Genomic DNA, 57,671 nt, shown 5'->3' with positions numbered 1-57,671 from the left:
CATGCGCATCAATCCGGGAAGCCTATGCAGTATAAACGGTCCGGCCATTCGGGTGTGGCATAATTGACATGAAGCTCATTGGGTTTATGGCATGAAGTTTTGCAGCGAATGCGGCAGTCCAATCCAGCGCAGCATCCCGCAGGGAGACAATCGCGCGCGGCATGTCTGCACGCAGTGCGGAGCGGTGCATTACCAGAACCCCAAAATCGTCGCCGGCTGCATCGCGGAATGGGACGGGCGGATCCTGCTGTGCAAACGGGCCATCGAACCGCGTTATGGGCTGTGGACGCTGCCGGCGGGTTTCATGGAGAACGACGAAACAGTGCCTGAAGCGGCGGCGCGCGAAACCCTGGAGGAAGCCAATGCGCGCGTTGATGCGCTGGAGTTGTACACCATGTTGAGCCTGCCGCACGCCAACCAGGTTTACATGATGTTCCGCGCCCGGTTGCTGGCCGAGGATTACACACCCACGCATGAAAGCCTCGAGGTCAAACTCTGTGACGAGGTGGACATTCCCTGGGATCGGATCGCATTCCCCACCATTCTGCACACCTTGAAGTTTTACTATGAAGATCGCCGCGCGGGGGGCTACCGTCTGCATACGGGCGATATCGTGCGCATCGGCGGTGAGGCGCATTTTCACCCCCGCCGACCACCGCCTCAGTAGTTGGTTTTCCGGTTTGGGACCGTTATTGTTACGCGCCTTTCATGATGCTTGATACAAGGAGAAACTGAATGATTACCCCGCATGGCTCGGCAACCCTGAACCCACTGTTTGTCGCGGACCCGGCTGCTCGCACGGCACTGACGAGGGAGGCGGAGGGCCTGCCCTCGCTGCTGCTCAATTCCGCCGCTGCTGCCAACGCCGTCATGCTGGGCGCCGGTTACTTCAATCCGCTGACCGGATATATGAATCTGGCCGACATGCTGAGCGTCGCCAGGCACATGCGCACCACGGCCGGATTGTTCTGGCCGGTGCCCATCGTCAATCTGACCGGCGATATCGCCGCCATCCGGGGCAAGGCACGCATCGCTCTGCGCGATCCGAACATGCCCGGCAACCCCGTGCTGGCGGTGCAGAAAGTGGACGCCATTGAAGAAGTCAGTGAAGCGCAGATGAAGCAGGTCGCGGAGAACGTTTTCCGCACCCTCGATCCGAAACATCCCGGCGTCGCCACTTTCCTCAGTCTGGGCAGATATCTTGTCTCCGGCCCCGTCCAGGTGTTGAACTACAGCTATTTCGAACAGGATTTCCCGGATACCTTCCGCACCGCCGTGCAGATCCGCGATGAAATCAAGCAGCGCGGCTGGCAGACGGTGGTGGCGTTCCAGACCCGCAATCCCATGCACCGCGCGCATGAAGAGTTGTGCAAGATGGCCAAGGAGGCGGTGCATGCGGACGGCATCCTCATTCACATGCTGCTCGGCAAGCTGAAGAGCGGCGACATCCCCGCGCCGGTGCGCAACGCCGCCATCCGCAAGATGGTCGAACTCTATTTCCCGCCGAATTCGGTGATGGTAACCGGCTACGGATTCGACATGCTTTACGCCGGGCCGCGCGAGGCGGTGTTGCACGCCGTGTTCCGCCAGAACGCCGGCTGCACGCACCTCATCGTCGGCCGCGATCACGCCGGCGTCGGCAGCTACTACGGCCCGTTCGACGCACAGGCCATTTTCGAAAAGGAGGTGCCGAAGGATGCGCTGAAAATTAAAATCTTCGGCGCCGACAATACGGCCTATTCAAAAAAACTCGGCCGTGTGGTCATGAAGCGCGACGCGCCGGGGCACACGCCGGAAGACTTCGTCGATCTGTCGGGCACCAGGGTGAGGGAGATGCTGGCCGCCGGTCAGCCGCTGCCCACCGAGTTTGCGCGCCCGGAGGTGGCCGCCATACTGATGAAATACTATCAATCCGAGGCTGCGGCGGCAGGGTGAGGGAGGTAATATGTCCAAGACGATATTCGCAAAAATCATCGACAAGGAAATTCCGGCAAAAATCGTCCACGAAGATGATTTGTGTCTGGCGTTTCATGATGTCGCACCGCGCGCGCCTATGCACGTGCTCATCATTCCGAAAAAGCCCATAGCCAAGCTGGCGGATGCAACCGCTGCGGATCAAGCGGTGCTGGGGCACATGCTGCTGAAGGCTGCCCAAATCGCGAAGGATCAGGGTTACGAGGATGCCTACCGGCTGGTGGTGAACAACGGCGAGGGCGCGGGCCAGACGGTGTTTCATCTGCATATCCACCTCCTCGGCGGCCGCCCGTTTACTTGGCCGCCGGGTTGAAGGTATGTCATATTGGCGTATGGCAATGCCAGACTCACCGAATATTTCAAATTCATAGTAAAAAATCATGACGTCTGCTCCATTGATCACCCTCGTGATCGGTGCAGTTCTGCACTGGCTCGCAGCGGGATTGCTGGGTTTGGTGATCCCCCATCGCCTGCGTGGCATGACGCGGTTTTTGTTCCCTGTGGGCGCGCTGGCGGGCGTTGCGCTCGCCGTTTTCGGCCTGCAGGCCATATGGCTGCCGCCGCAGACCATGACCCTACCCCTGGGTCTGCCAGATCTTCCCTTCCATCTGCGGCTGGACCCCCTGGCGGGGTTTTTCCTGATGCTGCTTGGCGCGGTTTCGTCGGGCATTTCCGTATATGCCGCGGGCTATTTTCGCGGGGAGGCTGCTGGCCGGCTCGCGCTTATTTGCCTGCAATATCATGTCTTCCTCGCCAGCATGGCCTGCGTCATGCTGGCCGACGATGCCTACCTGTTCATGGTGGCGTGGGAGACGATGGCGCTGTCCTCGTATTTTCTCGTCATCACCGACCATAAGCTGCCCGCGAACCGCAGCGCGGGATTTCTATACCTGCTCATCGCGCATCTGGGCGCGATCGCAATCCTGCTCTGCTTCGGCGTGATGAACGGCGGTCACGGCGACTACACGTTTGGGGCGCTGCGCGCCGCCAACCTCTCGCCATCGTGGGCGAGTATTGCGTTCCTGCTGGCGTTTTTCGGTTTTGGCGCCAAGGCCGGGATTATCCCCCTGCACGCCTGGCTGCCCGAGGCGCATCCGGCCGCGCCGTCGCCGGTCTCGGCGTTGATGAGTGGCATCATGATCAAGACCGCGATCTATGGAATGGTGCGCGTCATCTACGATCTCATCGGCGGCGTGCGCTGGGAATGGGGAATGGTGGTGCTCGTGATCGGCGCCGGCACGACGCTGTTCGGCGTGCTCTATGCGCTGATGCAGCACGATCTGAAGCGGCTGCTTGCCTACCATTCGGTGGAGAACATCGGCATCATCCTGCTGGGGCTCGGCATGTCGATGGTATTCATCGGCTTCGGTCATCCCGCGGCCGGCGTGCTCGGTTTGATCGCGGCGCTTTATCACACGCTCAACCACGCGGTGTTCAAGGGGCTCCTGTTCCTCGGTGCGGGCTCGATTCTGCATTCCACAGGGCTGCGCAATTTGAACACCATGGGTGGATTGATTCGCAGCATGCCGAGGACGGCGTTCTATTTTCTCGTCGGGGCGCTGGCCATTTCCGCGCTGCCGCCGCTCAACGGCTTCGTGTCGGAATGGCTCACCTTTCAGACGGCGTTGCAGGCGCCGATCCTGCAAAACGGCAGTGTGCGCAGCCTGCTGCCGCTGTTCGCGGCGGCGCTGGCCCTTGCCGGCGCACTCACTGCGATGTGCTTCGTGAAAGTATTCGGCGTCGCCTTCCTCGGCCAGCCGCGCGAGGCCGGACGCGCAGTCCATGCGCCCGGCGGCGGCCATGACGCGGGCGGCTGGGAGCGTACCGGCATGGCCTGGCTTGCCGCCGGCTGTTTTGTGCTTGGTCTGTTCCCGACCTCGTTCCTGCTGATGTTGAACCGCGTCGGTGTCTCGCTGACGCGACAGGGATTGTCCGACGCCGCCCTGGAATCGAGCTGGCTATGGCTGGTGCCCACCGCGCCGGAGCAGGCCAGTTATTCGCCCGTCATTTTTCTCGTTGTGATCGTCACCGTGACGCTGTTGACGTTTTTGCTGGTGCGCCGCTTCTACCACGGCCGCATACGCCGCGCCGATCCCTGGGACTGCGGCTTTCCGGCGCAGACGCCGCGCATGCAGGACACCGCCGACGCCTTCGGCCAGCCGATCCGCCATGTCTTCGGCCCGCTTTACCTCATGCATCCCCACCTGCCCGCCCCGGATGATGCCTCGCCCCGGTTCTCGCTCAAGATCGAGGATCGTCACTGGCACTGGCTGTATTTGCCGGTGGCGCGGGGGGTCGAATTCATGTCGTCGAAGATCGCGTTGTTGCAGCAGGGCAGGATCAGCATTTATCTGCTTTACAGCTTCCTCACCCTTATCACCTTGCTGGTGTTCGTGCGATGAATCTCCCGGCCGGCGTGGCGTTCCAGATCCTGCAATCGGTGTTCGTGGTGCTCGCCGCGCCGCTGCTCACGGGCTGGGTCAACCAGTGCCGTGCCTGGTTGCAGAACCGCTCGGCACCCTCAATTCTGCTGCCTTACTACACGCTGGCGAAGCTGTTCCACAAGGATGCCGTGATCGCGCACAACGCCTCGTGGCTGTTTCACCTGACGCCTTACATCCTGTTTGGTTGCATGTGGCTGGCCGCGGGTATCGTTCCGGTACTGGCCACCGGCCTGCCGTCCGCCCCGGCGGCCGACATCATCGCGCTGGTCGGCGTGTTCGCCCTGGCGCGGGTGTTCGCGGCGCTGGCGGCGATGGACATCGGCACCGCGTTCGGCGGTCTGGGCGCGCGGCGCGAGATGCTGATCGGATTTCTCGCCGAGCCCGCCATGCTGATGACGCTGTTTACCGCCGCCTTCATTTCCGGCTCGACCCAGCTCACCACCATCGTCGACACGCTCGGACACCGTGAATTCGCCATCTACCCCGGCCTCGCCTTCGCCGCCGCGGCCTTCCTCATGGTGTTGCTGGCCGAGAACGCCCGCATTCCGATCGACAATCCGACCACGCATCTCGAACTCACCATGGTGCACGAGGCCTTGATCCTTGAATACTCGGCCCGGCATCTGGCGTTGATCGAGTGGGCGGTGGCGATCAAGCTGTTCGCCTACATGGCCATCGGCATCGCGCTGTTCCTACCCTGGGGCATCACCGGGGCCGGCGACTGGTCCGCGCTGCCGCTGGCGGTCGTCGCGCTCGTGGTGAAACTCGCCATCGGCGGCGCGGGTTTGGCGCTGATTGAAACGCTGTTCGCCAAAGTGCGGCTGTTGCTGGCGCCCGAGTTCCTGTCGGCCGCATTCCTGCTCGCGGTGCTTGGCATGCTGACTCACTTCCTCACGCTGACCTGACATGGACCACTCGCTCATCAACCAGTTCGTCAGCCTGCTTGCGGCACTCCTGCTGCTGATTGCGTTTGCCATGTTGTCGCAACGCCGCGTCTTGACGCTGATCAAACTGTTTGCCTGGCAGGGCGCAGTGCTGGCCGCCTCCACGGCGACTGTCGCGTATGTGACCGACCAGGCCCATCTTTACTTTTCCGCCGGGCTCACCGTGCTGCTCAAGGTCATCCTGATTCCCTGGGTGTTGCATCACCTGATTGACCAGTTGCAGGTGCGCTGGGACGTCGAGACGTTGATCAACATACCCGTCACGATGCTCATCGGCATTGGACTGGTGATCTTCGCTTTTGCCCTGGCCGCGCCGATTTCACAAATGGCCGGCACATTCACGCGTTCGACCCTGGGGATTGCAATGGCCAGCATCCTGATCTCCTTTCTCATGATGATCGTGCGGCGCAAGGCGGTGCCGCAGGTGATCGGCTTTCTGGCCATGGAGAACGGCTTGTTTTTTGCCGCCACCAGCGCCACCTACGGCATGCCGCTGGTGGTGGAATTGGGCGTGGCGCTCGATGTACTGATGTGCACGTTCATTTTCGGCATCTTCCTGTTTCACATCCGTGAACAATTCGACAGCCTCGATATCCGGCATATGGAAAAACTCAAGGAAGATTGAGATGGAAATCATGATCGTCCTCGGCATCCCGCTGTTCGGTTGTCTGCTGCTTGCTCTCGCGGGCCACAGGCGCTGGGCGCCGGAGTTGAACGCACTGATGAGTTTCCTCACTTTTGCCGCCGCGGCACAGCTCACGGCCAGGGTCATCGCCCGCGGCCCGATGACGGTGATGCAGGAGCAGTTTTTCGTCGATTCATTCAACGTCTTCCTGGTCGCGCTGATCGCCTTTGTCGGATTCACGACCACCCTGTTCAGCCGCCCCTACATGCGCATCGAGGCGCATCACGGGCGGGTGAACCCGGCCCGTCTGCGGCTCTACCACAGCATGTACCAGCTGTTCACCTTCACCATGCTGTTGTGCCTGCTCTCCAACAACGTCGGCGTGCTATGGGTGGCGATGGAGGGCGCGACGCTCTCCACCGTGCTGCTGGTGTCGCTGTACCGCACGCCGGCGAGCCTGGAGGCGGCGTGGAAATATTTCATCCTGTGCTCGGTCGGCATCGCGCAGGCGTTCTTCGGGGTCATCCTGCTTTATTTCGCCGCAGAAAAGGTCCTGGGCCCCGGCGGCACGTCACTGCTGTGGACGCACCTGTACGAGGTCCGCCTGCAGCTCGAGCCGACGGTGTTGTCGCTCGCTTTTGTATTCCTGCTGATCGGCTTCGGCACCAAGGTGGGTCTGGTGCCGTTGCACAACTGGCTGCCGGACGCCCACGCGGAAGGTCCCACCCCGATCTCGGCAGTGCTCTCCGGCCTGCTGCTCAACGTGGCGTTATACGCGGTGGTGCGCAGCAAGATGCTGGTCGACGGCGCGCTCGGGCATCATTTCTCCGGCGGCTTGATGATGGGCTTCGGACTTTTATCGGTCGTGGTCGCGGCATTTTTTCTGTCGCGGCAGAAGGATATCAAGCGCATGTTCGCCTACTCCTCGGTCGAGCATATGGGCATGATGACCTTTGCCTTCGGCATGGGTGGCGCGGTGGCCGCCTTTGCCGGGCTGCTGCACATGACGGTGCATTCACTCACCAAGAGCGCGATCTTCTTCACCGTCGGCCATGCCGCGCAGAAGACCGGCACGCAGAACATGGCGGACATCCGGGGGCTCATCGAACAGAGCCCCACCGTGGGCTGGGGCCTGGCGCTTGGCAGCCTCGCCATCCTCGGCATGCCGCCCTTCGGCGTGTTCACCAGCGAATTCATGATACTCACGACCGCGATGCACGAACACCCGTGGGCGACCCCGTTTTTGCTGATGGCGCTCGGTGTCGCGTTCGCGGCGATTCTGGGCAAGGTGCAACCGATGGTATTTGGTGAAACCAGCGCGCGCCGGCTGCCGCACCCTCCGGCGCTCATTCCGGTGTTTGTGCACCTGGCGATCGTACTGATACTCGGGCTGTATATCCCGCCCTATCTCGTCGGCTGGTACCGGCAGGCGGCGGCGCTCATCGGCTGAACGGAGGAATCGTGCGACTCGCTGAACTGCCGATTGACATCCAGCCGCTTCCGGGGGCGATGCCGGCGTTTCGCGCCCCGGTCACGGTGACCGAATTGCGCGCCGTGTGTGAACAGGCCCGCGCGCACAAGGCCCGGCTGGTTGCGCTGTGGGGCAGCGACGAAACGCAGCGCGGCGCGGGTTATGCGCTGCATCTGGCGCTTGCGCTGCCGTCGGGTTTGTTGTGGCTTACGGCGGCGCTGCCGCGCGAGCACCCGCGATATCCAAGCATCGCCGACATCTATCCATGCGCAAATCGCATGCAACGGGCCGCCTACGACCTGCTCGGCATCCACGCCCACGACGGCCCGGACCATCGCAAATGGCTGCGGCATCGCGCCTGGCCGGGCGGGGTGTTCCCGCTGCGCAAGGAGTTCGACATCGCCGGCGGCTTTCCAAAATCCGAGGATCTGTATCCGTTCGTCAGGGTGGGGGGGGAGGGCGTGCATGAAATCCCGGTGGGCCCGGTGCATGCCGGCACCATTGAGCCGGGACACTTCCGTTTCTCGATCGTCGGAGAGACCATCCTGCGGCTTGAGGAGCGCCTGGGTTACAAGCACAAGGCGATCGAAAAACTGTTTGAGACAAAGACCCTGGAGGAGGGTGCGCGGCTGGCGGGCCGCGTGAGCGGTGACTCAACGGTCGCTTATGCCTGGGCCTACGCCATGGCGGTTGAGGGCGCAGCCGGCGTCGAACCACCGCTGCGCTCACTGGTGCTGCGCGGGATCCTGCTCGAACTCGAGCGCATCGCCAATCATCTGGGCGATCTGGGCTATCTCGGCAACGATGTCGCCCTGACGTTCGGATTTTTCCAGTTCTGGCGGCTGAAGGAGGATCTGCTGCGGCTGAACGCCGCACTCTTCGGTCACCGCTATCTGATGGACCTGATCGTGCCGGGTGGCGTCGCGCGTGATCTTGCGCGGGAAGAGGCCGGCCGGCTGATTAGTTTTATCGATCGACTCAGGAGCGAAGTCGGAATACTGCGCTCGATTTATGACGAGCATGCCGGCATGCAGGATCGCTTCATCATGACCGGGCAGGTGCCGCCCGCGCTGGCCGAGAAGATGGACATGACGGGCCTCGCCGGCCGCGCGAGCGGCATCAGGCACGATCTGCGGGTCGATCTTCCCATTCCACCGTGGCGGCAGGTTGATGTGCGCATGGCCTCGCATACGCGCGGCGATGTCGCCGCCCGCGCTTCGGTTCGCTTCGATGAAGTGTTCGAGTCGATACGGTTGGTGCAGGCGCTGGCGAGCCAGCTGCCGGAGGGTGAGATATGCGTTCCGATCGCCGACTGTCCGGGCGGACGGCGCGGCGTCGGCTGGGTCGAGGGCTGGCGCGGCGAAGTCTTGATCGCGCTCGACACGGCGGAGGGCAATCGCATCCATCGGCTGCATCCACACGACCCGTCGTGGCAGAACTGGCCGTTGCTGGAGCGCGCGGTGCTCGGCAACATCGTCCCTGATTTCCCCTTGATCAACAAATCATTCAATTTGAGCTACAGCGGACAGGATCTCTAGCGCATGTACGAACTGCTGAAGCAAATTGCGAAGATCGGCATCGTCAGCGAGCCGGCGCCGCCGGCCGATGCGGCGCTGCGCCAGATCGAGCAACGACTTCCTGCGGTCATTGCCAAACATTTCGGCCGCTCGCTTGCCATTCGTCACGTGGACGCGGGCTCGTGCAATGGTTGCGAGCTCGAGATCCATGCCTGCAACAGCCCCTACTACAACTTGGAACGGCTCGGCATCAAGTTTGTCGCCAGCCCGCGTCATGCCGACTTGCTCCTGGTGACCGGCCCGGTGTCACGGCACATGGAGGAGGCGTTGAAGCGCACCTACGACGCGACGCCGGAGCCAAAGCTCGTGGTGGCGATCGGGGATTGCGGGTGCACCGGGGGTGTTTTTGGCGAGAGCTACGCCAGCTGCGGCCGCGTGGCGAACGTCATTCCTGTGGATGTCGCCGTGCCCGGGTGTCCCCCCACGCCGACGGCGATCATGCAGGGCATTCTCACCGCAATATCCTCCAGGCGCTGAAAATTCGGGAAGGACTTTTTCGGGTCTTCCTAAGACGTGCGCTTCATCGAATCGAAAAACTCGGCGTTATTCTTGGTGACCTTGAGGCGCTCCAGCAGGAATTCGATGGCCGCCACTTCCTCCATCGGCGACAGCAGCTTGCGCAGGATCCAGGTCTTCTGCAATTCATCCGGCGGGACCAGCAGTTCCTCGCGGCGGGTGCCGGAACGGTTGATGTTGATGGAGGGGAAGATGCGGCGTTCGGAGATCTTGCGCTCCAGGTGCAGTTCCATGTTGCCGGTGCCCTTGAATTCCTCGTAGATCACCTCGTCCATGCGCGAGCCGGTGTCGATCAGCGCGGTGGCGATGATGGTGAGCGAACCACCCTCCTCGATGTTGCGCGCGGCGCCGAAGAAGCGCTTGGGCTTCTGCAGGGCGTTGGCGTCGACGCCGCCGGTCAGCACCTTGCCGGAGGAGGGGATCACGGTGTTGTAGGCGCGCGCCAGGCGCGTGATGGAGTCGAGCAGGATGACGACGTCGCGTTTGTGCTCGACCAGCCGCTTGGCCTTTTCGATCACCATCTCGGCGACCTGCACGTGGCGGGTGGCGGGCTCGTCGAAGGTGCTGGATACCACCTCGCCCTTCACCGAACGCTCCATCTCGGTGACCTCCTCCGGGCGCTCGTCGATGAGCAGCACGATGAGATAGCACTCCGGGTGGTTGGTCACGATGGACTGGGCGATGGCCTGCAGCAGCATGGTCTTGCCGGCCTTCGGCGGCGACACGATGAGACCGCGCTGGCCCTTGCCGATGGGCGCCACCAGATCGATGACGCGCGGTGTCAGGTCCTCCGTGCTGCCGTTGCCGCGCTCGAGCTTCAGCCGCTTGTTGGCGAACAGCGGCGTCAGGTTCTCGAACAGGACCTTGTTCTTGGCGTTCTCCGGCGGCTCGAAGTTGATCTCGTTGACCTTGAGCAGGGCGAAATAGCGTTCGCCTTCCTTCGGCGGTCGGATGGTGCCGGAGATGGTGTCGCCGGTGCGCAGGTTGAAACGGCGGATCTGCGATGGGCTGACGTAGATGTCGTCCGGACCGGCCAGATACGAGCCGTCCGCCGTGCGCAGGAAGCCAAAACCGTCCTGCAAAATCTCCAACACACCGTCGCCCCAGATTTCTTCGCCCTTTTTGGCGTGGCCCTTCAAGATGCCGAAGATGACGTCCTGTTTGCGGGAGCGGGCGGCGCCCTCGATGCCCATGGTCTCGGCAAGGTTGATGAGTTCGGAGGCGGGCTTGCGTTTGAGTTCTGTCAGGTTCATGTCGAATAGCGCGATTTGAATGAATTGAAGCCGGCGGGACGATCCGCGCGGGGAAGAAGTTGATGGAAGTTTGGGCCGGAACCGGCGGACTGCAATTACAGCTTGTTGCTTAAACTAGCACGCCCTTGGGCTCCCGTCCAGCCCCGCCGCCATGACGGGGCATGGATTCAAATATTGCTGTCGACAAAGGCCGCCAGTTGCGACTTGGACAGCGCGCCCACCTTGGTGGCGGCGATGTTGCCGTCCTTGAAAATCATCAAGGTGGGAATGCCGCGGATGCCGTATTTGGTGGCGGTGTCGCGGTTTTCATCCACGTTCACTTTGGCCACCTTAAGCTTGCCGGCATAGCTGTTGGCAATCTCATCGAGGATGGGTGCGATCATGCGGCAGGGGCCGCACCATTCCGCCCAGTAATCCACCAGCACCGGCAGGGTGGCGTTCAGGACATCGGCTTCGAAACTGGCATCAGTGGCATGGACGACGTTGGGACTGCTCATGGAATGGGTGAACCTTTCTTGTATGAATTGCGCAAGGGACATTTTCGATGCAAGCGAGCCTTACTTGCAAGCGCGACCCCCGTTGGCGTCGGGAATTGCGTTATGCTAGTTGGCTCATATTTTGAAAATGGACATGGAAAAAACCTTTCAAGAGCTTGATTTGCATCCCGCTTTGTTACAGGGCATCGCCGCCGCCGGTTTCAGCCGCTGCACGCCGATCCAGTCCGCGGCCCTTCCGATCGCGCTGGCCGGCCAGGATGTCGCCGGACAGGCGCAGACCGGCACCGGCAAGACCGCAGCCTTCCTGCTGGCGTTGATGGATCGCCTGTTGAAACGGCCGGAACCGCACGGCCGCAAGCCCAACCAGCCGCGCGCCATCGTGCTGGCGCCCACGCGCGAACTGGCGATTCAAATCCACAAGGATGCGTTGCAATTGGGTCAGTTCACGCCCTTCAAATTCAGCCTGATCTATGGCGGCGTGGATTACGACGCGCAACGCGCCGAGTTGCGCGCGGGCGTGGATGTCCTCATCGGCACGCCGGGGCGCGTCATCGATTACTTCAAGCAGCACGTCTTCGACCTCCGGGCCATCGAGGTGATGGTGCTGGACGAGGCTGATCGCATGTTCGATCTGGGCTTCATCAAGGACATCCGCTTCTTGTTGCGCCGCATGCCCGATCCGGAGCAGCGCCTATCCATGCTGTTTTCGGCCACGCTCAGCCTGCGGGTGCATGAGCTGGCTTATGAACACATGAACAACCCGCGCGTGGTGGAAATCAATCCCGATCAGGTGACGGTCGACAGCGTCAAGCAGGTGCTGTATCACATCGAGAGCGAACAGAAACTGTCGTTGCTGGTCGGCCTGCTGCGACAGATCAATCCGGCGCGTACGCTCATCTTCGTCAACACCAAACGCGTGGCGGAGGAGGTTTCCGACGTATTGCGTGAGCAGGACATCGAGGCGCGCGTGTTATCCGGCGACGTGCCGCAGAAGAAGCGGCAGTCGCTGCTGGCGCGCTTCACGCGCGGGGAATTGCCCATTCTGGTCGCGACCGACGTGGCCGCGCGCGGCCTCCACATCCCCGGCGTCAGCCACGTCATCAACTACGACCTGCCGCAGAACGGCGAGGATTACGTGCATCGCATCGGCCGTACCGCCCGCGCCGGCGCCAGCGGCGACGCCATCACCTTCGCCTGCGAGGAGTACGTCTATTCGCTGATGGACATTGAGGAATACGTCGGCCACAAAATCCCGACCGGCCAGATCGGCACGGGAATACTGGCCGAACTCCCGCCCCGCAAACCGCGACCGCGCCGTCATGACCACACGCATGGACGGTCCGGCGGCGGTGGCCGGCGCCCGCCAGGCCGCAGGGGGGATCATCGTCGTTCCTCCACCCGCCGCTAGATGCTAAGCTATTTTTGATTCCGTCAGATTGGGAAATCGATATGCAGATCACCCTGCTCAAATGCAAATTACACCGTGTGCGTGTGACCCACGCCGAACTTGACTACGAAGGTTCCTGCGCCATCGACCTGCGGCTCATGGAGGCGGCCGGCATCCGCGAGTACGAACAGATCCAGGTCTACAATCTCGCCAACGGCGAACGTTTCACCACCTATGCCATGCCCGCGGAACCCGGATCGGGGATTATTTCCATCAACGGCGCCGCCGCGCACAAGGCCAGGCCCCGGGACGAAATCATCGTCTGCGCCTATGCCGCGCTTGATGAACAGCAGGCCGCCCGCTTCAAGCCGCGGCTGGTTTACGTGGATGCCTGCAATCGCGTGACCCGCATCGGCAATGCGATCCCCACGCAGGTGGCGAGCTCCAGCTAAACGATAACTCGCTATCGCAATTCCGCCTTGAGCCAGAGGGCGAGCTCACGCACCTCCTCGGCACAGACACTGTGCGGCATGGCATAGGTGCGCCACGTGACGTCATGCCCCCCCGCGCGCAGTAATTCGGCCGAATGCCGGCCATGAAAAACAGGGATGAGCGGGTCGTAAAGTCCGTGCCCCATGAAGATGGGGGTTTGGCGGTTGGCGTCGTGCGCTTCGGCGGATAGACTGCCAGGTAGGGGCAAATACGTCGAAAGCGCCATTATCCCGGCCAGCCGTTCGAAGTGGCGCAGGCCGGTGAACAGGGCGACCGCGCCGCCTTGTGAGAATCCGGCCAACACTATGCGGTCGGCGGCAACGCCCGCCGCGCGCTCAGTTGCGATGAATTCCTCGACGATGGCGGCGGCATCGCGTAATCCCGCTTCATCCTCGCGCAGGGTCAGATCAGGCGCGGCGATGTCGTACCAGCCGCGCATGACCATGCCGCCGTTGATGGTGATCGGGCGCTTTGGTGCGTGCGGGAAGGTGAAGCGGATGCCGTGATGCCGGGGCAGGCCCAGTTCCGGCACGATGCCCTCGAAATCGTGCCCGTCTGCGCCCAGGCCGTGCAGCCAGATGACGCTGGCGTCGTGCCTGCCCGGGGGTTCGATTACGACAGGCGCTTCACCAGCACGATAATTTCCGGGTTTGGCGGTCATGCAAATGGCGCGGGGTGGGAATTCGCGGGCAATCACTTTATCATGATCACCGTTACCGTTCGGGGTCACGAGCCATGATCAGCCGTCTATCACGCACATTCGTAGCAGTTATAGGCATCAGTCTGATGTTATGCGGCTGCGGGCAGAAGGGTGATCTCTATCTGCCGGATCACAAAACCGCCCCGGCGTTCATTCCCTCGTTTATTCGATGACTGATCCGTTCACCTACCGGGATCGGCAACTGTATGCCGAAGGCGTGCCGTTGGCCGGGATTGCGCGTCAGCACGGCACGCCGGTGTATGTGTATTCGCGCGCCGCGATTGAGGCGCGCTGGCGCGAATTCGACGCCGCTTTCAGCGGCCACCCGCATTTGATTTGCTACGCGGTCAAGGCCAATGCCAATCTGGCGGTGCTGAACGTATTGGCGCGCCTCGGCTCCGGATTTGACATCGTGTCGGTCGGTGAACTGGAGCGGGTATTGCGCGCGGGCGGGAGGCCGGAGTGCATCGTGTTCGCGGGTGTGGGCAAGCGCGGGGAGGAGATGGAACGCGCGCTCACAGTGGGCATACGCTGTTTCAACGTCGAATCCGAAGCGGAACTGGAACGGTTGAACGAGATCGCCGGGAGACTGGATAAAAAGGCGCCGGTGTCGCTGCGCATCAATCCGGACGTCGATGCCCGTACGCATCCCTATATTTCCACCGGCCTGCAGGAAAACAAGTTCGGCATTGCCATGACAGGGGCCGCGCGGATATACGCGCGGGCTGCGGCGATGCCGCATATTGAGGTCATCGGCATCGGCTGCCATATCGGATCGCAATTGACCGACAGCCGGCCCTTCGCCGATGCGCTGGAACGTCTGTTCAAGCTTCTCGGAGAACTGGCGCATCGGGGAATCGAGCTGCGGCACATCGATATTGGCGGCGGACTGGGCATTCGTTACCGCGATGAAACGCCACCCAGCGTGGCGGATTACGCCGCCGCCATCCGCCGTCACACCGACCGGTTTCCCCATGAGATCCTGCTCGAGCCGGGGCGCGCCATCGTCGGCAATGCCGGAGTGCTCGTCACGCGCGTGGAATATCTCAAGCCTGCTGGCTCCAAAAATTTTGTCATCGTCGACGCCGCCATGAACGATCTCACCCGTCCGGCGCTGTACGATGCCTGGCATGATATCGTGCCGGTGTCGCCGCGGGAGCAGGGGGTGGTGCGGTCTTATGACGTAGTCGGGCCGGTGTGTGAGTCCGGCGATTTCCTGGGCAGGGGACGATCGCTCAAACTGGAGAGCGGTGACCTCCTGGCGGTGCGATCAGCGGGTGCCTATGGATTCTCCATGAGTTCCACCTATAATGCCCGTCCACGTGCGGCTGAGGTCATGGTGGAAGGGGAAACCGCCCATTTAATCCGCCGTCGGGAGTCCCTCGACGATTTGATGATAGGCGAGTCAATTCTGACACGATAAACTTCTAAGCACTATAATAGTGCAAATAACAACTTTATTGCACAATAGTAGTGCGAAAATCAGCCCGCGTACCCGGAGAATCCAGTCGTGTTCTGCGCCTGTTTCTGGCACAGGAAATGCTGTTTTGCTCCCTTGCTATGGGCTTTTATCTCAACAATGACCTGATTAACGAAGGCGGAGGAGTATATGTCCACACCAGATAATGTCCTAAAAATGATCAAGGACAAGGAGGTTAAATTCGTTGACCTCCGATTCACCGACACCCGCGGCAAGGAACAGCATGTCACCGTGCCGGTCAAGTATTTCACCAAGGAAAAATTTGAAGATGGCCACGCCTTCGACGGTTCATCCATCGCCGGCTGGAAGGGCATCCAGGCGTCGGACATGCTGCTGATGCCGGATCCGAGCACGGCGCGCATGGATCCCTTCACTGATGAACCGATGCTCAACATCACCTGCGACGTCGTCGAACCTTCCGACGGCAAGGGGTACGACCGTGATCCACGCACCATCGCCAAGCGCGCCGACGCCTTCCTTAAGTCGAGTGGCTTGGGCGACACCGCTTATTTCGGCCCGGAGCCCGAGTTTTTCATTTTCGACAGTGTGACTTGGAACATCGACATGTCCGGCAGTTCGGTCAAGATCAAATCCGAGGAGGCCCCCTGGTCATCCGGCATCGAATATGAGGATGGCAACATGGCGCACCGCGCGCCGGTCAAGGGCGGCTACTTCCCGGTGCCGCCCGCCGACACGCTGCAGGACATTCGCAACGCCATCTCCCTCGCGCTGGAGCAGCAGGGGGTGGATGTCGAGGTGCATCATCATGAAGTCGCTGCCGCCGGCCAGAATGAGATCGGCACGCGCTTCGCGCCGCTCATTCAGCGGGCCGATTGGATGCAAATCCTGAAATATACCGTGTGGAATGTGGCGAATTCCTACGGCAAGACCGCCACCTTCATGCCCAAACCCATCGTCGGCGACAACGGCTCCGGCATGCATGTTCACCAGTCGGTATGGAAGGGTGGGAAAAACCTGTTCGCCGGTGACGGCTATTCCGGGCTCTCGGAGTTTGCGCTGTACTACATCGGCGGCATCATCAAACACGCCAAGGCGCTGAATGCCATCACCAACCCGGGCACCAACAGCTACAAACGACTGGTGCCGGGTTTCGAGGCGCCGATCAACCTGGCCTATTCCGGGCGCAACCGCTCGGCGGCCTGCCGCATTCCTTTCGTCAGCAATCCCAAGGCGCGCCGCGTCGAGGTGCGCTTCCCGGATCCAACCGCCAATCCATACCTGGCGTTTGCGGCCATGCTGATGGCGGGTCTGGATGGCGTGCAGAACAAGATCCATCCCGGCGAGCCGATCGACAAGAACCTCTACGACCTGCCGCCAAAGGAGGCCAAGCGGGTACCCAATGTCTGCTCATCGCTGGAGATGGCGCTGGATTGCCTGGAGAAGGATCACGACTTCCTCACCAAGGGCGGCGTGTTCTCGGAGGATTTCCTGGAATCGTACATGGGGCTGAAACACGAGGAATTGACGCGTTTCCGCATGACCACCCATCCAGTCGAGTTCGACATGTATTACAGTTCATAACTCACGCCAGCGTTCAGCAACGGTACAGAAAAGCCCCCGATCGGGGGCTTTTCTTTTCAAGCTCGAAACCCACCCCTCCGGTTCTTGTCTACCTGTCAGGCCTTGGTTATGCTCCAGACTATGACAATTATGCGAGTGGTGGGTGGTTCTCTGCTCATGCTGTGGGCGGCCACCGCCGTTGCCGACACAGAACTTTACAAATGGGTGGACAAGGACGGGGTCGTACATTTTTCCGATAAGCCCACTGCGGGTGCGGAGAAAATCAAGGTCAAGGATGTGGACACCATCCCGGCCGACAAGCCGGAAAAGGCGGGCGCCTCGCCCCAACCGTCTGAAGCGAGGCATTACGAAGTCACGTTCATCTCCCCGAAGGGAGATGAGGCCATACGCGAGAATGAGGGCAACGTTGACATCAGCGTGCAACTGAATCCCCCCCTCAATGCCGGGGACACCATTCAATTTTCAATGGATGGTCAGCCGCAGGGGGATCCGGGCGGCGCGACGGAAATGAGCCTGACCAATGTGGATCGCGGTACGCATACGGTGGAGGCCACGGTGCGGGACCCGGGCGGTAAAACGCTCGGCAGTGCCAGCACGACTTTCACCCTTCAGCGTTTTTCCTTGTTGAATAAGCCCCCCAAGAAAAAATAATCCCGATAAAAGCCGGCTTATTTTCAGTGGTTCATCTGGTCTGATTATTGCTGTTCTTTCATAGAAACTGGTGATACCGCCATGTATGGGGCGGCTTTTCTCAATGTTTCAAACTAGGCGTGCATCCGGTTGCACAGTGCCCCAATTTCATATGCACCAGAATAGTGCGATAAGATTACAAGCCATGCCAGACGCCAGGCGTTTGCTGGCCCTTTTGGATCATCTGTCCACTGCCGTCATGGTGTTTGATGGAGCGGCCCGTTTGTACTGGCAAAGCGCGGCGGTGGAGGCCTTGTTCGCCATCAATATGCGCAAGTCTGCGGGTCAGTCTGCTGGACAACTGCTCGCCGGCGCGCCGGTATTGCAGGCGGCTTTGGACAAGGTGTTGAAGACGGGTGAACCGCTGGTTGAACGCGAAATCACGCTCGCGCTTTCAGGGAACGCGCCCGTGCGCAACGTGGATTGCAGCCTGACGCCGGTCTTCGAGGGCGCCCGGGTAACGCATGTACTGCTGGAACTCACCGATGCCAGCTGGCGTCGCCGGATGGCACGCGAGGAGAACCTCCTGGCGCAGGATCATGTCACCGCGGCCCTGATGCGCGGCATGGCGCACGAGGTTAAAAATCCTCTCGGCGGCATCCGGGGTGCGGCGCAGCTGCTGGAACGTGAATTGGGCAGTGAAGCGCATCGCGAATACACCCGCCTCATCATGGGCGAAGCCGATCGGCTGCGCACGCTGCTGGATAACATGATGCTGCCGGAAAGCAAGCCGCACCCGGTGGCCCTGAACGTTCACGAAGTACTGGAACATGTGCGGCAGCTGGTGGAGGCCGAACGCCCGACGCTGCAGATTCATCGCGATTATGATCCCAGTTTGCCGCCCTTGCACGCCGACCGCGACCATTTGGTGCAGGCGTTTCTGAACGTGGTGCACAATGCCAGCCAGGCAGTGGCGGGCGGTGGAGAAATTACGCTGCGTACGCGCGCCGAGCGCCAGGTCACTCTGAACGGTCTGCGTCATCGTCTGGCATTGCGCGTGGAGGTCATCGATACCGGCCCCGGCGTCCCTCCCGAGATCGCCGACCAGATTTTCTACCCCATGATCTCGGGGCGCGCGGATGGCACCGGTCTGGGACTCGCGATTACGCGCAGCCTGATCCACAAGAATGGCGGCACCATCGAGTGCCAGAGCAGTCCCGGCCACACCGTGTTCAGCGTGTTGCTGCCTCTCAACGACGATGAATGAATCCGCGCCAGTGTGGGTGGTTGACGATGACCGCGCCATCCGCTGGGTGCTGGAGAAGGCGCTGACGCAAGCGGGCATCCCGGTACGCTGCTTGGATAACGCCGATCTCGCCATCCGCAGGCTGGAAAAGGAAAAACCCGCCGTCATCCTCGCCGACATCCGCATGCCGGGGACGGACGGCATGGGTCTGCTGGAGCACGTGCGCCGCCGTTCGCCGGAAGTGCCGGTCATCATCATGACGGCATACGCCGATCTGGATCGCGCTGTGGAGGTATTTAAGGGCGGAGCGTTCGAGTACCTGCCCAAACCCTTCGACGTCGACGAGGCCGTTGGCATCGTCCGCCGTGCCCTGCGGCGGCAGACGCCCGCACCCGGCACCGGGACGGAGGCCACGGCCTTCACTTCGGACATGATTGGCGTGGCGCCGGCGATGCAGGAAGTATTTCGAGCCATTGGTCGTCTGTCGCGTTCACAAATGACCGTGCTCATCACCGGTGAATCAGGCACTGGGAAGGAGTTGGTGGCGCGCGCCCTGCACCGGCACAGCCCGCGCGCGAACCAGCCGCTCATTGCGTTGAATACCGCGGCCATCCCGCGTGAATTGCTGGAGTCGGAACTTTTCGGTCATGAGAAGGGCGCCTTCACCGGCGCTACACAACAACGCATCGGTCGCTTCGAGCAGGCCAACGGCGGCACCCTGTTTCTAGACGAGATTGGGGATATGCCGGCGGAACTGCAGACGCGTCTGTTGCGGGTGCTGGCCGATGGTGAGTTTTACCGGGTCGGCGGCACGGCACCGATCCGCGTCGATGTGCGTGTCATCGCCGCAACGCATCAGGACCTGGCCGCCCGGGTCAAAGCCGGGCTGTTCCGGGACGATCTCTTCCATCGTCTGAATGTGATCCGCCTGCATATCCCGCCGCTAAGGGAGCGGCACGAAGACATCGAGCCATTGGCGCGTCATTTCCTGTCGGTGGCCGCCCGCGAACTGGGCGTGGAAGGCAAGATATTGCTGCCGGATGCGCTCAAGGTCATGCAGCAGAACGACTGGCCCGGCAACGTACGCCAGTTGGAGAATGTCTGTCGCTGGATCACGGTTATGGCGCCCACCCGGGACGTGCACAGCGAAGACCTGCCGCCGGAACTCACCATGATTAAAAGTACGGGCGATTCCGGTGAAGATTGGGAGAAAGCGTTGCGTGACTGGGCGGATCGGCTGCTGACGGAGGGCGGGGGTGACGTGCTGAGCAAGGCCGTACCGGCGTTCGAGCGCATATTGATCGAAGCCGCGTTGCGGCGGACCGCCGGCAAGCGCCAGGAGGCCGCGAGACTGCTTGGCTGGGGACGCAATACCCTGACGCGAAAAATCCAAGAACTGAACATGGATGCCTAAACTGGCCGCTTCAGTTCAAACACGCAACCACTGAGCGGCTTGTGGGGCGAAGTAGGTGAGGATGGCGTCGGCGCCGGCGCGTTTCATGGATAGCAAAGACTCCATTATGGTTTGACGTTCGTCCAGCCAGCCGTTCTGTGCGGCGGCCTTGAGCATGGCGTACTCACCGCTGACCTGATAGACAAACGTCGGCATGCCGAATTTTTCTTTCACGCGCCGGACGACGTCGAGACAGGGCAGGCCGGGTTTGATCATTACCATGTCCGCGCCCTCGGCGATGTCCAGCGCGACCTCGCGCAGCGCCTCGTCGCTGTTGGCGGGGTCCATCTGGTAACTGTACTTGTCACCGCCCTTGAGACTGGCGGCAGAACCGACCGCGTCTCTGAATGGGCCGTAGAAACTCGAGGCGTACTTGGCGGAATAGGCCAAAATCATTGTGTTGACATGACCATGCGCCTCCAGCGCCTGACGGATGCGGCCGATGCGCCCATCCATCATGTCGGAGGGGGCGACTACATCCGCCCCGGCTTCCGCGTGTGACAGCGCCTGTTTGACCAGCACCTCCAGCGTCGCATCGTTGACGACATATCCTTGCTTGTCGACCAGGCCATCCTGCCCATGGGCGGTGTAGGGATCGAGGGCGACATCGGTGATGACACCGAGTTCAGGCACGACCTTTTTGATCATGCGTACCGCGCGTTGCGTTAATCCGTCAGCATTAAACGCCTCGCGCGCATCGGCGGTCTTCTTCTCCGCGGGCGTGACCGGAAACAGAACGACAGCGGGTATGCCGAGTTTGAAAATCGTCTCCGCTTCCCGCACCAGCAGGTCGACGCTCAGGCGCTCGATACCGGGCATGGAAGCGACCGCTTCGCGGCGTTTTTTACCCTCGCGGACAAACATCGGATAAATCAGATCATCCGTGGCGAGGCGCGTTTCGCGCATCAAGCGCCGAGAAAAGTCATGGGCGCGCATGCGCCGCATGCGCGCAGCCGGGAATGCGGCAGAGTGGTTTTTTTCAGTCATGGCAAGTCGGACGACAAGGCCTTGCCCATTATATCCTCATGCCGCCGATAGCAAGGATGGAGGCTTAGTAAACGACTTGGACGCGCGTCTGGAAGGCGTCGATGTCCTCGCCATCGTGCGCGCCGCCGTTCAGGCCCAGTACCTTGACGTAATTGGCCGAGAGCCGCACGAAGCTGTTGGGGTACCAGTTCAGGGCGGCCGTCAGGTCTTCTTCATCACCACCCTGGATCTCCTTGTCATTCAGGTCAATGCCGCTGACGCGCAGCGCCACCTCCCATGCCCCCCAGCCGTCGCCGCGTAACTGAAAGGGCCGTTTGGGCTGAATCACATCGAAGGTACCCTTGCCACCCAGATAGTTGCGGGAATCATCCGTCAGGAACAAACTGCCGTACAGATAATAGCCGCCGAACGAGAGATCACCGCCCACGTCGCGATCGACATTGACCAGCATGTATTCGCCCTGCAGGGAAAACGGGCCATAAACTCCCGCCGCCTCGAAATTACCCATGTCCGCGTAGTTCACGCTGCCACCGATGCTGCCGGTATCCACCAGTCTCCCGCTGCTCCGGCCGAAGAACACCATCCGACCGTTCACTTTTTTGCTCAATGCCGTGCTCGCGGTCAGGGCGTCGCTGATGATGTCGGATTCCGGCTTGGATCGGAATTGTAGGGTCTCCTTGAACGGGGAAGTTGAATTATCCGCCGGCCCGCGCACCTGGCCGGAGATGCCCAGATGCAGTACCTGTCCTGGTTTGAGTATGGGGGCGAAGGTGACACGTGCTGCGCCGGTCATGCCTTCATCATCGCCGTTCTGGGCGGTAATGCCGTCACCGAACGCACCCGCCGCCGCCGTCCAGTTGTCGCCATTGGCGCCGACCATGCCACCGAGCAAGCGGAGGTTGGTAAAGGCGAAGGGCAGGCCGCGCTCCATGAAGGTGAGATATTTGGCACTGCTGACTTCTTCCAGCCCATAAGGCACCTTGAAATTGCCGGCGGTCAAACTCACCGGGGCGAATCCGTTGTAACGGACAAAGGCGTCGGTGACCGTAACTGTATTGGTCGTACCGCCCTGGGTGGTGCCGGCGAAGTCCGCTTCGAATTTGTAATCCCAATCCCTCATCACCGTTCCGGATAGCGATAATCGCCCGCGTCGTAATTCCGTGCCATCCGAAAAATCCGTCTTGCCCTGATTGCCATACAAGGCGGAGTCAAACTGGAAATAGGTTCCCACCTGTGCCGAGAAATCGCTGTCTGCCGATTTGAATTTGAGCCCGTCCTTGAGCGTGACCTTAGCTTCGCCGGCCTGGATTTTCTTGGTCTTGTCGTCGGCGTTTTTCACCTGCAGCGCGGCGAACTGCTCCTTGGTGATGACGTTATTGGCCAGCAATACGTCCAGCAGGCCCTGATCCTGCGCAGGCAACGGTTTGCTGGCGGTCGAATCCTGCGCCTTGATGATGGCATCGTACTGGGCCTGGCTGATGAGCTTGTTTTGCAGCAGCACCCTTAGCAGCGCCTCGTCTGCGGCCTTGGCGTGCGGCGCGTACAGGAGCGGCAAAACAAAAAACAAAGCAAGGGCGACGCATCGGCTATGCATGATTTTCTTCTCGAGATGCTGTTTTGGTAATTAAGACCGCGGGCGGCAGCTATCATCAACTTACTTTATCGTTATATACGTTCAAATATAACGATATGAAAACATTTTTACAACATTATCCGTGCGATTGGTGGGAGTGACTTGGGTTCTAATGTCCCGACGTGAATATGTCGGTTGGAATCCGTCGGCAGCGGTTGGTTACCGGCGGGTCGGGATTGGGGATTTCGAGGGTCGGCTGGCAACGCCGTGGGTTTGCCTGCAACGCAGCCACCGGCGTCATGCACTGGTCCGGTTGGGCACCGGCTCCAGTTTCCTGACCGCCTCCCGCACCATCTCATTGAGTTCGCTGCCGTCCTGCTGAAGGTATTCGATGATCTGCCGCCGCATGCGCGGATCCCAAAACCGGCGTATGTGGTTGTGGATGCCGGTGATGGCTTCATTGCGATCCGGTTCGGCCGCGAAGTAATCGCCGATGTCGTTGGCCATCTGGATGAGGCGTTCGATATGCATGCTCTGTATAAACCTTTATGACGTTATGATTGTATGCGTTGTGGGTGGGCGTAAATGACGTAGTCATCGCCCCGCACAAAGCCGGCCAGCGTCAGGCCGGTCGTGCGCGCCAGGCGTACCGCCAGCGCCGTGGGTGCCGAAACCGCCGCCAGCAGCGTAATCCCGGCGGTAGCGGCTTTCAGGACCATCTCATAGCTGGCGCGGCTGGTGATGACCGCAAATCCTGATCCGGTGTCGACCTTCATGTTGGATAATTTGCCGACGAGCTTGTCGAGGGCGTTGTGGCGGCCAACGTCCTCGTATACATGTCCGATTTTCCCGGAAGCATCCGCCCATGCCGCGGCATGATGCGCGCCCGTCTGCGCGTTGAGTCGCTGGCCGGTCGTGATCCCGCGCAACGCATCGGCCAGCGCCACACCAGGCACGCATACGCCAGTGCCGACATTCGCGGGCAGCCGTACGGCATCCGCCAGTTCGCGCACCCCGCACAGTCCGCAGCCGGTGCGTCCGACGATGTTGCGTTCGCGCCCGCTGAGCCGCTCGGCGCGTTCCGGGGGTATGGACATGGATACCACGATGCCTTCGGGGTGGGGCGTGACCTGGATATCGCGCAGTTCGTCGGCACGGCCAACGATCCCCTCGGTCAGGCTGAATCCCAACGCGAATTCCTCAAGGTCAGCGGGGGTGGTCATCATGACCGAGTGCGCCACCCCGTTGTAGGCCAGGCAGACGGCGACTTCCTCGGCGATCCGATCAGTGGCGGGAGCGGTCTGGCCGCCGCGATGACGCTCGACCTGCAGGGCTACCACCGGCTGGAACGGCAGGGACGTCTGCTGTTCAGCCCGGGGTGGTGATTCAGCCAGAGACGGCATTGCGCTGTTCCAGCAGCTGTTCCTGCTGCTCGGAGAAGGCGCGGTAACGTCGCTGCCACTCGGATGGCTGGCTCACCTTGGTGACTTGTACGGCGGTGACCTTGTACTCCGGACAGTTCGTCGCCCAGTCAGAATTGTCGGTGGTGATCACGTTGGCGCCGGATTCAGGGAAGTGGAAGGTGGTGTAGACCACACCCGGCTGCACGCGTTCGGTGATGGTCGCGCGCAACACCGTCTCACCGGCGCGGCTCTGTATGCCAACCCAATCATGCTCCTTGATGCCGCGAACCTCGGCGTCGTGCGGGTGGATCTCCAGCCGGTCCTCATTGTGCCACATCGAGTTGGCGGTGCGGCGCGTCTGCGCGCCGACGTTGTACTGCGACAGAATGCGACCGGTGGTGAGGATGAGTGGGTACCGGCTGTTGCTGCGCTCATGGGTCGGCACATATTCGGTGAGCATGAAACGCCCCTTGCCGCGCACAAACTCATCCACGTGCATGATCGGCGTACCTTCCGGGTGGGTGTCGTTGCATGGCCACTGGATGCTGCCAAGTTTTTCCAGTTTTTCCCAAGTAACGCCCTTGAAGGTTGGTGTCAGTAGCGCAATTTCGTCCAAGATCTCGGAGGCGTGCCGGTAATTCATCGGGTAACCGAGCGCATTCGACAGCATCACCGTGGCTTCCCAATCCTCCTTGCCGCCGAGTGGCTGCATCACCTTGCGCACGGGCGAAATGCGGCGCTCGGCGTTGGTGAAGGTCCCGCTTTTCTCCAGGAACGACGAGCCGGGCAGGAACACATGCGCGAATTTCGCGGTTTCATTCAGGAACAGATCCTGAACGACGACACATTCCATGGCCCTGAGCGCGGCGTGGACGTGCTGGATGTCCGGATCGGACTGGGCGATGTCCTCGCCCTGGATGTAAAGTCCCCTGAAGCTGCCATCGAGTGCCGCCTCGAACATGTTGGGAATGCGCAAACCCGGTTCCTGCTCCAGTTTCACACCCCACACCTGCTCGAAGGATGAGCGAGTGGCGGCATCGGAAACGTGCCGGTAGCCGGGGTATTCATGCGGGAAGGAGCCCATGTCGCAGGATCCCTGCACGTTGTTCTGCCCGCGCAGCGGATTGACGCCGACGCCCTCGCGTCCGATGTTGCCCGTGCACATGGCGAGATTGGCAATGCCAATCACCATGGTCGAGCCCTGGCTGTGTTCGGTGACGCCAAGACCGTAGTAGATGGCGCCATTCCCGCCGGTGGCGTACAGCCTCGCGGCTTCCCGCACCAGCCGTGCGGGTACCCCTGTGATCTCCTCGCTCGCCTCCGGCGAGTGGGACGGCTTGCTGATGAAGGCCTTCCATTTTTTATAGGCTTCAGGCTCGCAACGCGAGACGACGAATGACTCGTTGGTCAGTCCCTCGGTAACGACCACGTGCGCCAGCGCGTTGATGAGGGCGACATTGGTGCCAGGTTTGAGTTTCAGGTGGTAGTCGGCGTTGATATGTGGCGCCTTCACCAGGCCTATCGTGCGTGGATCGGCGATGATCAGTTTCGCCCCCTGACGCAGGCGCTGTTTCATGCGCGAGGCGAACACCGGATGGCCGTCGGTGGGGTTGGCGCCGATGACCATGATGACATCGGCCTTCATCACCGAGTCGAATGTCTGCGTACCAGCGGATTCACCCAGGGTTTGCTTCAGACCATAGCCTGTAGGTGAATGGCACACGCGCGCACAGGTGTCGACATTGTTGTTCTCGAAGGCGGCGCGCACCAGCTTCTGCACAAGATAAGTCTCCTCGTTGGTGCAGCGGGAGGAAGTAATGCCGCCTATTGAATAGCGACCATACTTGGATTGGATGCGCTTGAACTCGGCGGCCGCGTGGTTGATGGCCTCATCCCAGGAAACCTCCCGCCACGGATCGCTGATCTTGGCGCGGACCATGGGCTTGGTGATGCGATCGGGATGGGTGGCGTAGCCGAAGGCGAAACGGCCCTTCACACAGGAATGGCCATGGTTGGCGTGCCCGTCCTTGTTGGGGACCATGCGCACGACTTCCTCGCCCTGCATCTCGGCCTTGAATGAGCATCCGACGCCGCAATAGGCGCAGGTGGTGATGACGCTGTGCTCGGCCTGGCCTTTCTCGATCAGGCCCTTCTCGGACAGCGTCGCCGTCGGGCAGGCCTGCACACAGGCGCCGCACGAGACGCATTCGGAATCCATGAATGATTCGTCCTGGCTCGGCGAAACCTTGGACAGGAAGCCGCGGCCCTGGATGGTGAGCGCCAGCGTGCCCTGTACTTCGTCGCAGGCGCGCACGCAGCGCGAACAGACGATGCACTTGCTGGGATCGAAAGTGAAGTACGGGTTGCTCTCGTCTTTCGCCACGAACAGCGGATTGGCTTCACCGCATTGCGTGGCACTCTGGCTGCCGATGTTTTGGTGTCCCTTGTGCGCATGGACGTGGTTGGCTCCGTCGTAGCCATAGCGCACGTCGCGCAGGCCCACGACACCGGCCATGTCCTGCAATTCGCAGTGCCCGTTGGCGGGACAGGTCAGGCAGTCCAAGGGATGATCCGAAATGTAAAGCTCCATCACGCCGCGGCGGATGTCGCCGAGTTTCTGGTTCTGGGTGGTGACTTTCATGCCCTCGGCAACCGGCGTGGTGCATGAGGCAGGGTAGCCCTTCATGCCCTCGATCTGCACCAGGCAGAGGCGGCAGGAGCCAAAGGCGTCCAGCATGTCAGTGGCGCAGAGTTTGGGGATGCCGAGGCCAATGCTGGCTGCCGCCCGCATTACAGACGTGCCCTCGGGAACGGTGACTTTGAAACCGTCGATTTCCACCGCCACCATCTTCGAGGAGGTGGCGGCAGGCGTGCCTAGATCTTTATCGCTGATGGATTGCATCGTCGTACCCTCCTTGCGCGTAAACGCAAGCTAAGTCAGGCGACTTTTGCCCCAGCGGCGCCAAAGTCTTCCGGGAAATGGTTCAGCGCGCTCAACACCGGATAGGGCGTCATACCGCCCAGAGCGCAAAGCGACCCGTTTAACATAGTGTCGCACAAATCACGCAATAACGTCACGTTTTTACCATGTTCGATATGGGCCATGATGCGGTCGATGACCTCCACCCCGCGGGTGGAGCCGATGCGGCAGGGGGTGCACTTGCCGCAGGACTCGATGGCGCAGAACTCCATGGCAAAACGGGCCATCCTGGCCATGTTGACGGTGTCATCAAAGGCCACGATGCCGCCATGCCCGATCATCGCCCAATTCTTGGCGAAGGCTTCGTAGTCGAAGGGCGTATCAAATTGCGATTCAGGTACATACGCGCCCAACGGCCCGCCCACCTGTACGGCGCGAATCGGGCGGCCGCTGGCGGAACCGCCGCCATAGTCATAGAGCAATTCCCGCAGTGTGACGCCGAATGCCTTTTCGACCAGGCCGCCATACTTGATGTTCCCGGCAAGCTGAATGGGCAGGGTGCCGCGCGAACGCCCCATGCCGAAATCCTTGTAATAAGTCGCGCCCTTGTCGAGGATGATCGGCACCGACGCCAGCGAAATCACATTGTTGATGATGGTCGGCTTGCCGAACAGCCCCTGGATTGCCGGCAGCGGTGGTTTGAACCGCACCATGCCGCGTTTGCCTTCGAGGCTTTCGAGCATGGCCGTTTCCTCGCCGCAGATATAGGCGCCGGCGGCGCGGCGCACTTCGAGGTCGAAGCGTTTGCCGCTGCCGATGATGTTGTCACCCAGATAACCCTTGCCGTAGGCGATCTTGATTGCCTCGTTGAGCACATCAAGGGCATGCGGGTATTCGGAGCGCACATAGATATAACCCTGCGTTGCCCCCACCGCGATGCCGGCGATGGTCATGCCTTCAATCAGCACGAAGGGGTCACCTTCCATGATCATGCGATCGGAGAAGGTGCCCGAATCACCCTCGTCGGCGTTGCAAACGACGTATTTCTGATCTGCGGCGGTGTTGAGCACGGTGCGCCACTTGATGCCGGTGGGGAATGCCGCGCCGCCGCGACCGCGCAGGCCGGAATCGGTCACTTCCTGCACGATGGCGGCGCCGTCCATGTTTAGGGTGCGCTTTAAGCCTCGATAACCGTCATGCGCCAGATACTCTTCGAGCGACAGCGGGTCGGTGATGCCGACGCGGGCAAAGGTCAGCCGTTCCTGTTTTTTGAGGTACGGGATCTCCGCGGCGGTGCCAAGCTTGAGCGGGTGTTCGCCGCCCTGAAGAAAATTGCGTTCAAAGAGCGATGAGACGTCTTCAGGCCGCACCGGCCCATAGGCGATGCGCCCGGCCGGAGTTTGCACCTCCACCATGGGCTCCAGCCAGAACATGCCACGGGAGCCGTTGCGCACCAGATTGATTGCGGCGCCATGGCGTGCGGATTCCGCGGCGATCTGTCGCGCCACCTTGTCTGCGCCGAGTGACAGCGCCGCGGCGTCGCGCGGCACGTAGACCGTAACGCTCATCGGCCATCCTCCGCGGTCTCGGCAAGAATGGCGTCCAGGCGCTCCGGCGTCACGCGGCCGTGGAGTTCATGATCGATCATCACCGCTGGCGAACAGGCGCAGTTGCCCAGGCAGTAGACCGGCTCGAGCGAATAACTGCCGTCAGTGGTGGTCTCGTGGTAGTCGATGCCGAGCCGCCGCTTGGCATGTTGCTCAAGCGCCTCCGACCCCATGGACTGGCAGGATTCGGCACGGCATATTTGAAGGGTGTGGCGCCCAGGCGGCGTGGTGCGGAAGTGATGATAGAACGTGATGACGCCGTGGACTTCGGCGCGGGAAAGATTCAAGCCCTCAGCAACCGCGGGTATCGCATCCGCGGGGATGTATCCCAACGCGTCCTGGATCCGATGCAGCACAGGCAATAACGCACCGGGCAAGGTTTTAAGCTCCTCGATGACCTCGGCAATGAGTTGCTGCTCTTTGGTTGTTGATGTTTTCATGGCGAGTCGGCACAATTAAAAACCGTGATTTTTATGACAAAAGTTTTTTTAATAAATTCAGAAGGTGACAGATAACCCCACCTTCCAACTCTATAATTCTAGCCCATCCTTGGGTACATATACTAAGAGGATTCTTGTAAAAGTGCCTGTGCGGTCGACTCGATCCACTCCTCGGCAAGCGCCACGATCTCGCGCGCATCGCGCCCGTTGACGGATATGACAGGACCGATGACGAGTTCAATGCATCCCGGCCGCTTGCGCAGGCTGAGCCTTGGCCAGTACGTCCCGGCGTTGTGCGCGACCGGCACGATTGGGACGCCAGTCTCCGCCGCCAGCAATCCGCCGCCGATATTGTAGCGCCGGCGATGGCCGGGCGCAGTGCGCGTGCCCTCCGGAAACAGGGTGACCCAGATGCCACGCGCCAGGCGCTGCTTTCCCTGAGCGACCAACTGGCGCAGCGCCTTGTGGCCCGCCCGCCGGTTGAGCGCAATCGGCTCCAGGCTCGCCAGTCCCCAGCCGAAGAAGGGGATCCACAACAGTTCGCGCTTCAACACCCAGACCTGCGGCGGGAAAATCAATTGCAGCGCCATGGTTTCCCATGCCGACTGGTGTTTGCACATGATGATGGCGGGTCCGGGCGGGATGTTTTCCATTCCCCGTACGTGATGCGTGAGTCCGCAACAGCACTTCAGCCACCACAGCGTGATATGCGTCCAACGGGTGACGACCCAATAACGCGGGAAAAAAGGCAGTGGCCGCACGACGATGCCGAGCAGGGCGAAAAGGATGGTATGCGGCAGCAGACCGGCGTAAAACAGGAGTGCGCGCAGTGTGTCAAGCATTCATGAGATAAGCGCTAATGCGAGCCGACCCATTCCGTGGCCAGCAGGTGCTCGACGACGGCGGCGAGATCGGGATAAACCGCGACGTCCTTCGCCTGGCCAATGATGTCCGCGGTCTCCCTGCCGGCGCCGGTCAGCACCAGCACCGGCCGCGCGCCCGCGGCCCGCGCCGCCGCGATATCGCTTTCCCGATCACCGATGGCCGGCACGTATTCAAGCGGCACGCGCAGCCGGCGCGCAACCTCGTGCAGCATCCCCGGCTGGGGCTTGCGGCAGTCGCATTTCTCCTCCGGCGCGTGCGGGCAGAAAAAAATCGCATCGATCACCCCGCCCGCCGCCTTGGCCGCCGCCAGCATTTTCTGGTGGATCTGATGCAGACGGTTGAGATCGAACAGGCCGCGGGCGATACCGGATTGGTTGGTGCACACCACCACGCGCGCGCCAGCGCGGGTGGCCATGGCGATGGCATGCAGGCTGCCTTCTATCGGCACCCACTCGTCTGGATGCTTGATGAAGGCGTCGGAGTCTTCGTTGATGACCCCGTCGCGATCAAGAATGAGCAGTCTCATGACGCGAGTTTGGAGATATCCGCCACGCGATTCATTTTAAGCCGCAAATCGGCGAGCAACGCGAGCCGGTTGCGACGCAAGATCGGATCATCGACCATCACCATCACCGAGTCAAAGAATGCGTCTATTGACGTTTTTAGAACCGCGAACGACTTGAGATAGCCGGTATAGTCGCCGTGCTCGAAGAAGGCCATCGCTTTTTTGGAGACGACGGTCAAGGAGTCATATAACGCACGTTCTGCAGGTTCCTTGAGATGTTTTTCATCGGCGGCTTCAAATCGCTCGCCCCTGGCTTCCGCCTGCCTGAGTATGTTCGCGACACGCTTGTTTGCCGCGGCAAGGCTTTCGGCCTCCGGCAGGGCCTGAAATGCCTTTACCGCCTCCAGCTGGCGCGGGACCGAACTGAGCCGTTCGGGCCGCTGGCTCAGGACCGCCTCCACTTGGAGTGTCGAGAACCCCGAGTCCTTCAGATAGCTCGCGAAACGTTCGAACATATATGTTTCAAGGTCAGCATGCGCGTCGCCGACTTTACCCTCGTAGGCCGCAAATGCATTGTTGATCAATTCCTGCAGTGGAAACGGCAGTTCACACTCCACGATAATCCTGACTGCGCCGAGAGCGGCGCGCCGCAGTCCGAATGGATCTTTGTCTCCAGTTGGAATCTCTCCGGCACCAAACAATCCGGCGAGCGTGTCGAGTTTGTCCGCAAGTGCCAGCGCCCGGCCCACCGGTGTCTTCGGCAGGACGTCGCCGGCAAAGCGCGGGCGGTACATCTCGTCGATGGCGGTACAGACTTCCGCCGGTTCGCCGTCATGCGCGGCGTAATGGCGGCCCATGATGCCTTGCAATTCCGGGAATTCACCCACCATTTGCGTCAATAAATCGCAACGTGACAGTTCGGCCGCGCGTTTGGTATGGGCGGCATCAGCGCCAGCGTGCTTCGCTATCCGGACGGCAAGCTTGGAAACGCGCTGGGTCTTGTCGTACAGCGTACCGAGTTGCTTCTGAAAGACGACTTCCTTTAATCCCTTGAGGCGGTCGTGCAGCGGGGTATCCCGATCCCGGCACCAGAAAAAAGCGGCGTCCGTCAGCCGTGGGCGGATGACGCGCTCGTTGCCATGCCGTACCAGCCCGGGATCGCGGCTTGGGATGTTGGCGATGGCGACGAACCGTGGCAACAAACGGCCATCTTTGGTGCGCAGCGGAAAGCAGCGCTGCTGATCCCTGAGCACGGCGGCAATCACCTCTTCCGGCAGCTCCAGAAACGAGGGGTCGAAATCGCCGATCAAGGCTTGCGGCCATTCACACAGCGCCGTGACCTCATCCAGCAGCATGCCTGTGATCTCTGCATGCGCGTCCTCCCGCGCAGCGGCGGCCAGCACTTCTTCCTGAACCCGTTCACGCCGTCGCTCAAAATCAGGGATGACGTAGCCGCGTCTTTCCAGGGCATCTTCATAATCGCGCGGCTGATCGAGATGAATGGGCGCGGGATGCAGGAAGCGGTGGCCGCGCGTGTAACGGTTGGCGCGCACGCCCAGCAACTCCGCGTCGATGACGGTCTCACCGAAGAGCAGCACCACCCAATGCACCGGCCGTACGAACTGCGCGTCCCCGTCTCCCCAGCGCATGCGCCTGGGGATGGGCAATTTATCCAGCGCCTTTTGCACAATGGCGGGTACCAGTTCAACGGTGACCCGGCCCGGTTTCTCGCCTTCATAGTAAAGGCGCGGTCCCTTGTCCGTTTGCAGCGTCTGCAGGTCTTTCACCTCGACGCCGCAATTCGAGGCAAAGCCTTGGGCGGCGGCAGTGGGATTGCCTTTTTCATCAAAGGCCGCTTTGACAAAGGGCCCCCAGCTTTTTGTGCCGACGGCAAGGCCGCGTTCAAAGAGCTGTCCGATAAACACCCCAAGGCGACGCGGGCTGGCATACGCGCGAAGTTCGCCGTGGCGGGGTATGCCGGCTTCGCTCAATCCCCTCCAGACGTGATCAGCAAACGCCGTGGCCAGCGCGCGCAACGCCTTGGGCGGCAGTTCTTCGGTGCCGATCTCGATCAGCAGGTCGCGATGGTCAGCCATGCGGCCGCACCGGGGTTTTCAACAACGGGAAGCCCAGCGCCTCGCGGCGGGCCAGGTAACACTCCGCCACCGCGCGCGCCAGCGTGCGGACGCGCAGAATATAACGTTGCCGTTCGGTCACCGACACGGCCCGGCGCGCGTCCAGCAAATTGAAGATATGCGAGGCCTTCAACACCTGTTCATACGCGGGCAGCGGCAACTGCTGCTCGATCAACTTCCGTGATTCACGCTCGCAGATGCCGAATCCATCAGTCAGCGCGGCAATGTCGGCGTGCTCGAAGTTGTAAGCGGATTGTTCCTCTTCATTTTGCCTGTAGATGTCGCCGTAGGTGATTTTCCCCGCCGGCGTCACGGCCCAGATCAGATCGAAAACATTGTCGGTGTTCTGCAACGCCATCGCGATGCGTTCGAGGCCATAGGTAATCTCGCCGGCGACCGGCCGGCAATCCAGCCCGCCGACCTGCTGAAAATAAGTGAACTGGCTGATCTCCATGCCGTTGAGCCAGACCTCCCAGCCCAGGCCCCAGGCGCCAAGCGTGGGTGATTCCCAGTTGTCCTCGACGAAACGTATGTCGTGGACCAAGGGATCGATGCCCAGATGGCGCAACGAATCGAGGTATAGCTCCTGAATGTCGGGCGGCGAAGGCTTGAGGTTGACCTGCAACTGAAAGTAGCGCTGCAAGCGATTGGGATTCTCGCCGTAACGGCCATCGGTGGGGCGGCGCGAGGGCTGCACATAGGCGGCATACCACGGTTCGGGGCCGATGGCGCGCAAAAAGGTCGCAGGATGAAACGTACCGGCCCCCATCTCCATGTCGTACGGCTGCTCCAGCACGCAGCCCTGTCCCACCCAGTAACGCTGGAGGGCATGGATCAAATCCTGAAAACTCTGGAACGAAGGCGAGGTCATGCGGCGTTGCGCCGCCCGGCGGCGGATCGGTCACAAGTTTGGAATAAAATGAAGGAGTTCAGCATGGAAGCAAGCACGCAGTATAACGTGCGGGCTTCCACCTGTGCACGCGGCTCACAGACCGCGAAGGGACTATCGGGGCGGGGAGGGTCTGACGGGTACCGGGGCTTCCGGTGATTCAGGAATCAGTTTTCCGTCCTGGTCGTAATGTTCGACCTTCAAAGGGTCCTTGACCGGCGGCGGCGGCGGAGCGGGCTTTTTCTTCTCGGCGATGAGTGAATCCTTGGTACGCGTGAGCATGTCGAACTTGTAATCCGGCAACACGTAGGCCCAATTCTTCACCTTCGCGTCCAGATCGGCAACCTGCTGCCCGACCGTAAGCGTAGGTTTGTTCTTGGCGGGATTGGCTGGCGCGGGCTTGCCTTCCATGCCGATCACCGGCGATTCCTCCCCGGTTTCCGGCACCGGATTGGTTTCGGCGCCCGGTTCCACGCTGAATTCGAAGGCGGCATATTTGCGCCCGTCGATATCGGCAACGCGCACGACGGCAGTCAGGCCGTCGAAGGTGTGCAACGTGGTGGTTGTCGTTTGTTGCGGCCAATTGAGCGCGCGGCGGGCGCGGACGTCATCGAGACGCAATTCCTCCAGCGCCGTGCTCAGGCTGGTGACAACGGAAACCGAGCGGACGACGTGATCTTCGGGGACATCCTGCAGGGTCAATTCGATGTCTTCGGGTTTATCGCGGCGGGCGGTCACCGTCGGCTCACCGGGACGTTCAATGGTTACTTCCCGGACGCGGCCGCCGCGGATGTCCATGAGATCGCGACTGACCCAGGTCATCGGATCGGCACTGACCTCAAGCGGGCCCTTGACTAGGAAGGACTGCTCCTGGCCCTGTACCCGGACATAGCGGCTATTGGCCAGCGGGCCCTCGTCGCCGCCTTCGCGGGATTTGCCAAGGATGACGGCCGCCAGATTGCCACCCTTCGCGTCCTTCAGCTGAATCAGCATGGAAGCTGATTTTTCGCTTTGCACATCCTCCACGCCCAGCCGTGAATACAGGTCCGGCTTGCGCGTTTTGGCTTCCAATATCTTAAGTTCCGAAAGACCGAGTATGGCGCTTTTGACGTTCTCGAACACCGCCGGATAGTCGTCGCGATTCTCAATCAGCCAGCGATCCCCATTGCGCCTGAGCAGCGTTTTGTTCAGCCGCGTGGTGATTTCCACGCGCGCCACGTCGTTCACGTGCGCCACGAATTCTGGAAGCAGGGGCGGGGTGCCGACATCGGTGGATGGTGCACGCCAGTAGGCGACCCAGGCCGCCGCTGCGACGACAAGGACGGTGATGATGGGTAGTAGTGGGCGACGCATAAGCAACTCCTCAGGCCGCGCGCCGGCGCCGGCGGCGCAGATAGCGGTACATCATGGCTGCGAACGCAACGCAACCCAGTGCCAGCGGAATCAGGCCGATGTTGATCACCCGCAGGAGCGTGCCCAGGCTTTCGATGTTCTTGCGCAGATCATGCTGGACGTTGCGCAATTCCCGGCGGGTGGAGACCTGTTCGGCCTTGAACTTGTCGATGGCCTGCCGTTGGGCGGGACTCAGCAGGGCCTTGGCTTTTTCGTCTTTTTGCTGTTGCAGTTCGCGGATCTTCTTTTCGGTCTCTTCGAGACGCGTTTGCAGCGCCTGTGCCTTGTCGCGGAACTGGGCCTCGGCCTCGCGCTGGATCTGTTCCACCACCGTGAACGGGCGGCGGAACTGGCCACGGCTGCGCAGGCTGATCAAGTCATCGTTGCCGCCCAGGTTGTCGAGCGCGTTGATGACGAAATCGCCGTTGTCGGCGATGGGCGTGGGCACGTTGACGCCCATGACGTTTTGTCCGCGCACCCAGAAGCGATCGGAGATGATATCGGTGTCGGCGACCACGATGACATGGATGCTGTCCCTGGATTCCGCCGCGAAGCCGGGATCCACACCGCCACTGCCGTCCTTTTCCTTGGGCTTGCCGTTGGGGAAGGCGGTCTTCACCCGGCCGGTGACGCGCGCGGCCAGCACCTTGCCGATGCCGTCGGGTTTGAATTGTTGCAGCATCGCGCCCGGGTCGCGCACGAACATGATGGACTCGGCGTCCAGAAATCCGGACTGCGGACCGGTCTTGAGCAGCGGTGTCAACTGCGTGGTGGCGCCTTCGATTTTCTCCAGCGCCCCGGCGCTGCCGAGATTGATGGATTTCAACTGGCCGGTGATGAAGTCCTCGTGATTGAAATTGTCCGGCTTAAGCCCCAACCACGGCAGGAAATCCACCTCCTGCGGGCCACGGTTGCCGGTGAATGAGGCGCGCACGGCGGCGTTCGGGTCGGCGGCGATCTTGCCTTCCACCATCTTGATTCCCCAGGCGCGGAAGATGTCCGGCAGGTTGGAATCATGCTTGGGCATGACTGTGGGATTATCGGGGTTGGGCATGGCCTCATCGGCCTCCGCGAACGGATCGACGAACACCATGGCCTTGCCGCCCTTGAGCACGAATTGATCGATGGCGTACTTCGTGGTTTCCGGCAAATCCTTGGGGTGCACCACCATCAGGGTGTCGACGTCGCCGTCGATGTCGCCGGCGTCAGGACGCAGCTGACGCACGTCGAAGACCTCCCGCATCGCGTTGATCAACGCCCACGGCGGGGAGCCACGGCGACCGCTGGCCGGATCATCGGCGCCGCCGAACATCGGCAGCGTGGTCAACACGCCGATGACGCGTTTCTTGGGATGTGCCAGATTGTAAATAAGCTTGGTGAGGTCGTATTCCAGCGCCTCCTCCCGGTTGGGCTGGAAGAAGGGAATGACGGAGGTGTCATCGGTGGTGTTGGTGCCTACCAGACCAAGGTAGGCCATGTCGCCGGTCTCGGTCACCGGCAGCTGCCGCACGCCATAGCCGACGGCCTGATCCTCGGCCTCCGAGAACGGCTCCGGGTCGATCACCATCAGTTTGAGCTTGCCATGCGACTTGGCGGCGTATTCCTCCAGCAAATCGCGCACGCGTATACCATAGTTCTGGTATTGCGGAATGCCTGAGAACAATTTGTTGGAGAAGTAATACTTGAGCGTGATCGGTTCCTCGAGGCTCGCGAGAATATTCCTGGTGCCCGGCGACAGCGTGAACAATTTGTTCTCGGTGACATCGAGGCGCCACGAGGTCAGCGTCAGATTGGCGAGCAGGTTGACGGCGATGAACAGGGCTAGCGCCAGCAGCAGCCCACCGCCCGTTGAGTATCGATTCGCCATGTCAGCTGGCCTTCCGGCTCTGGATGACCAAAGTATTGGCGTACAGCCAGAAGGCGATGAGGGTCGCGAAATACACGATGTCGCGCACGTCCACCACGCCCTTCTTGATGGATTCAAAGTGGGCGATGAAACTGAAGGAACTGATGACGTCCACAATCGCCTGCGGTGCCCAGCCGCTGAAAAAATCCAGCACGATGCGCGTGCCGCTGAAGATGAAGCAGAAGCAAATCACCACGGACACCACAAAGGCGATGACCTGATTCTTGGTCAGCGCCGAAATGCAGGAGCCGATGGCAAGGAAGCCGCCGGCCATGAGCAGGCTGCCGAGATAGCCCGCCACGATGACGACGTTATCGGGGTCGCCCAGATAATTGACCGTGATCCACATCGGGAACGTCAGGGCCAGCGCGATGGCCGTGAAACACCAGGCCGCGAGGAATTTGCCAAACACCGCATCCCACAGCGTGATCGGCAGGGTCATCAACAGCTCAATGGTGCCGGCCTTGCGCTCCTCCGACCACAGGCGCATGGCGATGGCGGGAATCAAAAACAGGTACAGCCACGGATGGAAACGAAAGAACGGTTCCAGATCGGCCTGGTCGCGCTCGTAGAAGGCACCGAGGTAAAACGTGAAGATGCCGGTAAGAAACAGGAAGATGATGATGAAGACATAGGCCACCGGCGTGGCGAAATAGGCGCGCAGTTCGCGCTTGAAGATGATGAGTACGTTGTTCATGAATGCACGACCGAGGCCTGTTCCTGCGTGGTGATGGTGCGGAACACCTCATCCAGATGGCCGCTTTCCGCGTGCAATTCGGTCACGTTCCAGCCATGGGCCTGCACCGCTCCCTGCACCGCCGAGAACGGCGCGCACCCCGGTTTGGGGATGACGGTCAGCCGCACGCGGCCGGCGGCATCGATCCGTTCCTCCACCGCCTCAACGTCGGGGAGCGCGCCCAGCGCCGCCTTGACCTGCGCCGTATCGGCGCTGACCGCCAGCGTCACCGCGTTGTGCCAGCGCGAACGGGCCTCGAGTTCCGCCGGCGTGCCCTCGAACAGGAGCCGTCCGGCGGCGATGATGATGGCGCGCGTGCAGACGGCGTTGACCTCCTCGAGGATGTGCGTGGAGATGACGATGGCCTTGGTCGCCGCCATTTCCTTGATGAGCGTGCGCACCTCATGTTTCTGGTTCGGGTCCAGGCCGTCGGTCGGCTCGTCCATGATCAGCACCTCGGGATCGTGCAGGATGGCCTGGGCCACGCCCACACGGCGCTTGTAGCCCTTGGACAGCGTTTCGATGCGCTGGTGCAGCACCGTTTCCAGATGGATCTTGCCGACCACATCGCGGATGCGTTCGGCAAGCCGCGCGCCGCGCAGGCCGCGGATTTCACCGACGAATTGGAGAAAGCTCGCCGGCGTCATCTCGCCGTACGCCGGCGCGCCCTCCGGCAGATAGCCGATTTTGCTTTTCAGCATGACGGGCGAGGCGGCGAGATCGAAACCGCAGACGTTCACCGTGCCGCCCGTCGGTTCGAGGAAGCCCGTGATCATCTTCATGGTGGTGGACTTGCCGGCGCCGTTCGGGCCGAGGAAGCCGAGCACGTCCCCGCGCGCCACGTTGAAGGACACGTTATCGACGGCGCGCAGGGCGCCGAAATACTTGCTTAAGTTTTTGACCTCGATGGCGTAAGACATCGTTTAAGTCCCGAGCCTCAATTTTTTTGACTGCTGCCTTCGGTCTGCAGACGCCGCCACGATTCTGCAAGCGGCGAACGCAGCTCCGGGCTGCGGGCAAGCCGCGTATTTTCCACAACCCCGTCCACGCGTCAACACGCGCAATACGGGGGCAGGCCAAACGTGAGGAATTAGTGGGATGCCGCCGGGCTTAAGTTCCCGGTGAGAAATTCTCTTTTTTGAGCCGGTAGAGGGCGGAGATGTCCTCCTCGCCATGGCCCTCGCGCATGAGCTGCTCGTAATCCGCCAGTGTGTTGGCCACGACGGAAAGCGGCCACCGCGTGCAGCCCCGGGCCATGCGCTGGATGATTTCAATATCCTTGTGATGAAGGGCGATCTTGAAACCCGGTGCGTAGGTCCCCGCGACCATGGTCCCGCCGCGATGATTCAAAAACCAGTTGGCCGCCGCGCCGCTGCCGACGACGTCGATGACCTTGTCCATGTCGAGGCCCATCGCCTGCCCGAAGGCCAGCGCCTCGGTCACGGCCTGGTTGATGCCTGCGGCCATGAGCTGATTCACCGCCTTGGTGGCCTGCCCGGAACCCGTTGGTCCCATGTGCACGATGTTGGCCGCGATCTTCGAGAGCAGCGGTCGCGCGCGATCGAATGCCGCCGTCTCGCCGCCGACCATCATCGCCAGCGCCGCCTTGCGCGCGCCTTCCACGCCGCCGGACACCGGGCAGTCGAGAAAATCGGCGTCGCGGGTTTTGTACAGCGCTGCCAGTTCGCGCGCGGTATCGCTGCTCACCGTCGAGGTGTCGCAGACGATTTTGCCGGCGCTCAAACCCGGCAGCATGGCGCGCGCGACTTCGAGCACATCGGCGTCGCGCGACACGCAGGTGACAATCAGATCTGATCGAGCGGCTGCCTCCGCGGGTGTTGCGGCGTGCAACACGCTGCTGCTGAATTTCAAAGCCTGCGCGCGCGCCGGGGTGCGGTTCCACACGGTTGCGAGCGCACCGGCCCTGTCGAAATTCAGCGCCATGTGGGCGCCCATCGCGCCCAACCCGATGACCCCGGCTTTCAAGTCTTTTCGCCCGTCGAATAATGATCGGCGATGACCTGGGCGACGCAACAGGTCACCCGGTGTGCGGTGGGCAGATGCAGGAATTCGTTGGGGCCATGGGCATTGGCGTGCGGGCCAAGCACACCGGTGATGACAAACTGCGCCCGCGGGTAACGCTCTCCCAGCATGGCCATGAATGGAATGGTGCCGCCCTCGCCCATGTACACCGGCGCTTTGCCGAAGAACTGCCTCGAGGCCCGATCCAACGATTGCGTCAGCCACTCGGCCTCATGCGGGGCATTCCACCCGGTGACCGCCCAGTCGGGAGTGAAGGTCACACGAGCGCCATGGGGCGGGTCTTCCTCCAGGAGGCGCTTGAGCGTCGCCGAGGCCCGCGCACCGTCGACATTCGGCGGCAGACGCAGCGAAACTTTGACGTGCATGCCAGCCAGCGCCACGTTGCCGGCATTTGCCACCGCCGGCAGGCCATCGGCGCCGGTGATGGCGAGCGCCGGCCGCCAGGTCCGGTTCAGGATCAATTCCATCGGCTGGTGTGCCATCGGTTCGACGCCGGGTTGCAGCGGAAACTTGCGATAAGTCTCTTCGCCCAATATCTGTGCCGCGGTTTGGGCCTGCACGATGCGATGCGCGGGGATGAGCGTGTTGAACGCGGCGTCCAGAATGCGGCCATCGCTCTCATCCTCGATACGGCTCAACAGCATGCGCGTCACGCGAAAGACGTTCGGTACGACGCCGCCGGCATCGCCGGAGTGCACCCCCTCGCTCATCATTGCAACGTCGAGCACGCCGCCGACCAGACCGCGCAGTGAAGTCGTGACCCACAACTGCTCGTAATTGCCGCAGCCGGAATCGAGACATATGACCAGTTCGGGCGATCCAATGCGCGCCTTCAGGGCATCAATGTAATACGGCAGATCAAAACTGCCGCTCTCCTCGCAGGCCTCGATGATGACCACGCAGCGCGCGTGCGGGATGTTCAGCTCCTGCAATGCCTTGATGGCCGTCAGCGCCGCGAAGATCGCGTAACCATCATCGGCACCGCCGCGCCCGTAGAGCCGGTCACCCTCCAGCACCGGCTGCCAGGGACCCAGACCCTCGCGCCAGCCGGTCATTTCCGGCTGCTTGTCGAGATGGCCGTAGAGCAGCACGGTGCGATGATCATTGCCGGGAATGTCCATGAACAGCAGCGGGGTGCGGCCGGGCAGCCGCACCGCCTCCATCGCCATGCCACGAATGTTCATGCCCCGCGCCCAGCGCTCGAAGCGGGCCACCGCCGCGTCCATGTAGCCGTGTTCCTGCCATTGCGGGTCGAAGGCGGGTGATTTGTTGGGAATGCGGATGTATTCGGTCAGCTCCCGCAGGATGTCCCCCTGCCAGAGATCGCCGGCGAATTTTTCCAGGGCCGCAGTGTTCATATTCGAAGTCTAGCGCGGCCGCAGGCGCTCGCAAAGCCGTAAATCACCGGCCGGCGGTTACAATGCGGCCATGCCCAGCCAACGTTTTTTTGCGACCGCGCCGAAAGGCATTGCGTCGCTGCTTGCCGATGAACTGCGCCAGCTTGGCGCCGGAGACGTCGTTGAGCGCGTGGCGGGTGTTGCGTTCACGGGTAATCTTGAACTGGGTTACCGCGCCTGCCTCTGGTCACGCACCGCCGGCCGCGTGCTGCTCGAACTGGCGCGCTTCGAGGCGCCCACACCGGAGGCAATGTACGCGGGCGTGCAAACCATGGACTGGTCGGAACATCTGGCACCCACAGGAACTCTGGCCGTCGATTTTCATTCGCTGCGTTCGCAAATCACGCACACGCATTTCGGCGCGCTCAAGGTCAAGGACGCCATCGTCGATCAGTTCCGCATGCGCCACGGTGGGCGGCCGTCGGTGGCGTTGGAGCGGCCTGACGTGCGGGTCAGCCTGGTGCTTGATCGCGACCAAGCCGTTCTGAGTCTGGATTTGTCCGGCGAGAGCCTGCACCGCCGCGGTTATCGCATCGATTCCGTCATCGCCTCGCTCAAACAGAATCTCGCCGCCGCGCTGTTATTGCGTTGCGGCTGGCCCGCCATCGCGGCGGCCGGCGGCGCATTCGTTGATCCGATGTGCGGCTCCGGCACGCTGGCAATAGAAGCGGCGATGATCGCCGGCGACATCGCGCCCGGACTCAAGCGCGGTTATTACGGCTTTCTGCGCTGGCGGCAGTTCGACGCCGCATTGTGGCACGGCCTGCTGCGCGAGGCGGGTGAGCGCCGCGAAGCGGGCGAGTCAAAACTGCCCCCCATCCACATCAGCGACGCCGACCACCGGGCGATCGCGGCGGCCAAACAAAATGTCAAAGCGGCGGGCCTGGGCCATCGTATTCTCATCAAGCAGGCGGACTTGAGCGAGTTGCTATGCCCACCCACGGACACCGGACTGGTGCTCGTGAATCCGCCCTATGGCGAACGCCTTGATGACACGGAAAAATTGCGCGCGCTCTACACATTGCTGGGCCAGAAACTGCGGCAGGAGTTCAGCGGCTGGCAGGCGGCGGTGTTCACCGGCAACCCGCCGCTCGGAAGATATCTGGGACTCACCGCCAGACGCAAACATACCTTTTATAACGGCGCCATCGAATGTCAATTGCTGCGCTTCGACATTACGCCGGTCCCCACTTGATTGATTGACAGACAGCGGGCTGTTGCGGACCCGACGCAATATGCGAATAATCCAGCTCAACCCACTGGCTCACGGATGGACACCGCGTTCATGACCGAGACAGTTCACCGCAACGCCCTCCAGCCCGGCTTCAATATCCACTGGTACCGGATCGAGCGGGTGCTGGGCCAGGGCGGTTTCGGCATCACCTATCTCGCCTTCGATTCCAATCTGCAACAGCATGTCGCCATCAAGGAATATCTGCCGTCACAGTTCGCCGGACGCACGGGCGACTGGTCGGTGCATCCGTTGAGCGACAGCCACGCCGATCACTTCCTGTGGGGGCTGAACCGCTTCATCAAGGAGGGCCAGACGCTGGCGCGCTTCAAGCATCCCAACATCGTGCAGGTGTTCTCCATTTTTGAGGCCAACCACACGGCCTACATGGTGATGGCCTATGAGCACGGCGAAAGCCTCCAGGAAGTGCTGTCACGGCGCAAAACCCTGCCGGAGGCGGAACTGATCGGCGTCATCCTGCCCATACTCGACGGGCTTGAGAAGGTGCACAAGACCGGATTCATTCATCGTGACATCAAACCGGCGAATATTTATATCCGCGAAGACGGATCGCCGGTGTTGCTGGATTTCGGCTCGGCGCGGCAGGCACTGGGGCTGGAAACCAAGACGCTGACGTCCCTGGTGTCGCCGGGATATGCCCCCTTTGAACAGTACTACAGCAAGAGTGACAAGCAGGGCCCGTGGACGGACATTTATGGCCTGGGCGCGACCATGTACCGCGCCGTGGTCGGCAAGGTGCCCATGGCTTCGGTGGATCGCAGCCATGCCTATCTGGAGGCATCCAAGGACGTGCTCCTGCCGGCGCTGACGGCGGCAAAAGGCAGATATTCCGTTCCGTTGCTGCGCGCCATCGATCATGCCCTGCAATTCAAGGAGGCGGATCGTCCGCAGACCATCCCAGAATGGCGGAAGGAATTACATCGACCCGCGTTGCAGAAGAACCGCGAGCACCGGCTGGTCGGTGCGATAGCGGTACCCATCGTTCTGCTGATGGTGACTGGCGGCGCCTGGTATTGGAATCAGCGCGCGGCAATGGAGGCCAACAAGGCGCAGGCGACCGCTGCGACGGAGGCGGCGGGCATCAAGGCGCAGGCGCAAGCCAAGGCGGCAGAGGAAGCCAGGCGCGAGGAGGCCACGCGCGTCGCCGGAGAGGAAAAGCAAAAAGCACAGGAAGAAGCCAAACGCGCCGAAGCGGCGCGGGTGGCCGAGGAATCCAAACGCAGAGCGGAGCAGGCACGGCGAGACGAAGCCGCTGAACAACAGAAGCAGGCCGGTATCCTCAAACAACAAAAGCAGCTTGCCGACGCGCAGAAAAAGTCAGAGGAGGCGCAGGACAAGGCGGGAAAAATCGCCGACCTATTGCAACAAGCCGACGCGGACGTGAAGGCCTTGCGGTTGGCAAGCCCCGCCGGAAACAATGCGCTGGCGCGTTACCGCGCGGTGTTAAAGGATGACCCGAACAACGCACAAGCCAAGGCCGGCGTGCAGGCAGTGACGGACAAATATGTGGCGCTGGCGCAGCAGGCCACGGCGGCGGCGCAATATGACAAGGCCGAGGCCTATCTCAAACAGGCGGAGGGGATTGCTCCAGACGCGGAAAACGTCAAACTTGCCGGCGATGCGCTCAACGCGCAGCGCTTGAAAAGCCAAACACAGGCCCCGCCCGCCGCAGAACCTGCGCCTCCCCCGGAAGTTCCTGGGATCGCCGAGGCCAAACAGCCGACAGAAACCAAACAGGCCCCGGCAGCAAATGATGGCGATCTGAGCAACACCATTGTACTGGTCATCAAACCAATACCGAATGACTTGAACGGTTCCCGCCTGACCGAGCAGAGTCTGCGTGAAGTCATGGAACGGGCCCTGCAAAAGCACGGCCTCAAAGTGGGGTCCGTCGATGATATTTCGCAATTTAAACGGGCCGTACTCATGCAGGTGGATGTGCAGGCAAGAACCATGCTTTATAACGTCAAACTGCCCTCCGTCAAGGTCACGGTTCTGGGGGCATCGGGCGCGGGTGCCGGCGTCGACGCATACACCAATCCGATATGGTCGGATGGTGTTTCTGCCACTTACAGTTCAAACGATGACAGATATATTTACGCGCAACTGGAGTCGCTCGTAGATCGTTACGCCACCACGCAGTCAACGCCGCAACCCACTGGCAAATAAAAGAAGAGGCGCACCGGAATGGCCCTGCGGGCCTTTGAAGGCAAAACACCGGTCATCGCTTCGACCGCCTACATTGATCCCGCGGCGGTGGTGATCGGCGACGTTGCGATCGGCGATCATTCCTCGCTGTGGCCGACGGCGGTCGCGCGCGGGGACGTCAACCGCATCGTGATCGGCACGTACACCAGCATCCAGGACGGCGCGGTGCTGCACGCCACCCACGACGGCCCCTATACGCCGGGCGGATTCGTGCTGACCGTCGGCAATCACGTGACCGTGGGCCACCGGGCCATTCTTCATGCCTGCGTAGTCGGCGACTATTGCCTCATCGGCATGGCGGCGACCATCATGGACGGCGCGGTGTTGGAGCCGCGCGTCATGCTGGGCGCGGGCGCACTGGTGCCGGCGGGGAGGCATTTGCAGGGTGGGCACCTCTGGGTTGGCGCGCCGGCGAGGAAAATCCGCGCGCTCACCGATCGGGAGCAGGAAATGCTGGAATACTCGGCCGACTATTACGTCAAACTGAAGACACGCCACCTCGGTTTGTCCACGGCGTGACGCCGTCGCGGCGGGTTATTGTTTGAAAGGTGTCAGACGTCGTTCGCGGTCGCGGGCGCGCAGATGCGCCGGCCGCGCCAGTACGGCATCGGCGTAGCGTTCCAGCGCGGCGTGACCCAGTGCGACCTTGGCGTTGCGCGCCCAAGACAGCGTCTCCGCGGCGAAGATGTCCGCCGCGGTAAAGCCGTCGCCGACGAGGTATTCGCGGCGATCCAGCCGCAGGGCCAGTATCCGCGCCGCCGCGGCGAACTCCCACTGGGCGGTCGGCGCGATCTGCGGCAGCCGTTTGTCCATGGGCAGCACGGCTTCATGCTTCCAAAGCGTCCACAATGGTTGTTCCAGTTCCGTCATCACAAAAAATATCCATTTGAAAAAATCCGCGCGGATCTGTGAATCGACGGCCGGCGGTACCAGTCCGGATTGCGGATATTTCTCGCCGAGATAGGTGCAGATCGCGGCGGATTCCGTCAGCACGAATCCGCCATCGACCAGCGCCGGGACCTTGCCGGCGGGATTGATGGCGAGATACGCGGGGCTGTACTGGCTGCCGCGCCGCAAATTGATCTTGATGTAATCGTATTCGGCGCCGATTTCCTCCAGCGCCCAGGCGACGCGGGTGGAACGGGAGCCGGGAGAGCCATAGAGCGTAAGCATCTGGGATGTTTCCTGGAGGAGACGCGAGTCGGATTATAATGACCGCCCTGGGCTGACAACGGAAAACCGCGTCATTTTATGCTTCACCCGGAACAATTCAACGTCATCGTCGTCGGCGGCGGCCACGCCGGCACCGAGGCGGCGATGGCGGCGGCGCGCATGGGCGCGCGCACGCTGCTGCTCACTCACAGCATCGAGACACTGGGCCAGATGTCCTGCAATCCCGCCATCGGCGGCATCGGCAAGGGCCATCTGGTGCGCGAGATCGACGCCCTCGGCGGGCTCATGGGCCTCGCCGCCGATCACTGCGGCATCCACTTCCGCCGCCTCAACGCCAGCAAAGGGCCGGCGGTGCGCGCCACCCGCGCGCAGATCGATCGCGCGCTTTACCGCCAGTACGTGCGCCGCGCGCTGGAGACGCAGCCGAATCTGACGCTGTTCCAGCAGGCCGTGGACGATTTGATTATCGAAAACGGCCACGTGGCCGGAGTAGTCACGCAGATGGGCCTTGAATTCCGTGCCCCCGCGGTAGTGTTGACGGTTGGCACCTTCCTCGCCGGTCGCATCCACGTTGGCGAGACCAACTATCAGGGCGGGCGCGCCGGCGACCCGCCCGCCAATGCGCTTTCGAAACGGTTGCGGGAGTTGCATCCGCGTGTGGGCCGCCTCAAGACCGGCACGCCGCCGCGGCTGGACGGCCGCACGCTTGACTTCGCGCAATTCGAGGCGCAGCCCGGCGATGAGCCCATGCCGGTGTTTTCCTTCATGGGCGAGCCGGCCATGCATCCGCAACAGGTGCACTGCCACATCACCCACACCAACGGCCGCACGCACGACATCATCCGCGCCGGTCTCAATCGTTCGCCCATGTACAGCGGCGCCATCGAAGGCGTCGGCCCGCGCTACTGCCCGTCGGTCGAGGACAAGATCGTGCGCTTTGCCCACAAGTCCTCGCACCAGATCTTCGTCGAACCGGAAGGTTTGAGCACGCACGAGGTCTATCCCAACGGCATTTCCACCAGCCTGCCGTTCGACGTGCAATATGAACTCGTGCGCAGTATCCGCGGCTTCGAGAACGCCCATATCACCCGCCCCGGCTACGCCATCGAATATGATTATTTCGATCCGCGTGACATCCAGCCGTCGCTGGAAACCAAACACATCCCCGGCTTGTTCTTTGCCGGCCAGATCAACGGCACCACCGGCTACGAGGAGGCCGCCGCGCAGGGCCTGATCGCCGGCATCAATGCGGCGCGTGGCGTCCGTATGCAGGATCCGTGGTGGCCGCGGCGCGACGAGGGCTATATCGGCGTGCTCATCGACGATCTCGTCACGCGCGGCACCTCGGAACCCTATCGCATGTTCACCAGCCGTGCCGAATACCGCCTCATGCTGCGCGAGGACAATGCCGATCTGCGCCTGACGGCGAAAGGCCGCGAACTGGGCCTGGTCGACGACGGGCGCTGGGCGCGTTTCGAGAGCAAGCGCGAAATGATCGATCGCGAACAACAGCGGCTGCATGCGACCCGGGTGAAACCAGCAACCACCTCTCCCGCCGATCTTGAACGCGTGCTCGGCCAGGCCATCGAGCGCGAATGTTCACTGGCCGATCTGCTCAAACGCCCGAATGTCCATTACGCCGATCTCATGACCCTGTCCGGCGCAGGCGAGGCGCTGACCGACCGCGAAGTGATCGAGCAGCTGGAGGTTCAGGCCAAGTACAGTGGCTATCTCGACCGGCAGGAGGACGAAATCGCCCGCGCCCGCCGCAACGAGGAAACGCACCTGCCCGCCGATCTCGATTACCGCGAGGTGCGCGGCCTGTCCAATGAAGTCATCCAGAAACTCAGCGATTACCGGCCTGCTACTGTCGGCCAGGCCTCGCGCATCTCCGGCATCACCCCCGCTGCCGTCTCGCTCCTGCTCGTCCACTTGAAAAAGCGCTCCGCCTGAAAACCTCGCTGGAACACGATCAGAAAATCCAGCTGGCCGCCGGTTTGAGGGCGCTGCCGCAGGCACTCTCTGAATCGCAGCAACTCCAGCTTCTGGATTATCTGAAGTTGCTCGAGAAATGGAACCAGGCGTATAACCTGACGGCCATCCGTGACCCGTGGGCCATGGTGCCGCGGCATCTGCTCGACAGTCTTGCGGCGTTGCCTTACGTGCGCGGCTCGCGATTGCTGGATGTGGGCAGCGGCGCGGGGATGCCCGGAATGGTGCTGGCGATTGCAAAACCTGATCTGCATTGCACGCTGCTCGACAGCAACGGCAAGAAGACGCGTTTTCTGACGCAAGCGAAGATCGAGTTGAAACTATCGAACGTCGAGGTGGTACAGGCGCGCGCGGAAGATTATCAGACGGCGCAGCCCTTCGATTGCATCATTTCACGTGCAGTGGGTGCGCTGGCGGAACTGGTGGCGCAGACGCGGCATCTGCTCGCCCCAGGCGGTCTGTGGCTGGCGATGAAGGGCCGGCGCCCAGAAGCTGAACTGGCCGCGCTACCCACTGATATGCGCGCGACTGTTCATCGCCTGCAGGTGCCCGGCCTCAAGGCCGGGCGGCACCTTGTCGTCATGGAGACCGACGCCTAATACATTCCATCGTAAGACACAGGCTGCATGGCGACCGCGTGGGGATGCTCCACGCCCAGCCAGGGGCCAGCATTCGCCGACTGCGATCGTCTCTCAGCCAGCAATCCGCGCAGGTTCGCGAGCGAGAATCCATCCGGCGCGGTGTGCAGGGTGTCCGACCGCCAGGTCACGCCGGTGATCGCCGGCAGGGAGGTGTCCGTGACCGCGAGCGCCAGTCCTAAAGAAAGCATGGCCTGCCGGCGCGCGAGATCGCGCACCATGCCAATGGCGCCGGCGACCAGCCCAGGCTGGTCGAGATGGATGTGATGGCCGCTCTGCGTGGCGATCAAATGCACGGCGCGCGGGCTCCTTGCCGCGAGTTCGTCCTGCAGTTGCAGCCATAGCGATTCGATCATCGGCGCGCGTGGGTCTTTGGCGCTGCGCTCGGCAATGCCACGGGTGATCACCACCAGCGGCACCGGCGGCAGCCTGCCGGATTTCCGCACCTCTTCGCCGCTGTCGCGGAAATAGAGAAACTCCTGCGCCGCGGTCACGAGGGCCTTGTGCTGCGACATCAGCATCAGGGTCGGCAGTCGGAGTTCAGCGGGCATGTGGGCGGGAGGCAGGGGCACCCCGCCGGCCAGCACGATACCCGCGACGTCCTTGCCCGGCGCGGTGTTCATGCGCAGTGGCGGCGCGAGAAAACGCGCCACCTGGGCAGGGTGCGAGGAGTCAATCAGCACGATCCCGGCGGTCAGTTTCGGATAACGCTCGGCGAAAAGCTGTGCCGTGTAACCGCCGAAGGAATGGCCGACAAGCACATAGGGGCCGGGAACCCCGGCGTTGGACAGCAGGGTGTGCAATTCCTCGACGATCACAGCCGCGGTGCGCGGTTGCGGTCCGGGGTCGCTCCAGCCGTTGCCGGCTCGGTCGTAACTGCACACACGCCCGTGCCGGCTAAGGGGCTGTTGCACAGGCAGCCATTCGAGCGACACGCCGCCCAGCCCGGCGTCCATGACCACCGTTGGTGAGCCTTCACCCCGGCAATCGATATGCAGCCGGTAACCGCCGACATCCACCATCTGTCCCGGTGGATTCTCGACGTCGATATCGTCAGCGCGGGACGCTGTGCAGAGCGAGAATGCCAAAGCAACAGGCAAAAAGAGACCCCTCGCAGTCATGGCCGCGCGAGTGGTGATGGCGGAAGCTGATATTCGCCTCATCCTGCACCTCCAATGCGTGTTTGCCGTCGCTCAAAGCCGGTATTTCCGTTTGTTTAAAAGTGTTCTGACTGTTGAATAGGCAATCATTGTGCCATGCAACAAAAATAAATAAAACACCTACAAATCATATGGATATATTTTATAGTTCTACTATCTTTAAATATTTCAAGCGGATAACAGTCAAAATGATGCTGCAACGCATCAAAAGAGGGCATCAAGCAGTCCGCAGAAGCGATTGAGGCGGCAAAATCGAAGCGCAAGGCAAGTTGACCAGCGGGTTGTGCAATAATCTGATCAAGCTGGATAAATAAATTACGGCGCGCATGGCCAGAATCTTTGCGGTGGCGAACCAAAAGGGCGGGGTAGGCAAGACCACCACCAGCGTCAATCTGGCCGCGTCCTTTGCCGCCACCAAGCGGCGCGTCCTGCTGGTGGACATGGATCCACAGGGCAACGCGACCATGGGCAGCGGCGCCGACAAGGGCAAACTGCGCTATTCCACCTTCGACGTGCTCATGAATGATGTTTTGGTGGCGGAAGCCAGGATCACGCTGGAGAAGGCGGGCTACGACCTGCTGCCTGCCAACGGCGATCTGACCGGCGCGGAGGTCGGCCTGCTGGATGAACTGGGACGCGAGCTGCGGCTGCGCACGGCGTTGACCCCGATTGCGCCGGACTACGACTACATACTGATCGACTGCCCGCCGTCGCTGAACATGCTTACGGTCAACGCGTTGGTGGCGGCGGATTCGGTGATCATCCCGACGCAATGCGAGTATTATGCACTGGAGGGTTTGTCCGCCCTTGTGGGCACGATAGAGAAGATCCGAAAAATTCTGAACCCGAACCTCAAGATCGAAGGCCTGCTGCGCACCATGTACGATCCGCGCAATAACCTCGCCACGCAGGTCTCGGCGCAACTGCTGAAGCATTTCGACGACAAGGTGTACAACACGGTCATCCCTCGCAACGTCCGGCTGGCGGAGGCGCCCAGCCATGGCATGCCCGGGCTGCTGTACGATAAAACTTCAAGTGGTGCGGTGGCCTATCTGGCGCTGGCCGGGGAAATGCTGCGGCGACACGAACCGGCATGAATATCATTAATATTCTGAATAAGTTCATCCTGAACTTCTCAGAATTCGGAAAGCAAAAAACGCGGTTTTTGCTTTCCTCCATTTGCAATGACGGAAAAGTCATTGCAAATGGCAGTGCGTCCCTGCACTGCGGCGAGTCAGTGGACACAGTCATAGGGGGCAGCGAACGGTGAAGAAACGCGGTTTGGGCAGGGGATTGGATGCCTTGCTGGGGTTGACCCCGGAGGCACCCACCACCGGTGAACGGGTGGGCGATCATGAAATGCGAACCCTGCCGGTCGATCTCATCCAGCGCGGGCGCTACCAGCCGCGGCTGGACATGAAAACCGAAACGCTCCAGGAACTGGCGGACTCCATCAAGGTACAGGGCGTGGTGCAGCCGGTGGTGGTGCGGCGACTGACGGAACAGGGGCGTTATGAATTGGTCGCCGGCGAACGGCGCTGGCGGGCGGCGCAGATCGCGGGCCTGCATGACATCCCCGCCATCATTCGTGATATTCCGGATCAGGCGGCGGCGAGCATCGCCCTGATTGAAAACATTCAACGCGAGGAATTGAACGCGCTGGAGGAAGCCAGCGCCATCTCCCGTCTGGTGAGTGAATTCAGCATGACGCATCAGGATGTGGCCGAGGCGGTGGGCCGTTCACGCGCGGCGGTGACCAATCTGCTGCGGCTGCTGGAGCTGGCCGAACCGGTAAAACGCATGCTGGAGGTCGGCGACATCGAGATGGGTCACGCCCGCGCGTTGCTGGCGCTGGCGATGGAACAACAGTCGCTGGCCGCCAATCAGATCGTCACGCGCGGACTGTCGGTGCGGGAGGCGGAGCGTCTGGTCAAGGACTGGCAGCGGCGCCGCGATGGACGCAAGGCCAAGGCGGGCGGGGGGGCGGATCCCAACATCCGCAAATTGCAGGAGGAACTGGCCGAGAAGCTGGCGGCCCGCGTGGAGTTGCGCCACACCAAAAAGGGCAGGGGCGAACTGCGCATTCATTATCATTCCCTGGACGAGTTGGACGGCATCCTTGCGCGCATCAAATAACCCGCCCCCGGCCCCTTGCCAGCCTTCAAGATTAGCGTGATTCCGGGCTGAATTTTATTGACGCCCCCCACCGGGATATTTACAATCCACCGGCTTTGATGAGCGTCTACCAGGACGCCGAATCGCCCTCCCGCTGAGCCAACGATCAGGTTTGTGACGGGATGCTAAGAGCGAAATGGGGAGCGGCTGTGTGGGTCACAGTCGCACTGCAGTGGGCCGTGGTCCTACTCGTGGCGGTGATTGCGTGGGCGGTTTTTGGCCAGCCGAGTGCCAGGTCGGCGTTTGCCGGCGGTGCCGCGGTCGCGCTCCCGAACATGCTGTTCGCGCTCGGGTTGATTTTGCGCATGAGGCTGCGGGGTGGAGTGTCAGCGGCGGTGCTGCTGGGCGGCGAACTTGGCAAGCTGGCGCTGACCATCGCGCTGCTGGCCGTGGCGGTGAAATTCGCCCAGCCGCAGCCGGTGTGGTTGGCGGTGCTGGCCGGCGTGGTGCTGGCGGTGAAGGCGCAGTGGCTGGCCTTGTGGGTGACACGCGAAATGTAGTGAACAGGTAGTCAACGGCTGACGCAGAGTTTAAACAACATGGCGGCGGAACAGGCAGGAGAGGCGCTCACGGCCTCCGGTTACATCGGCCATCACCTGACCTTCATGGTCAAGCCGGTCGGCAACGGGGCGTTCTGGGCGTTGAATGTCGACACGCTGATCACGGCGCTCATCCTCGGTATCCTGACCTTCGGTTTCATGCGCTGGATCGTGGCGGGCGCGACGGCGGGCGTGCCCAATCGCCGCCAGGCCTTCGTCGAGCTCGCCATCGAATTCGTCAACAACCAGGTCAAGGACATCTTCCACCACGATATGAAATTCATGGCGCCGCTGGCGCTGACGGTGTTCGTCTGGGTGCTGATGATGAATGCCATGGATTTTCTGCCCGCCGATTGGGTATCGATGGGAACTCACCATATATCCGAGCACGGTTTTCGCGTCGTTCCGACCGCCGACGTGAACACCACTTTCGCGCTGTCGCTGTCGGTGTGGCTGCTGATGATCTTCTTCGCCGTCAGGGTCAAGGGCATGGCTGGTTTCCTGCACGAAATCTTCTGCGCGCCCTTCGGCATGGTCGGTCTCTCGATCAACCCCTTGAAGTGGATCGCCGGCGTGCTGCTGGCGTGCGCCAACGTGCTGTTCAACCTGATCGAATACATCTCCAAGCCGCTCTCGCACAGCCTGCGTCTGTTCGGCAACATGTACGCGGGCGAAATCATTTTTCTGCTGCTCGGCATGTGGGCCGCCACGGGCATCGGCGGCATCTTCTTCAGCATTCCGCTGTGGGTGGGCTGGGCGATCTTTCACATCCTGATCGTGGTCCTGCAAGCCTACATCTTCATGATGTTGACGATCGTCTATATCTCAATGGCGCACGAGGGGCACTGATCGCGTGAGATTTGGTGGCGGCAAACGGTTCAATCAAGAAAGGAAAGTCCTATGGAAAACATGCAATTTCTGGCGATGATACAGGCCTACACCGGCGTGGGCATCGGCCTCATGATTGGTCTGGGCGCGCTGGGCGCCTGCGTCGGCGTGGGCATCATGTGTTCGCGCTTCCTCGAAGGCGCCGCCCGCCAGCCCGAACTGATGCCGCAACTGCAGGTCAAGGTGTTCCTGCTGCTCGGCCTCATCGACGCCTCGTTCATCATCGGATTGGGCATCGCGATGATGTTCGCCTTCGCCAATCCGCTGTTGTCCGTGATCCCACACTGACGGCGTTCGGAACCCATTAGGGGGCGGTCATGAACATTACTTTCACCCTGATCGCGCAGGCCATTTCGTTCGCGCTCTTCATCTGGTTCACGGCCAGGTTTGTCTGGCCGCCGCTGATGAAGGCCATCGATGAGCGGCAGAAAAAGATCGCCGACGGCCTGTCGGCCGCCGAGCAGGGAAATCGCAGTCTGAAGGACGCCGAGTCGCGCATCCAGGTCATCGAGCGCGAGGCGCGCGCGCAGGCCCAGAACATCCTGGCCGAGACCGACAAGCGCGCCGGCGGGTTGATCGAAGAGGCCAAGGGACAGGCCAGGGCCGAGGGCGGCCGGCAACTGGCCGCCGCCAAGGCCGAGATCGCCCAGGAAGTCGAGCGCGCCAAGGCGGCATTGCGCGAACAGGTGGCAGCACTGGCCGTGGCCGGCGCCGAACAGATTTTGAAGCGCGAGGTGAACGCCCAGGCCCACGCCGATCTGCTCACCCGTCTGAAGGCGCAGTTGTAGGGACCCGGCATGGCCGAATTGTCCACGCTCGCCCGCCCCTACGCCGATGCGTTGTTTCACATCGCGCAGGAGGGAAAACGTCTTTCGGAATGGTCGGAACTGTTGCGCGAGATGGCGCAGATCGCCGCGCATCCCGAGATGGTCGCCGTGGCCGGGGATCCCAACGTATCCGCCGACCGGCTGTACGCCGTATTTGCCGGGGCCATGCAGCAATCGCTGCCGCAGGAGGCGCAGAATTTCGTGAGGCTGCTAATCACCAATGACCGGCTCACCCTGTTGCCCGCCATCGCGCATGCCTTCGAGGAATTCAAAAACGCCCACGAGGGCGCCGCGGAGGCCGAGATTGTCACCGCGTTTCCATTGTCGGACGCCCAGCTCGGCGAGCTGGTGGCTGCGATGGAAAAGAAATTCGGCGTGCGCTTGAAGCCCGGCGTGAAGGTGGATGCCAGTCTCATCGGCGGCGTGCGCGTCACGGTCGGGGATCGGACGCTGGACAGTTCGGTGAGCAGCCAGTTGGAGCGCATGCGCGCGGCGCTGGTGGCCTGAGCGGTCTGTTTAAGAACAAGGGATTTTCAGGAGATTACATTTTATGCAACTCAATCCTTCCGAGATCAGCGAGCTGATCAGAAATCGCATCAAGGGCCTGGGCACGGAGACCGACCTGCGCACGCAGGGCACCGTGGTCACGGTGACTGACGGCATCTGCCGCGTTCACGGCCTGTCCGGCGTCATGCAGGGCGAGATGCTGGAGTTTCCCAAGCAGACCTATGGCCTCGCGCTGAACCTGGAACGCGATTCGGTCGGCGCGGTGGTGCTCGGCGATTACGAGCACATCAGCGAAGGCGACACGGTGAAATGCACCGGCCAGATCCTGTCGGTGCCGGTGGGCAAGGAACTGATCGGCCGCGTGGTGAACTCGCTGGGGCAGCCCATCGACGGCAAGGGCCCCATCAACGCCAGGGAAACGGACGTCATCGAAAAGGTGGCGCCGGGCGTGATCTGGCGCAAATCAGTGTCGGAACCGGTGCAGACCGGACTCAAGTCCATCGACTCCATGGTGCCGATCGGCCGCGGCCAGCGCGAACTCATCATCGGCGACCGCCAGACCGGCAAGACCGCGGTGGCGGTGGATACCATCATCAACCAGAAGGGCAAGAACCTGTTCTGCGTGTATGTCGCCATCGGCCAGAAGGCCTCCACCATCGCCAACGTCGTGCGCAAGCTCGAGGAATTCGGCGCAATGGAATACACCATCGTGGTGGCCGCGTCGGCCTCCGACTCGGCGGCGATGCAATATCTGTCCGCCTATTCCGGCTGCACCATGGGCGAGTATTTCCGCGACCGCGGCATGGACGCGCTGATCATTTACGACGACCTCACCAAGCAGGCCTGGGCCTACCGCCAGATCTCGCTGCTGCTGCGCCGGCCGCCGGGCCGCGAGGCCTATCCGGGCGATGTGTTCTACCTGCACTCGCGCCTGCTCGAGCGCGCCGCGCGCGTCAACGCCGAATACGTCGAGCGCTTCACCAAGGGCGCCGTCAAGGGCAAGACTGGGTCGCTGACCGCGCTGCCTGTCATCGAGACCCAGGCGGGCGACGTGTCGGCGTTCGTGCCGACCAACGTGATTTCGATCACCGATGGACAGATCTTTCTGGAGACCGATCTCTTCAACGCCGGCATCCGCCCCGCCATCAACGCCGGCATCTCGGTATCGCGCGTCGGCGGCGCCGCCCAGACCAAGGTCATCAAGAAACTCTCCGGCGGCATCCGCACCGACTTGGCGCAGTATCGCGAGCTGGCGGCGTTCGCGCAGTTCGCCTCCGACCTGGACGAAGCCACGCGCAAGCAACTGGAGCGCGGCCGGCGCGTGACCGAATTGCTCAAGCAGCCGCAATACCACCCGCAACAGGTCTGGCAGCTGGCGGTGGCGCTGTTCGCCGCCAACAACGGCTATCTGGATGACGTTGACGTCAAGAAGATCCAGGCCTTCGAAAAGGCACTGCTGGATCACGTCAAGTCCAAGCAGGCGAAACTGGTGCAACGCATCGAGGACACCAAGGAGATGAGCAAGGACGACGAGGCCGCGTTGCATGAGACCATCAAGGACTTCAAGAAAACCGGCGCGTATTAATTGCTGGTAGAGAGCCGATATGGCAGGCACCAAGGAAATACGAACCAAGATCAAGAGCGTGCAGAACACGCGCAAGATCACCAAGGCGATGGAGATGGTCGCCGCCAGCAAGATGCGCAAGGCGCAGGAACGCATGCGCCATGCCCGCCCGTACGGCGACAAGATCCGCAACATCGCCGCGCACCTGAGCCAGGCCAATCCCGAGTACAGGCATCCGTTCCTGGTGAAGCGCCCGGTGAAAAAAGCCGGGCTCATCCTGGTGACGACTGACAAGGGTCTCTGTGGCGGCCTGAACACCAACGTGCTGCGCGCCGCCGCGCAAAAGCTTCGCGAATGGAAGGAGGCCGGCGTGGAGGGGTCGTGCACCGCCATCGGCACCAAGGGCCTGCAGTTCCTGCTGCGCGTCGGCGCCAATGTGGTTTCCCAGGTGACGCAGCTCGGTGACAAGCCGCACATGGAGAAACTCATCGGCGCGGTCAAGGTGCAGCTCGACGCCTACGGCGAAGGCAGGCTCGACGCTGTGTACCTCGCCTATTCTGATTTCATCAACACCATGAAGCAGGAACCGAAGATCGAGCAATTGCTGCCCTTGTCGGCGGAGCGCATGGCGCAGACCGAGGCCGAGAAACGCGCCTACAGCTGGGATTACATCTATGAACCGGGCGCCAAGGAAGTGGTGGACGAGCTGCTGGTGCGCTACGTCGAGGCGCTGGTCTATCAAGCGGTGGCGGAGAACATGGCCTCCGAGCAATCCGCGCGCATGGTGGCGATGAAGGCCGCCTCGGATAACGCCAAGAACGTCATCAGCGAATTGCAACTGATTTACAACAAGACACGGCAGGCGGCGATCACCAAGGAGCTGTCGGAAATCGTCGGCGGCGCCGCAGCCGTTTAAGAATTCATCATTCTACTTTTGAGGGGACGAGCATGAGTATCGGAACCATAGTGCAGTGCATCGGCGCGGTCGTGGACATCCAGTTTCCGCGCGAGCACATGCCCAACATCTATGACGCGCTGACGCTGGACAAAAGCGACGAGGCGTCCTTCGCCGAGTTGGGACTCACCTTCGAGGTGCAGCAGCAACTCGGCGATGGCGTGGCGCGCACCATCGCCATGGGCTCCTCCGACGGTCTGCGCCGCGGCATGAAGGTCACCAACAGCGGTGCGCCGATCTCCGTGCCGGTTGGCCACGGCACGCTGGGTCGCATCATGGACGTGCTCGGTCGCCCGATCGACGAGCGCGGCCCGGTCAAGACCGACGAACGGCGATCGATACACCAGGCGGCGCCCGAGTTCAAGGAATTGTCGCCGTCCGTCGAGTTGCTGGAGACCGGCATCAAGGTCATCGATCTCATCTGTCCGTTTGCCAAGGGCGGCAAGATCGGCCTGTTCGGCGGCGCCGGAGTCGGCAAGACCGTGAACATGCTGGAGCTCATCAACAACATCGCCAAGGAGCATTCGGGCCTGTCGGTGTTCGCTGGCGTCGGCGAACGCACCCGCGAGGGCAACGACTTCTACCACGAAATGTCGGAGGCCGGCGTCATCAAGCTGGATGATCTGAAGGAGTCCAAGGTGGCGATGGTGTTCGGCCAGATGAACGAGCCGCCCGGCAACCGTCTGCGCGTTGCGCTGTCGGGGTTGACCATGGCCGAGGCCTTCCGCGACGAAGGTCGCGACA

Annotated in this window: 55 protein-coding genes (1 of these 55 running past the window's edge); 32 read left to right on the top strand and 23 right to left on the bottom strand. The window is 61.7% G+C overall.

Going from position 1 to position 57,671, the window contains the following annotated elements:
- Window positions 1–3 carry the start of a ferrochelatase gene (gene hemH, locus VMH34_08060; GenBank protein ID HTT08730.1) on the bottom strand. Its footprint begins 1,119 nt before the window's first position, so 3 of the gene's 1,122 nt are visible here — the first part of the coding sequence; it begins with the start codon at window positions 1–3; the stop codon falls past the left edge of the window.
- An 88-nt stretch (window positions 4–91) separates the two neighbouring features.
- Here hemH and VMH34_08055 point away from each other — a divergent pair, with 88 nt between their 5' ends.
- From VMH34_08055 to VMH34_08015, 9 genes are all read left to right on the top strand, one after another.
- Entirely contained in the window at window positions 92–667 is a 576-nt protein-coding gene (locus tag VMH34_08055) for an NUDIX hydrolase (GenBank protein HTT08729.1), read from the top strand.
- Window positions 668–735: 68 nt separating this feature from the next.
- Window positions 736–1,935 (top strand): sulfate adenylyltransferase, encoded by a 1,200-nt coding sequence (gene sat / locus VMH34_08050; protein ID HTT08728.1) that lies wholly within the window; start codon window positions 736–738, stop codon window positions 1,933–1,935.
- Window positions 1,936–1,945: 10 nt separating this feature from the next.
- Entirely contained in the window at window positions 1,946–2,287 is a 342-nt protein-coding gene (locus tag VMH34_08045; protein ID HTT08727.1) for a histidine triad nucleotide-binding protein, read from the top strand.
- A 67-nt stretch (window positions 2,288–2,354) separates the two neighbouring features.
- Window positions 2,355–4,376 (top strand): hydrogenase 4 subunit B, encoded by a 2,022-nt coding sequence (gene hyfB, locus VMH34_08040; protein HTT08726.1) that lies wholly within the window; start codon window positions 2,355–2,357, stop codon window positions 4,374–4,376.
- A complete protein-coding gene (locus VMH34_08035; protein ID HTT08725.1) occupies window positions 4,373–5,323 on the top strand; it encodes an NADH-quinone oxidoreductase subunit H in 951 nt (316 codons plus the stop codon). The genes hyfB and VMH34_08035 overlap by 4 nt, the downstream gene beginning before the upstream one ends.
- A 1-nt stretch (window position 5,324) precedes the next feature.
- Window positions 5,325–5,987 (top strand): formate hydrogenlyase, encoded by a 663-nt coding sequence (locus VMH34_08030; GenBank protein HTT08724.1) that lies wholly within the window; start codon window positions 5,325–5,327, stop codon window positions 5,985–5,987.
- 1 nt (window position 5,988) lies between these two features.
- Entirely contained in the window at window positions 5,989–7,437 is a 1,449-nt protein-coding gene (locus VMH34_08025; GenBank protein ID HTT08723.1) for a hydrogenase 4 subunit F, read from the top strand.
- 11 nt (window positions 7,438–7,448) lie between these two features.
- The gene (locus VMH34_08020) at window positions 7,449–8,996 is read left to right on the top strand and encodes an NADH-quinone oxidoreductase subunit C (GenBank protein HTT08722.1); all 1,548 of its coding nucleotides are present in this window, start codon (window positions 7,449–7,451) and stop codon (window positions 8,994–8,996) included.
- Between the two features lie 3 nt (window positions 8,997–8,999).
- On the top strand, window positions 9,000–9,512 hold the full coding sequence (locus VMH34_08015) for an NADH-quinone oxidoreductase subunit B family protein (protein ID HTT08721.1): 513 nt from the start codon (window positions 9,000–9,002) through the stop codon (window positions 9,510–9,512).
- Between the two features lie 29 nt (window positions 9,513–9,541).
- On the opposite strand, the gene rho is transcribed toward VMH34_08015, so the two are convergent.
- Window positions 9,542–10,804 carry a transcription termination factor Rho gene (gene rho / locus VMH34_08010; GenBank protein ID HTT08720.1) on the bottom strand — a complete coding sequence of 421 codons (1,263 nt, stop codon included), beginning with the start codon at window positions 10,802–10,804 and terminating at the stop codon, window positions 9,542–9,544.
- Window positions 10,805–10,971: 167 nt separating this feature from the next.
- Window positions 10,972–11,301, bottom strand: a complete 330-nt coding sequence (trxA, locus tag VMH34_08005) for a thioredoxin TrxA (GenBank protein HTT08719.1) — start codon at window positions 11,299–11,301, stop codon at window positions 10,972–10,974.
- Between the two features lie 133 nt (window positions 11,302–11,434).
- Here trxA and VMH34_08000 point away from each other — a divergent pair, with 133 nt between their 5' ends.
- Both VMH34_08000 and panD read left to right on the top strand, forming a co-directional pair.
- Window positions 11,435–12,709, top strand: a complete 1,275-nt coding sequence (locus tag VMH34_08000) for a DEAD/DEAH box helicase (protein HTT08718.1) — start codon at window positions 11,435–11,437, stop codon at window positions 12,707–12,709.
- A gap of 41 nt (window positions 12,710–12,750) precedes the next feature.
- Window positions 12,751–13,140, top strand: coding sequence for an aspartate 1-decarboxylase (gene panD, locus VMH34_07995; GenBank protein ID HTT08717.1), 390 nt, complete (start codon window positions 12,751–12,753; stop codon window positions 13,138–13,140).
- Window positions 13,141–13,151: 11 nt separating this feature from the next.
- On the opposite strand, the gene VMH34_07990 is transcribed toward panD, so the two are convergent.
- Window positions 13,152–13,841 (bottom strand): alpha/beta fold hydrolase, encoded by a 690-nt coding sequence (locus tag VMH34_07990; protein ID HTT08716.1) that lies wholly within the window; start codon window positions 13,839–13,841, stop codon window positions 13,152–13,154.
- A 74-nt stretch (window positions 13,842–13,915) separates the two neighbouring features.
- On the opposite strand from VMH34_07990, the gene VMH34_07985 reads away from it, so the two are divergent.
- The 6 genes from VMH34_07985 (at window position 13,916) to ntrC (ending at window position 20,192) form a co-directional block, all read left to right on the top strand.
- Window positions 13,916–14,053: a lipoprotein gene (locus VMH34_07985; GenBank protein ID HTT08715.1), complete on the top strand. Its 138-nt coding sequence runs from the start codon at window positions 13,916–13,918 to the stop codon at window positions 14,051–14,053.
- Complete coding sequence (lysA, locus tag VMH34_07980) at window positions 14,050–15,303, top strand: diaminopimelate decarboxylase (GenBank protein HTT08714.1); 1,254 nt, start codon at window positions 14,050–14,052, stop codon at window positions 15,301–15,303. Before VMH34_07985 ends, lysA begins: the two co-directional genes overlap by 4 nt.
- A gap of 186 nt (window positions 15,304–15,489) precedes the next feature.
- The gene (glnA, locus tag VMH34_07975; GenBank protein HTT08713.1) at window positions 15,490–16,902 is read left to right on the top strand and encodes a type I glutamate--ammonia ligase; all 1,413 of its coding nucleotides are present in this window, start codon (window positions 15,490–15,492) and stop codon (window positions 16,900–16,902) included.
- 120 nt (window positions 16,903–17,022) lie between these two features.
- Window positions 17,023–17,553, top strand: a complete 531-nt coding sequence (locus tag VMH34_07970; protein ID HTT08712.1) for a DUF4124 domain-containing protein — start codon at window positions 17,023–17,025, stop codon at window positions 17,551–17,553.
- Window positions 17,554–17,737: 184 nt separating this feature from the next.
- A complete protein-coding gene (glnL, locus tag VMH34_07965) occupies window positions 17,738–18,799 on the top strand; it encodes a nitrogen regulation protein NR(II) (GenBank protein HTT08711.1) in 1,062 nt (353 codons plus the stop codon).
- Window positions 18,792–20,192 (top strand): nitrogen regulation protein NR(I), encoded by a 1,401-nt coding sequence (gene ntrC, locus VMH34_07960; protein ID HTT08710.1) that lies wholly within the window; start codon window positions 18,792–18,794, stop codon window positions 20,190–20,192. The genes glnL and ntrC overlap by 8 nt, the downstream gene beginning before the upstream one ends.
- A gap of 15 nt (window positions 20,193–20,207) precedes the next feature.
- Here ntrC and hemB read toward each other — a convergent pair whose 3' ends face one another.
- From hemB to VMH34_07875, 17 genes are all read right to left on the bottom strand, one after another.
- Window positions 20,208–21,218 (bottom strand): porphobilinogen synthase, encoded by a 1,011-nt coding sequence (gene hemB / locus VMH34_07955; protein HTT08709.1) that lies wholly within the window; start codon window positions 21,216–21,218, stop codon window positions 20,208–20,210.
- A 64-nt stretch (window positions 21,219–21,282) separates the two neighbouring features.
- Complete coding sequence (locus tag VMH34_07950; protein HTT08708.1) at window positions 21,283–22,812, bottom strand: porin; 1,530 nt, start codon at window positions 22,810–22,812, stop codon at window positions 21,283–21,285.
- Between the two features lie 276 nt (window positions 22,813–23,088).
- Window positions 23,089–23,322, bottom strand: coding sequence for a formate dehydrogenase subunit delta (locus VMH34_07945; GenBank protein HTT08707.1), 234 nt, complete (start codon window positions 23,320–23,322; stop codon window positions 23,089–23,091).
- A 23-nt stretch (window positions 23,323–23,345) separates the two neighbouring features.
- Complete coding sequence (gene fdhD / locus VMH34_07940) at window positions 23,346–24,194, bottom strand: formate dehydrogenase accessory sulfurtransferase FdhD (GenBank protein HTT08706.1); 849 nt, start codon at window positions 24,192–24,194, stop codon at window positions 23,346–23,348.
- Window positions 24,178–27,096, bottom strand: coding sequence for a formate dehydrogenase subunit alpha (gene fdhF, locus VMH34_07935; protein ID HTT08705.1), 2,919 nt, complete (start codon window positions 27,094–27,096; stop codon window positions 24,178–24,180). Before fdhF ends, fdhD begins: the two co-directional genes overlap by 17 nt.
- Before the next feature lie 35 nt (window positions 27,097–27,131).
- Window positions 27,132–28,682 carry an NADH-quinone oxidoreductase subunit NuoF gene (locus tag VMH34_07930; protein ID HTT08704.1) on the bottom strand — a complete coding sequence of 517 codons (1,551 nt, stop codon included), beginning with the start codon at window positions 28,680–28,682 and terminating at the stop codon, window positions 27,132–27,134.
- Entirely contained in the window at window positions 28,679–29,161 is a 483-nt protein-coding gene (locus VMH34_07925; GenBank protein ID HTT08703.1) for a formate dehydrogenase subunit gamma, read from the bottom strand. The genes VMH34_07930 and VMH34_07925 overlap by 4 nt, the downstream gene beginning before the upstream one ends.
- Before the next feature lie 122 nt (window positions 29,162–29,283).
- Window positions 29,284–30,003, bottom strand: a complete 720-nt coding sequence (locus VMH34_07920) for a lysophospholipid acyltransferase family protein (protein ID HTT08702.1) — start codon at window positions 30,001–30,003, stop codon at window positions 29,284–29,286.
- 14 nt (window positions 30,004–30,017) lie between these two features.
- The gene (gene gmhB, locus VMH34_07915; protein ID HTT08701.1) at window positions 30,018–30,572 is read right to left on the bottom strand and encodes a D-glycero-beta-D-manno-heptose 1,7-bisphosphate 7-phosphatase; all 555 of its coding nucleotides are present in this window, start codon (window positions 30,570–30,572) and stop codon (window positions 30,018–30,020) included.
- Window positions 30,569–32,647, bottom strand: a complete 2,079-nt coding sequence (gene glyS / locus VMH34_07910) for a glycine--tRNA ligase subunit beta (protein HTT08700.1) — start codon at window positions 32,645–32,647, stop codon at window positions 30,569–30,571. Before glyS ends, gmhB begins: the two co-directional genes overlap by 4 nt.
- Window positions 32,640–33,557 carry a glycine--tRNA ligase subunit alpha gene (gene glyQ / locus VMH34_07905; GenBank protein HTT08699.1) on the bottom strand — a complete coding sequence of 306 codons (918 nt, stop codon included), beginning with the start codon at window positions 33,555–33,557 and terminating at the stop codon, window positions 32,640–32,642. The genes glyS and glyQ overlap by 8 nt, the downstream gene beginning before the upstream one ends.
- Window positions 33,558–33,689: 132 nt before the next feature.
- Window positions 33,690–34,928: a DUF4340 domain-containing protein gene (locus tag VMH34_07900; protein ID HTT08698.1), complete on the bottom strand. Its 1,239-nt coding sequence runs from the start codon at window positions 34,926–34,928 to the stop codon at window positions 33,690–33,692.
- 10 nt (window positions 34,929–34,938) lie between these two features.
- Window positions 34,939–36,834 (bottom strand): Gldg family protein, encoded by a 1,896-nt coding sequence (locus VMH34_07895; protein HTT08697.1) that lies wholly within the window; start codon window positions 36,832–36,834, stop codon window positions 34,939–34,941.
- 1 nt (window position 36,835) lies between these two features.
- Complete coding sequence (locus VMH34_07890) at window positions 36,836–37,570, bottom strand: ABC transporter permease subunit (GenBank protein HTT08696.1); 735 nt, start codon at window positions 37,568–37,570, stop codon at window positions 36,836–36,838.
- The gene (locus VMH34_07885) at window positions 37,567–38,529 is read right to left on the bottom strand and encodes an ABC transporter ATP-binding protein (GenBank protein ID HTT08695.1); all 963 of its coding nucleotides are present in this window, start codon (window positions 38,527–38,529) and stop codon (window positions 37,567–37,569) included. Before VMH34_07885 ends, VMH34_07890 begins: the two co-directional genes overlap by 4 nt.
- Before the next feature lie 190 nt (window positions 38,530–38,719).
- On the bottom strand, window positions 38,720–39,595 hold the full coding sequence (locus tag VMH34_07880) for an NAD(P)-dependent oxidoreductase (protein ID HTT08694.1): 876 nt from the start codon (window positions 39,593–39,595) through the stop codon (window positions 38,720–38,722).
- The gene (locus VMH34_07875; GenBank protein ID HTT08693.1) at window positions 39,592–41,010 is read right to left on the bottom strand and encodes a M20 family metallopeptidase; all 1,419 of its coding nucleotides are present in this window, start codon (window positions 41,008–41,010) and stop codon (window positions 39,592–39,594) included. The genes VMH34_07880 and VMH34_07875 overlap by 4 nt, the downstream gene beginning before the upstream one ends.
- Before the next feature lie 70 nt (window positions 41,011–41,080).
- On the opposite strand from VMH34_07875, the gene VMH34_07870 reads away from it, so the two are divergent.
- From VMH34_07870 to VMH34_07860, 3 genes are all read left to right on the top strand, one after another.
- Complete coding sequence (locus VMH34_07870) at window positions 41,081–42,244, top strand: THUMP domain-containing protein (protein ID HTT08692.1); 1,164 nt, start codon at window positions 41,081–41,083, stop codon at window positions 42,242–42,244.
- Between the two features lie 90 nt (window positions 42,245–42,334).
- Window positions 42,335–44,470, top strand: a complete 2,136-nt coding sequence (locus VMH34_07865; GenBank protein ID HTT08691.1) for a protein kinase — start codon at window positions 42,335–42,337, stop codon at window positions 44,468–44,470.
- Window positions 44,471–44,488: 18 nt separating this feature from the next.
- On the top strand, window positions 44,489–45,028 hold the full coding sequence (locus VMH34_07860; protein HTT08690.1) for a gamma carbonic anhydrase family protein: 540 nt from the start codon (window positions 44,489–44,491) through the stop codon (window positions 45,026–45,028).
- 15 nt (window positions 45,029–45,043) lie between these two features.
- On the opposite strand, the gene VMH34_07855 is transcribed toward VMH34_07860, so the two are convergent.
- Window positions 45,044–45,682 (bottom strand): glutathione S-transferase family protein, encoded by a 639-nt coding sequence (locus VMH34_07855; protein HTT08689.1) that lies wholly within the window; start codon window positions 45,680–45,682, stop codon window positions 45,044–45,046.
- Window positions 45,683–45,760: 78 nt separating this feature from the next.
- Here VMH34_07855 and mnmG point away from each other — a divergent pair, with 78 nt between their 5' ends.
- Together mnmG and rsmG are read left to right on the top strand one after the other, a co-directional pair.
- Complete coding sequence (gene mnmG / locus VMH34_07850) at window positions 45,761–47,635, top strand: tRNA uridine-5-carboxymethylaminomethyl(34) synthesis enzyme MnmG (GenBank protein HTT08688.1); 1,875 nt, start codon at window positions 45,761–45,763, stop codon at window positions 47,633–47,635.
- Between the two features lie 8 nt (window positions 47,636–47,643).
- Complete coding sequence (gene rsmG, locus VMH34_07845; protein ID HTT08687.1) at window positions 47,644–48,273, top strand: 16S rRNA (guanine(527)-N(7))-methyltransferase RsmG; 630 nt, start codon at window positions 47,644–47,646, stop codon at window positions 48,271–48,273.
- On the opposite strand, the gene VMH34_07840 is transcribed toward rsmG, so the two are convergent.
- A complete protein-coding gene (locus tag VMH34_07840; GenBank protein ID HTT08686.1) occupies window positions 48,270–49,412 on the bottom strand; it encodes an alpha/beta hydrolase in 1,143 nt (380 codons plus the stop codon). The genes rsmG and VMH34_07840 overlap by 4 nt on opposite strands.
- A 386-nt stretch (window positions 49,413–49,798) precedes the next feature.
- Between VMH34_07840 and VMH34_07835 the strand changes: the two genes are divergently transcribed.
- From VMH34_07835 to VMH34_07790, 10 genes are all read left to right on the top strand, one after another.
- Window positions 49,799–50,569: a ParA family protein gene (locus VMH34_07835; protein ID HTT08685.1), complete on the top strand. Its 771-nt coding sequence runs from the start codon at window positions 49,799–49,801 to the stop codon at window positions 50,567–50,569.
- Between the two features lie 169 nt (window positions 50,570–50,738).
- Complete coding sequence (locus tag VMH34_07830) at window positions 50,739–51,608, top strand: ParB/RepB/Spo0J family partition protein (GenBank protein ID HTT08684.1); 870 nt, start codon at window positions 50,739–50,741, stop codon at window positions 51,606–51,608.
- Window positions 51,609–51,796: 188 nt separating this feature from the next.
- On the top strand, window positions 51,797–52,147 hold the full coding sequence (locus VMH34_07825) for an ATP synthase subunit I (protein HTT08683.1): 351 nt from the start codon (window positions 51,797–51,799) through the stop codon (window positions 52,145–52,147).
- Between the two features lie 39 nt (window positions 52,148–52,186).
- Window positions 52,187–53,035: a F0F1 ATP synthase subunit A gene (gene atpB / locus VMH34_07820; GenBank protein ID HTT08682.1), complete on the top strand. Its 849-nt coding sequence runs from the start codon at window positions 52,187–52,189 to the stop codon at window positions 53,033–53,035.
- Window positions 53,036–53,086: 51 nt separating this feature from the next.
- Window positions 53,087–53,362, top strand: a complete 276-nt coding sequence (gene atpE, locus VMH34_07815) for a F0F1 ATP synthase subunit C (protein ID HTT08681.1) — start codon at window positions 53,087–53,089, stop codon at window positions 53,360–53,362.
- 29 nt (window positions 53,363–53,391) lie between these two features.
- Window positions 53,392–53,862, top strand: a complete 471-nt coding sequence (locus VMH34_07810) for a F0F1 ATP synthase subunit B (GenBank protein HTT08680.1) — start codon at window positions 53,392–53,394, stop codon at window positions 53,860–53,862.
- A gap of 9 nt (window positions 53,863–53,871) precedes the next feature.
- Window positions 53,872–54,408: a F0F1 ATP synthase subunit delta gene (locus tag VMH34_07805; GenBank protein HTT08679.1), complete on the top strand. Its 537-nt coding sequence runs from the start codon at window positions 53,872–53,874 to the stop codon at window positions 54,406–54,408.
- Between the two features lie 43 nt (window positions 54,409–54,451).
- On the top strand, window positions 54,452–55,993 hold the full coding sequence (gene atpA, locus VMH34_07800) for a F0F1 ATP synthase subunit alpha (GenBank protein ID HTT08678.1): 1,542 nt from the start codon (window positions 54,452–54,454) through the stop codon (window positions 55,991–55,993).
- 19 nt (window positions 55,994–56,012) lie between these two features.
- Window positions 56,013–56,888, top strand: a complete 876-nt coding sequence (gene atpG, locus VMH34_07795; protein HTT08677.1) for a F0F1 ATP synthase subunit gamma — start codon at window positions 56,013–56,015, stop codon at window positions 56,886–56,888.
- A 32-nt stretch (window positions 56,889–56,920) separates the two neighbouring features.
- Window positions 56,921–57,671 (top strand): F0F1 ATP synthase subunit beta (locus VMH34_07790; GenBank protein HTT08676.1); only part of this gene is annotated, 751 nt, incomplete at its 3' end.

The organism is Gammaproteobacteria bacterium, assembly GCA_035501935.1.
GTDB lineage: Bacteria > Pseudomonadota > Gammaproteobacteria > JAJPIJ01 > JAJPIJ01 > JAJPIJ01.
This window is presented reverse-complemented; position numbering and strand designations above follow the sequence as displayed.

Excerpts from the sequence above, each read along its gene's own strand:
- VMH34_08055 (HTT08729.1), top strand. The coding sequence starts at position 92 with ATGAAGTTTTGCAGCGAATGCGGCAGTCCAATCCAGCGCAGCATCCCG.
- sat (HTT08728.1), top strand. The coding sequence starts at position 736 with ATGATTACCCCGCATGGCTCGGCAACCCTGAACCCACTGTTTGTCGCG.
- VMH34_08045 (HTT08727.1), top strand. The coding sequence starts at position 1,946 with ATGTCCAAGACGATATTCGCAAAAATCATCGACAAGGAAATTCCGGCA.
- hyfB (HTT08726.1), top strand. The coding sequence starts at position 2,355 with ATGACGTCTGCTCCATTGATCACCCTCGTGATCGGTGCAGTTCTGCAC.
- VMH34_08035 (HTT08725.1), top strand. The coding sequence starts at position 4,373 with ATGAATCTCCCGGCCGGCGTGGCGTTCCAGATCCTGCAATCGGTGTTC.
- VMH34_08030 (HTT08724.1), top strand. The coding sequence starts at position 5,325 with ATGGACCACTCGCTCATCAACCAGTTCGTCAGCCTGCTTGCGGCACTC.
- VMH34_08025 (HTT08723.1), top strand. The coding sequence starts at position 5,989 with ATGGAAATCATGATCGTCCTCGGCATCCCGCTGTTCGGTTGTCTGCTG.
- VMH34_08015 (HTT08721.1), top strand. The coding sequence starts at position 9,000 with ATGTACGAACTGCTGAAGCAAATTGCGAAGATCGGCATCGTCAGCGAG.
- rho (HTT08720.1), bottom strand. The coding sequence starts at position 10,804 with ATGAACCTGACAGAACTCAAACGCAAGCCCGCCTCCGAACTCATCAAC.
- trxA (HTT08719.1), bottom strand. The coding sequence starts at position 11,301 with ATGAGCAGTCCCAACGTCGTCCATGCCACTGATGCCAGTTTCGAAGCC.
- VMH34_08000 (HTT08718.1), top strand. The coding sequence starts at position 11,435 with ATGGAAAAAACCTTTCAAGAGCTTGATTTGCATCCCGCTTTGTTACAG.
- panD (HTT08717.1), top strand. The coding sequence starts at position 12,751 with ATGCAGATCACCCTGCTCAAATGCAAATTACACCGTGTGCGTGTGACC.
- VMH34_07990 (HTT08716.1), bottom strand. The coding sequence starts at position 13,841 with ATGACCGCCAAACCCGGAAATTATCGTGCTGGTGAAGCGCCTGTCGTA.
- VMH34_07985 (HTT08715.1), top strand. The coding sequence starts at position 13,916 with ATGATCAGCCGTCTATCACGCACATTCGTAGCAGTTATAGGCATCAGT.
- lysA (HTT08714.1), top strand. The coding sequence starts at position 14,050 with ATGACTGATCCGTTCACCTACCGGGATCGGCAACTGTATGCCGAAGGC.
- glnA (HTT08713.1), top strand. The coding sequence starts at position 15,490 with ATGTCCACACCAGATAATGTCCTAAAAATGATCAAGGACAAGGAGGTT.
- VMH34_07970 (HTT08712.1), top strand. The coding sequence starts at position 17,023 with ATGACAATTATGCGAGTGGTGGGTGGTTCTCTGCTCATGCTGTGGGCG.
- glnL (HTT08711.1), top strand. The coding sequence starts at position 17,738 with ATGCCAGACGCCAGGCGTTTGCTGGCCCTTTTGGATCATCTGTCCACT.
- ntrC (HTT08710.1), top strand. The coding sequence starts at position 18,792 with ATGAATGAATCCGCGCCAGTGTGGGTGGTTGACGATGACCGCGCCATC.
- hemB (HTT08709.1), bottom strand. The coding sequence starts at position 21,218 with ATGACTGAAAAAAACCACTCTGCCGCATTCCCGGCTGCGCGCATGCGG.
- VMH34_07950 (HTT08708.1), bottom strand. The coding sequence starts at position 22,812 with ATGCATAGCCGATGCGTCGCCCTTGCTTTGTTTTTTGTTTTGCCGCTC.
- VMH34_07945 (HTT08707.1), bottom strand. The coding sequence starts at position 23,322 with ATGCATATCGAACGCCTCATCCAGATGGCCAACGACATCGGCGATTAC.
- fdhD (HTT08706.1), bottom strand. The coding sequence starts at position 24,194 with ATGCCGTCTCTGGCTGAATCACCACCCCGGGCTGAACAGCAGACGTCC.
- fdhF (HTT08705.1), bottom strand. The coding sequence starts at position 27,096 with ATGCAATCCATCAGCGATAAAGATCTAGGCACGCCTGCCGCCACCTCC.
- VMH34_07930 (HTT08704.1), bottom strand. The coding sequence starts at position 28,682 with ATGAGCGTTACGGTCTACGTGCCGCGCGACGCCGCGGCGCTGTCACTC.
- VMH34_07925 (HTT08703.1), bottom strand. The coding sequence starts at position 29,161 with ATGAAAACATCAACAACCAAAGAGCAGCAACTCATTGCCGAGGTCATC.
- VMH34_07920 (HTT08702.1), bottom strand. The coding sequence starts at position 30,003 with ATGCTTGACACACTGCGCGCACTCCTGTTTTACGCCGGTCTGCTGCCG.
- gmhB (HTT08701.1), bottom strand. The coding sequence starts at position 30,572 with ATGAGACTGCTCATTCTTGATCGCGACGGGGTCATCAACGAAGACTCC.
- glyS (HTT08700.1), bottom strand. The coding sequence starts at position 32,647 with ATGGCTGACCATCGCGACCTGCTGATCGAGATCGGCACCGAAGAACTG.
- glyQ (HTT08699.1), bottom strand. The coding sequence starts at position 33,557 with ATGACCTCGCCTTCGTTCCAGAGTTTTCAGGATTTGATCCATGCCCTC.
- VMH34_07900 (HTT08698.1), bottom strand. The coding sequence starts at position 34,928 with ATGCGTCGCCCACTACTACCCATCATCACCGTCCTTGTCGTCGCAGCG.
- VMH34_07895 (HTT08697.1), bottom strand. The coding sequence starts at position 36,834 with ATGGCGAATCGATACTCAACGGGCGGTGGGCTGCTGCTGGCGCTAGCC.
- VMH34_07890 (HTT08696.1), bottom strand. The coding sequence starts at position 37,570 with ATGAACAACGTACTCATCATCTTCAAGCGCGAACTGCGCGCCTATTTC.
- VMH34_07885 (HTT08695.1), bottom strand. The coding sequence starts at position 38,529 with ATGTCTTACGCCATCGAGGTCAAAAACTTAAGCAAGTATTTCGGCGCC.
- VMH34_07875 (HTT08693.1), bottom strand. The coding sequence starts at position 41,010 with ATGAACACTGCGGCCCTGGAAAAATTCGCCGGCGATCTCTGGCAGGGG.
- VMH34_07870 (HTT08692.1), top strand. The coding sequence starts at position 41,081 with ATGCCCAGCCAACGTTTTTTTGCGACCGCGCCGAAAGGCATTGCGTCG.
- VMH34_07865 (HTT08691.1), top strand. The coding sequence starts at position 42,335 with ATGACCGAGACAGTTCACCGCAACGCCCTCCAGCCCGGCTTCAATATC.
- VMH34_07860 (HTT08690.1), top strand. The coding sequence starts at position 44,489 with ATGGCCCTGCGGGCCTTTGAAGGCAAAACACCGGTCATCGCTTCGACC.
- VMH34_07855 (HTT08689.1), bottom strand. The coding sequence starts at position 45,682 with ATGCTTACGCTCTATGGCTCTCCCGGCTCCCGTTCCACCCGCGTCGCC.
- mnmG (HTT08688.1), top strand. The coding sequence starts at position 45,761 with ATGCTTCACCCGGAACAATTCAACGTCATCGTCGTCGGCGGCGGCCAC.
- VMH34_07835 (HTT08685.1), top strand. The coding sequence starts at position 49,799 with ATGGCCAGAATCTTTGCGGTGGCGAACCAAAAGGGCGGGGTAGGCAAG.
- atpB (HTT08682.1), top strand. The coding sequence starts at position 52,187 with ATGGCGGCGGAACAGGCAGGAGAGGCGCTCACGGCCTCCGGTTACATC.
- atpE (HTT08681.1), top strand. The coding sequence starts at position 53,087 with ATGGAAAACATGCAATTTCTGGCGATGATACAGGCCTACACCGGCGTG.
- VMH34_07810 (HTT08680.1), top strand. The coding sequence starts at position 53,392 with ATGAACATTACTTTCACCCTGATCGCGCAGGCCATTTCGTTCGCGCTC.
- VMH34_07805 (HTT08679.1), top strand. The coding sequence starts at position 53,872 with ATGGCCGAATTGTCCACGCTCGCCCGCCCCTACGCCGATGCGTTGTTT.
- atpA (HTT08678.1), top strand. The coding sequence starts at position 54,452 with ATGCAACTCAATCCTTCCGAGATCAGCGAGCTGATCAGAAATCGCATC.
- atpG (HTT08677.1), top strand. The coding sequence starts at position 56,013 with ATGGCAGGCACCAAGGAAATACGAACCAAGATCAAGAGCGTGCAGAAC.